The organism is Rhizobium sp. NLR8a, from assembly GCF_019685235.1.
Lineage (GTDB): Bacteria > Pseudomonadota > Alphaproteobacteria > Rhizobiales > Rhizobiaceae > Rhizobium.
In genome coordinates this window covers 114,045-169,610 of sequence record NZ_JABDWI010000018.1, presented here as the reverse complement: position 1 = coordinate 169,610, position 55,566 = coordinate 114,045, and the positions used below count along the sequence as shown (strand labels likewise).

Here is a 55,566-nt window from a genome sequence, read left to right as displayed (position 1 = left end):
GCGATCCCTATTATTTCAACTACAGGAACCCGGCCTTCGATGCGCTGATGAAGAAGGTCCAGGAGACCGCGGATCCCGCCACCCAAAATGCGGTTTACGGCGAAGCGCAAAAGATCCTCGCCGAGGACGTACCGGCGCTCTACCTCTTCGTCATGCCGAAACTCGGCGTCTGGGACAGGAAGCTGAAGGGGTTGTGGGAGAACGAGCCGATTCCGTCGAATGTGCTCTCGGGGGTTTATTGGGAGGAGTGAGCGAGCGGGTTCGGGCGGATTGAGAGGCACGATGAGCAAGGCGAAGCGGGACAGCGATACGCTCAATGCAGGCCGCAGCCCTCGCCATCCCTCATTCCTGTCACAAGCTTGGCGCCGAGGCTACAACGTACTCCCAAAAGCCAACTCGAAAGCGTGGCATGCATGATCGCGCTTCTCCTTCGCCGCTTCACCGGCCTCACCCTCACACTCGTCATCGTCTCTCTGCTGATCTTCACCGTCATGGATCTGCTGCCCGGCGATCCAGCCTCGATCATGCTTGGCACCTCGGCAAGCCCGGAAACGCTGGCAGCGCTGCGTCACGAGCTCGGCCTCGACCAGCCGCTCGTCCTGCGCTACGGCCAATGGCTGGCCGGCCTCCTGTCCGGCAACCTCGGCAATTCCCTGACCTACGGCGTTCCCGTTGCCGGACTGATCGTCGAGCGGCTGGCGGTGACGCTGCCGCTGGCGCTGATGGCAATGGTGCTTTCGATGGCGATCGCCCTGCCGCTTGGCGTTCTGGCCGCCTCGCGCCGCGGCCGCGTTTTCGACACGATCGCAACATTGTTTTCGCAGATCAGCATCGCCGTGCCCGCCTTCTGGGTGGCGCTGCTGTTGATCATCCTGTTTTCGACGATGCTCGGGCTGATGCCGGCCGGCGGCTTCCCGGGGTGGGGCGCCGGTCTTCTGCCGGCATTGCAGGCGCTCGTCATGCCGGCCGTCGCGCTGGCGATGCCGCAGGCGGGCGTGTTGACACGCGTCGCACGTTCGGCGGTTCTCGAGACGATGCATGAGGATTTTGCCCGCACCGCGGTGGCCAAGGGGCTGTCAAGCAGTGCGGTGCTGTGGCGGCATATCGTGCCGAATGCGCTGATCCCGGTTCTGACGATGATCGGACTGCAGTTCACCTTTCTGGTCGCCGGCGCGGTGCTGGTGGAAAACGTCTTCAACCTGCCGGGGCTCGGGAGGCTTGCGCTTCAGGCACTCTCCCAGCGCGATGTCATCGTCATGCAGGATGTCGTGCTGTTCTTCGCGGGCTTGGTCATCGTGGTGAATTTCGTCGTCGATCTCTCCTATGTGGCGATCGACCCCAGGATCAGAAAGGCGGTTTGAAACATGGCCCAGATCGTATCCTCCGCCTTTGCCCGCCGCCGAAGGACTGACAGACTTAGCCGGCGAATGAACCTCATCGCGGGCACGGTCATCATTGGCCTGCTGGTCGCCGTTGCGCTGCTGTCGCTCGTCTGGACGCCCTTGCCGCCGGCGAAGATGCAGATCATCCATAAACTGCAGCCGCCGCTTGCCTTCGGCCTGCTCGGCACGGATCAGTTCGGCCGCGACGTGGCGTCGATGCTGATGGCTGGATGCCGGAACTCTTTGTCGATTGCCATCACCGCGGTTGCGATCGGCGGGACGCTCGGCTCGATATCAGGCATCTCCGCCGCGGCGATCCGCGGTCCAGCCGAAACGCTGCTGATGCGCATCTGCGACGTCATCTTCGCCTTGCCACCGATCCTGTCGGCGATGGTGCTCGGCGCCTTTCTCGGGCCGGGGCGCTTCACCGCGATCACCGCGATCGCCGTCTTCATGATTCCGGTCTTTGCGCGGGTGACGCTGGCAACCTCGCTGCAGGCCTGGAGCCGCGATTATGTGACGGCGGCGCGCGCGATCGGCAATACGCGCCTGACCATTTCACTGCGCCATGTGCTGCCGAATATCATCAGCCAGATCATCGTGCATGGGACAATCCAGCTCGGTCTGGCGATCCTGACCGAGGCCGGTCTCAGCTTTCTCGGGCTCGGCATGGCGCCGCCAGCGCCGACATGGGGCCGGATGCTTGCAGATGCGCAAACCTATCTGGCGCTGGCCCCCTGGCTCGCGATCCTGCCCGGCCTTGCCATCGCGCTCACCGTCCTCGGCTTCAACATGCTCGGCGACGGCTTGCGCGATCTTCTCGATCCACGCGAGGCGAGCCGCTGATGTCCCTCCGAAACAAAACGCCTATGGCCGAAACCGATCTTACAATCCGTGAACTCAGGCGACGCTTCGCCGATAAGAGCCTCTCGCCGCTCGAATACTGGCTCTCCCTCGAAGACCATATCGCCGCCTGGGAGCCGTCCATATCAGCACTCTACCTCTACGACCCAGAGGCGGCGCGCGTGCAAGCGAAAGCTTCGACGGAGCGCTGGGCGAAGGGACAAACGCTGGGCAGGCTCGACGGCATCCCGGTCACGCTGAAAGAACTGCTCGCGACGAAGGGCCAGCCGGTGCCGCTCGGCTCCAGGGCGGTGGAACTGAAGCCGGCGGAGGCCGACGCGCCGGCTGCAGCGCGGCTGCGCGAGGACGGCGCGGTGATCTTCGCCAAGACCACCTGTCCCGATTACGGCATGCTTTCCTCCGGCCTGTCGAGCTTTCATCCTCTCAGCCGCAATCCCTGGAACATCGCGCAAAATCCCGGCGGATCGAGCGCCGGCGCCGCGGCCGCGGCCGCGGCCGGTTACGGGCCGCTGCACATCGGCACGGATATTGGCGGTTCGGTGCGGCTTCCTGCCGGCTGGACCGGCACCTTCGGCTTCAAGCCGAGCCACGGGCGCATTCCGGCCGATCCCTATTATGTCGGGCGCTGTCTCGGCCCGATGACGCGCACCGTCGAGGATGCCGCTTTTTCCATGGCGACGCTGTCACGGCCCGACTGGCGTGACGGGACCAGCCTGCCGCCCAACGATTTCGACTGGATGGATTTCGTTGTCGACATGTCAGGCATGAAGATCGGCCTAATGCTCGATGCCGGCTGCGGGTTTGCTGTCGATGATGAGATCAGGGTCGCGGTCGAATCGGCGGCGAAACGTTTCGAGAAGGCCGGCGCGACCATCGTCTGCGTTCAACCGGTGCTGACGCGCGCGATGCTTGACGGGCTCGACACGTTCTGGCGCGCCCGCCTGTGGAGCGATATCGCAGGGCTGGACGAAGAGCGGCGCGACAGCATCCTGCCCTATATCCGGGAATGGGCCAAGGCCGGCGCCGATATCAATGGCGTCGATGCCGTCAGGGGTTTCAATCAGACGATCGAAATGCGCAGGAGCTGCGGACGGCTGTTCACCTCGGTCGACGCCCTGCTTTCGCCGACCAACCCGATCGTCTCCTATCCGGCCGAATGGGCATCGCCGACCAACGATCCGGCGAGGCCGTTCGAACATATCGCCTTCACCGTGCCGTGGAACATGTCGGAGCAGCCGGCCGCGTCGATCAATTGCGGCTTCTCCCGTTCGGGCATGCCGATCGGGCTTCAGATCGTTGGGCCGCGTTTCGACGACATGCGGGTGCTGAGACTGTCGAAAGCTTTCGAGGATTGGACCGGCGGCGTGAGATCCTGGCCGCAGCGACCGATCACTTAGCTAAACGGGCGGCGATAGCCGGTCGGCCGTTGGTACAGCGAGCCGATGCGCTCGACGGCCGCCTCGAAGTTCTCCCGCGCCACCGTCATGCTGTGGCCATTGGCGTGGAGAATGGTTTGGGAATCTTCGAAAATGGCGACGTGGCCCTTCCAGAACACCAGGTCGCCGCGGCGAATTTCGGAGCGGTCGATCGGTTCGCCGAGTCCGGCCGCCTGCATGTCGGTATCACGCGGCGCCAGTCTGCCGGTCATCAGCATCGCCAGCTGGACGAGGCCGGAGCAATCGATGCCAAGGCCGGATCGGCCGCCCCAAAGATAGGGTGTTTCGAGGAAACGGGCGGCGATACCGACATAATCGGCACCCTCGAGAGCGCCGATCGGCTGCACGTGCCTGGCGAAGATCGCCGTGCCGTCCGTCAGCACGACATAGTGATTGCCGCGCACCTCCGCCTCGCCTACGACGTGAACGCGGCTTCCCATCGACAAGATGGCCTGATGCGGTTTGCGCAGTTCCGGCTCCGGATAAAGGAAGGTGCGCGGCACGGTGACGATGTGAGTCGGCGCCGGCCCTGTCTGGGAGAGCGCCTCTGCCTCGAGATAACCGACATAGCCGTCGGAGGCAGCTTTTACCCAGCACCAGCCGTCGGCGCGATCGAAAACGGTCACCTCCTCGCCGAGGAGCAGTTCCGTATCGATGCCGCGGGCAAGTTCCGGCTCAGGGCGCAGGGCGGCGACGGGAAGGGCAACGCGCGCTGCGGCGCCTTCGACGAAGCGCGACGCCTCCACCTTGCCCTGGAGCCCCGCTTCCGCGAGATCCGGCCGATAGGCATGCAGGCGGCGGTCGAGCATCGTCATTCGTGTTCCCTTCAGATCGGCAGCCGGCGGCCCTGATCCCGGACGAGATCGCCGAGCTTTTCCAGGTAAAGCGCACCGCCGACGGTACGTTTGATGATCACATTGCGGCGATCGGCATCGTCGCGCACGCGATCAACCAGGCCCATCTCACCCATCGTATCCAAGGCGCGGGTAATGACCGGCTTGGTGACATTGAGTGTGGCGGCAAGCCCGCGCACCGTGTGGGGCGGCGGCACGAGGTAAATATGCAGCAGGATCGCCATCTGGCGCAATGTCAAATCGCGGTCGTCATGGCGAACCTGATCGAGCGCCACGCCATGCCAGAGCCCCAGCGCCTGCGAGGCGGTCAGTTCGATCGGCACGGCCCCTCCGGAAAATCGTTACGCTAGCGTTTCATTTTCCGGCAGTTGCAATGGACATGCAAGAGGTGGCGGGAACTGCCGCCCGGCAGGGTGAATAAAATTTTAACGATCGGCCGCGAGACGCAGCGCGGGACGGCGGTCATGCGATGCGCCTTAGCATTATCCGGGCGGCGTCAGCGCAGGCTGGTGCGGATATGATGGAAGAGCGCGCGGATTGCCTGTGCTTCGCCGCCGCCCGGCGAATGTGGCCGTTCGGACGGAGCCCAGCCGTAAATGTCGAAATGTGCCCAGCTCTTGGACTTGCTGACGAAACGCTTTAGGAAAAGCGCGGCGGTGATCGATCCCGCCATGCCGCCGGCCGGGGCATTGGTCAGGTCGGCGAATTTGGCGCGGACATCCTTTTCATAGCCGGCATAGAGCGGCAGACGCCAGATCGGATCGTCCGTCTCCAGGCTTGCTTCGGTCAGGTCATGGGCCAGATTGGCATCATCGGTGAAGAAGGGCGGAAGATCCGGACCGAGGGCAACGCGGGCAGCCCCTGTCAGCGTCGCCATGTCGATCAAGAGTTCGGGCTCTTCCTCGTCGGCATAGGCCAGCGCGTCGGCCAGGATCAAACGGCCTTCGGCGTCGGTATTGTCGATCTGAACGGTCAGGCCCTTTCGGCTTCGGTAAATGTCGCCGGGGCGAAAGGCATTGGAGGAGATGGCGTTTTCGACGACCGGGATAATGACGCGCAGATCGACCTTCAGCTTGGCGTCCATGATCATCAGGGCGAGTCCCATGACATTCGCGGCGCCGCCCATGTCCTTCTTCATCAGCAGCATCGAGGCGGCAGGCTTGATATCGAGACCGCCGGTATCGAAGCAGACGCCCTTGCCGACGAGCGTCACCTTGCGATGACCCTTTTTGCCCCAGCGCAGCTCAAGAAGGCGCGGCGCGTCGGCGCTGGCGCGGCCCACGGTGTGAACCAGCGGGAAATTCTGGGTGAGCAGTTCATCGCCCGTGATGACCGACAGTTCCGCCTTGTAATGTCCGGCCAGGGCACGGAAAGCGGCCTCGAGCTGGTCCGGCCCCATATCGTTCGTCGGCGTATTGATGAGGTCGCGAGCAAGAAAGACGCCGGCGAGCTGGCGCTTGATATCGGCGCCGTCGGCGTCGCGGGGGATCATCAAGGTCGCTGCCGGCGATTTTTCCGATTTGTAGCGATCGAAACGGTAGCTGCCGAGCCCGAAGCCAAGGGCCAGCCGGTTTGCCGTCAGCGGCGCGGTCTCGATGTGCCATTCGCCGGCGGGCAGCGCACGGGCCAGCCTGCCGGTGATGTAGGGCTGTTCCGACGGGTTGGTGCCCAAGCCGAAAAGCGCGCCGCCGAGATGGCCATCGGCCGTCGGGATCAGCAGGAGCGAGCCGCTTTCGGCCTTGTAGCCCGCCTTGCGCGCCCAATCGAGCGCGATCGGATCGATCGTGCCGGTCTCGATATGGGCAGGGGTGACGGCAAAGATCGGCAGCGTCAAGCCGCCCTTCGTGTTGAAAGGAGTCGGTCTTTCGATGAACTGATAGGGGGCCATGATTGTCCTTCGGCGGTCGCCAGGAATCGTTCCTTAACGGTCTGTTAGGGTTAACAGACTATTGCTGGAGCGAAGATTGCGTCAAACCTTTCCCTGTTCCGCTTCGAGGTCAGGCGCCGATTTCGGAATCAGGAACGCAACATGCCTGCCTCGCGCATCACCATTTCCCTAAATCGCATCCTGCAGGGCGCAGCAGCATCGCTGATCATCCTCGCGCTTGCCGGCTGCTCGACGACGGCCAAGGACCGGATGACGACAGGCTCGGTGCCGAAGCTTACCAAACCGGTCGAGGAGATGGATTCGACCGAACTGCGCTCGGCGACGGACCGAATCGGCCAGGCCTATGAGAAGAACCCGCGCGATCCCGTCAACGGCGTCAACTACGCCAACCTGCTGCGCATGAGCGGCCGCGACGCTCAGGCGCTCGCCGTCATGCAGCAGGTGGCGATCGCCAACCCGGGCGACCGCAACGTGCTGGCCGCCTATGGCAAGGCGCAGGCGGCGGCTGGGCAGTTCCAGCAGGCGCTCGACACGATCGGCCGCGCCCAGACACCGGATCGCCCCGACTGGAGGCTGATCTCGGCCGAAGGCGCAATCCTCGACCAGATGGGCCGGGCAAGCGAGGCCCGGCAGCGCTACCGCGACGCACTCGACATTCAGCCGAACGAACCTTCCATCCTGTCCAACCTCGGCATGTCCTACGTGCTGACCGGCGATCTGCGCACGGCCGAAACCTATCTGCGCTCCGCCGCCGGCCAGCCGACCGCCGACAGCCGCGTCCGGCAGAATCTTGCCCTCGTCGTCGGCCTGCAAGGGCGTTTTGCGGAAGCGGAACAGATCGCGCGGCGGGAGCTTTCACCGCAGCAGGCCGATGCCAATGTCGCCTATCTCAGGGGCATGCTCTCGCAACAGAATTCCTGGCAGAAGCTCGCCGCCAAGGACAAGACGCCGGGCGCAGCCGATGGCAGCAACACCAACTGACCTCGTCATTTTTTGCCGGATGACCAGGCCCCTCTCCGCCTGATCTACCTGACGCTGAGGCCCGAAAGAATGAGCCGCAGACCAAGGCCGCCCATCACCGCACTGGCGGCGCGGTCGATCCAGCCCTTGGCATGGAGATAGAGCCGCCGCGGGTGGCGGGCCGAAAAGGCGAGCGCCACGATCGAATACCACCCCGCCTCCACCGCGAACACGCCGACCGGCAGCGCGACGAGGAGATCGAGCGGCACCGTCCTCGGCAGAAGCGCCGCAAAGAGGCTGGCGTAGACGATGATGGTCTTCGGGTTGCTGAGCTGCGTCAGCAATGCGGTCATGAAGCTGCGCATGGGCGCACGATGGCCATGGACGGCATCGGAAAGCTCGATCGGCTTTGCGGCGCCTCTCCAGATATTGACGGCGATGTAGAGGAGATAAGCCCCGCCCGCCACCTTGAGCAGCACATAAAGCCATTCGAATTGCGACAGCAACGCCGTCAGACCGGCGAGCGCCAGGCCGGCGAAAACGACGCCGCCGGCGCCCATGCCGAATGCCGCCGCAAGTCCATCCAGCCGCGAACGCGAGATGGCAATCCTGGAGACGACGACGAAGCTCGGGCCGGGGCTCATCGCGCCGACGGCCAAGGCTGCCATGATGCTGATGAAAATGCCTGCGGAAGACATCGGAACCTCTTTCGGAATCGGATAGCGCTGGGAAAGCGGCGGTCACTTCCGTGCTCCCGACCGCCTCATCCTGTTTATCAGCTATGCCAGCGTCGGTCACGCGGGTCGAAGTGGCCCCTGCGGTTCAGAATCTATCCGCCACCTGGATGCCGGCCGGGCCGAGAATGACGGCGATCAGCACCGGCAGGAAAAACAGGATCATCGGCACCGTCAGTTTCGGCGGCAGGGCGGCCGCCTTCTTTTCCGCTTCGTTCATCCGCTCGTCGCGTCCTTCCTGGGCCAGAACGCGCAGGGCCTGTGCAACCGGCGTGCCGTAGCGGTCCGCCTGGATCAGCGCCTGGGTCACCGAACGCACCAGCTCGAGCTGCGTACGTGCGGCGAGATTATCGAGCGCCACGCGGCGATCCGGCAGGAAGGAGAGTTCGGCGGTGGTCAACACCATCTCCTCGGCAAGCGGCGGCGACTGCTCGCCGAGCTCCTCCGACACGCGACGCATCGCCGCCTCCATCGAGACGCCGGATTCGACGCAGATCAGCATCAGATCCAGCGCATCCGGCCAGGCGCGCTTTATCGAGTGCTGACGCTTGCTCATGCGGTTGGAGATATAGATATTCGGCGCATAAAAGCCGAGATAGGCGATGCCGATGACGGCGAGCATACGCATGGGCATGCCGCGACCAGCAAGGCCGCCGAGACCGAAGACCCAGAAGGCGGCAAGTGCGAGGAAGAGAAATGGCAGCAGGAAGCGCGCGACCAGAAAGGTATTCAGCGCATTTTCCGAGCGAAAACCGGCGGCGCGCAGCTTGTTGACCGTGTTTTCGTCGACGAGCGCCTTGCGCAGGTTGAAACGTTCGACGATCTGGCGGACCGAGCGGTTGTTCTGGTTCCTGAGCGAAGCCTTGCCGGCGCCCGGTTCCATGTTCAAGCGGGCGCGTTCGCGGGCGCGGATCTGCTCGCGCTCGGTCGAGACAGCTTTCATGCGCTTGTTGAGATCGCCGCGCTCGAAGAAGGGGATGGCGATCGTGTAAAAAGTCGCGAAGACGGCGATCGCGACGAAAACAGCGATCAGCATGCTCGGATTGGTCAGCGTTGCGGCAAGATCCTGCGACATGGTGCTTCTCTCCCGCTAGATGTCGAAATTGACCATGTTGCGCATGACGAGGATGCCGATCGACATCCAGACCGCCGAGGCGCCCATGATGAAATGGCCGCGCGGATCGGTGAAAAGGACGATCATGTAGTTCGGCGACGTGAGGTAAACGAGGGTCGCGACGATAAAGGGCAGAGCACCGATGATGACGGCGGACGCCTTGGCTTCCATCGACAGCGCCGAGACCTTGGCCTTCATCTTCCTGCGCTCGCGCAGCACCTTTGACAGGTTGCCGATCGCTTCGGAGAGATTGCCGCCGGCCTGCGACTGGATGGCGATGACGATCGCGAAGAAGTTGACTTCCTGGAGCGGCATTTGGAGTGTCATGCGGGCGCAAGCGTCGGGAATGCTGAGGCCAACTTGCTGGGCTTCGATCACCCGGCGGAATTCGCTCTTCACCGGCTCGGTGCCTTCGGTGGCGATAAGGCGGATCGCATCGTTGAGCGGCAATCCCGATTTGATCGAACGGGTGATGACATCGAGCGCATTGGGGAACTCGTTGAGGAACTTGTTCTGGCGGCGCTTGATCAGGAAACCAATGACCCAACGCGGCAGACCGAGTCCGGCGACGAAAGCGATGCCGACCATGACCAGCCACGACGCGCCGATGATAAAGGCCATGAACAGCAGCACCGAAGCGAAAATGGCGCTGAAGAGATAGAACTGCGTCAGCGTGACCGTCAGCCCGGCCTGCACCAGCCGCGATTTCATCGACAGGGTCTTCTTGGTCTTTTCGTTCTGGCGCTTTTCCAGATCCTTCAGGTTGTCCTGCACCGATTTGCGCCGCTTCGACATCTCCTGCACCCGGTCGCGGGCAGCCTTGACCTTGGCACGGTCGACCTCGGCCGATTTGACACGGTTGATGCGGCTTGCCGATTTCTTGTCGGCCTCGATCCGGGAAAACAGCAGGGCATAGGCGACCGCCGCGGCGGAGACAGCGGCGAGGACGACGATTGCCAGGACTACCGGATCGAATCCGAACATCACCCTATTCCTTCGATTTCGCTTCCATTGCGTCGAGGGCGGCGGCCAGGCGCTTTTCCTCGTTGAAGTAACGAGCCCGATCCCAGAAATGCGGTTTGCCGACGCCGGTCGACATGTGCCGGCCGACCAGTCGGCCGCCAGCGTCCTCGCCTTCGATCTCGTAGCGCATCAGATCCTGGGTGATGATGACGTCGCCTTCCATGCCGATCACTTCGGTGATCTGGGTGATGCGGCGCGAACCGTCGCGCAGGCGCGCTGCCTGGATGATGATATCGACGGAGGTGGAGATAATCTCGCGGACCGTCTTTGCCGGCAGCGAGAAGCCGCCCATGGCGATCATCGATTCGATACGGCTCAGGCATTCGCGCGGCGTGTTGGCATGGATCGTGCCCATCGAGCCGTCGTGACCGGTGTTCATGGCCTGCAGCAAGTCGAAGACTTCAGGTCCGCGCACTTCGCCGACGATGATGCGTTCTGGACGCATGCGCAGGCAGTTCTTGACGAGGTCGCGCATGGTGATCTCGCCCTCGCCTTCGATATTCGGCGGGCGCGTTTCGAGACGCACGACATGCGGCTGCTGCAGCTGCAGTTCGGCCGTGTCCTCGCAGGTGATGACGCGCTCGTCCCGGTCGATGTAGTTGGTGAGGCAGTTCAGCAGGGTCGTTTTGCCCGAGCCCGTGCCGCCCGAGATGATGACGTTGCAGCGCACGCGGCCGATAATCTGCAGCACGGTCGCGCCTTCCGGCGTGATCGCGCCGAAACGGACGAGCTGGTCGAGCGTCAGCTTGTCCTTCTTGAACTTGCGGATGGTCAGCGCCGGCCCGTCAATCGACAGCGGCGGCGCGATGACGTTGACGCGCGAGCCATCGGGCAGGCGCGCGTCGCAGATCGGGCTCGATTCATCGACGCGGCGGCCGACCTGGCTGACAATGCGCTGGCAGATGGAGAGAAGCTGCGCATTGTCACGGAAGCGGATTTCCGATTCGATCGTCTTGCCGCCGACTTCGATGAAGGTCTGGCCGGCGCCGTTGACCATGATGTCGGCGATGTCGTCGCGCGCGAGCAACGGCTCCAGCGGACCGTAGCCCAGAACGTCATTGCAGATATCCTCGAGCAGTTCTTCCTGCTCGGAGATCGACATCGCGAAGTTCTTGATGGTGATGATGTCGTTGACGATGTCGCGGATTTCCTCGCGCGCGCTTTCGCCATCGAGCTTGGAAAGCTGCGAGAGATCGATCGTGTCGATCAGCGCGGAAAAGACCTGCTGCTTGGTATCATAATATTCGTCGGTGCGAACCGGTCGCTTGCGCTGCGGCGCCTGCATCGGCGGCGGCATCACCTGCTGGCGCGCGGGTTCGCGCTGGGGTTCGACGAGGACGGCAGGAGAAGAGGCCACGGGGGCGGCGGCCGGGGCCGGCGGCGGAGGAGCAATCGCGCCTCCGGCCTTTCCGAAACCATCGTTTCCGCGTTTTCCAAACATGCCGCTTAATCCGATCTCTTCATTCTGGTCACCTACTTCCGCTTCAGGAGGCCGAGCAGGCCGCCCTTCTTCGCCTTCTTGATGGCGACCCGGCCGGTGACGATGTGCGATATCTGCGAAAAGGTTTCGGCCGTCGGCGACTTCGGATCGACTTCCGAGATCATCCGGCCGCTGTTGGCGGCGTTGCCGAAGAGGTTGATGTCAAAGGGAATGATCGCGATCGGATCGACCTCCAGCGGCTCACAGAAATCCGACGGCGATATCTCCGGGCGTTTCGGCATGCCGACCTGATTGAGGATCAGATGCGGCGGCTTGTCATTCGGCCGCATCTTGCGCAGCGCGTCCAGCATGTTTTTGGTGTTGCGCAGGTTGGCAAGGTCGGGAACCGCCGTGATGACCACCTCGTCGACGCTCGCCAGAACCGAGCGCGTCCATTCCGACCAGGCATGCGGGACGTCTAGCACGGTGACGGGCGCACTGCGCTGCAGGACATCGAGCACCGGCTGGAAGGCCTGGCCATCGAAATCATAGGCGCGGTCGAGCAGCGAGGGTGCGGCAAGGAGGGAAAGGTGCTCGGAGCATTTCGTCAGCAAGCGGTCGAGAAAGACCTCGTCGAGCCGATCGGGCGCAAAGACCGCTTCGGCGATGCCTTGCGCCGGATCCTGATCGAAGTCGATATTGGCTGTGCCATAGGGCAGGTCGAGATCGGCGAGGATCGTCTCGGTGGAGAAAAGATTGGAAATGCCGAAAGCGCAATTATGCGCGATGGTCGAGGCGCCGGTGCCGCCTTTCGAGCCGATGAAGGCGATGCTGCGCCCGAGCGGCTCGGCTTCCGGATCAACGAAGATCGAGGCCATCGCCGTCAGAATGTCGGGCATGGCGACCGGCTGAACCATATATTCGGAAATGCCGTTGCGGATGAGTTCGCGATAAAGCCCGATATCATTGTAGTAGCCGACGATCACGACCTTGGTGCTAGGGTCGCAGACGGCGGCGAGCGGCGCAAGTTCGTCGAGCAGGCTTCCGGAATTGGCTTTGGTCTCGAGGATGATCAGGTTCGGCGTCGGCGCTGCGGCGAACATATTGGCGGCAGCGGCTATGCCGCCGCTGGTGATGCGCATGCTCACCTTCGCCATGCGCCGGTCGTTGGCGCAGCGTTCCATCACATGCTGCAGGGGCTCGCTCTCGCAGAAGGCGTGAACGGAGATGCGCGGCAATGGCCGCATATTTTCCAGATCCGCCATCCGCACCGCCTCTTCGGCGTGACGAAGTTCGCTGGGGTTCCTGATTTCGTATTCGATCGCGCTCATCGTCCCGTTCCGCCTCAGAAGCTGCTGTCGCTGCCGGCAACATCCTCGATCGTCGTTGTCGTCGTCCGGTATTCCTGTATTGCGTTGTTGCGCCGCTGTGCATCGATCGGGGTCATGCCGCGGGGCGCCACCAGGTCCTCCGGATTAGCGATCTGGGCAGCGAGGTTGTTCTGCGAGGCGCAGCCAAAATTATAATAGTTCTGGTTGGCGAGATCGTTCGAGATATCCTTCGGCCACTGGCCGCATTGCGTGGTGATCGCGGTCGTGCCGGTAAAGCTCAGCCGGATCGGCGCGGCATCGCCGGCGCCGGCAGCGGCATAGGAGGTATTGATGATTTTCGAACTTGCGATCCCTCTTGTCGTCAGCTCGGCACGAACTTGGTTGCGCAGCTGATGTGCGGCTGCGGAATTGGGCGAACCTTCCGGCGACAGGACATAAACCGGCCCCGAGGCGCGTGAAATGTAGTTGGCGGCAAAGCCGCGGATGAGATCACGCTGGGCGATGGTCAGGCGGCGGTCGGTCGAGGCGACGGGTATATCCACCGTCTGCTCCGCCTCCGTGACGATGATCGGATGGCGGGCGCGGTAGTCGTCAGGAATCCCGCCTGTCGTCAGCTGGTCATGCGGACCGGCGCATCCGGACAGGATCGCCAGCGACATGACCGCCGCGGTAAAAAGCGCCCTGGAGCAACCGAGGCGGTGTGTCGTCGCATTCATCTGGGCCATCGCCTGATCTCTGTTCTGTGCCATTGCTGCCGATCGTGCCCCGCTCATTTGTAGATGAACCCGATCGAGCCGTGGAACTGCGCGTCGGCCACGGGCGCCTCGCGGCCGCCATAGACCTTGTTCACACGGTTGAGGAAGAAGGTTGCACCGTCATTCTCAGGGCTGAAATTATCATCCGGCCGGTTGAGTTGGTTCCGCGCCACCGGGCGCACCAGATAGGGTGTCGCGATGATGACAAGTTCGGTTTCCTGACGTTCGAAACCCTTCTGGCGGAAGAGCGTGCCGAGCAGCGGGATCTTGGAGACGCCGGGTGTGCCGCCCATCGTCTGGGAAACATTGTCGCGGATGAGGCCCGCCAGAGCGATCGAGCCGCCAGAAGGCAGTTCCACCGAGGTCTCCGCCGAACGCCGCTGATAGGTGGCGTTGCCGCTGCCGGCCACCGGCTCGGAGACGTTCGTCTTGATCTCCAGGCTGATGCGTCCAGACGACAGCACGACCGGTTTGAAGGCAAGATTGATGCCGTAGTTGAAGGGAACGACCGTGACGTTGCCGTCATTGTCGGTCGTCGAATAAAGCTGCTGGCCGCCGGAATTGAAGGTTGCCGCCTGGCCGGATATCGCCGTCAACGTCGGCTCCGCAAGCGTCCTGACGACCTTGGCCTGCTCCAGCGCATTGAGATAAGTCGAAATATCGTATTTGCCGATCGAGCTCTTGAAGAGCGCCGCCAGGCCGCCGCCGACGGTGGCTGTGGCGCTGTCGGCGCTCGGAGTGCCAAGCTGAGCGACCGTCATGCCGGAGGAACTGGAGACGAGGTTGTCGAAGCCGAGCTGCTTCAGCACCTCGCGGCGAACCTCGGCGATCGTCACCTTGAGGGTGACCTGGTCCTCGCCCTGGATCTGCAGGAGGTTGACGACCTGCGACGTCTGGCGGCCTTCGGCAAAGAGCGCCACCGAGCTGTCGCCGCCGGTGCCGGAGGCCGTCTCGGTTCTCGTCGTCGCTTCGCCGCCCTTCAGGAAGACCTGCGCCAGATCGGCCGCCTGCGTCGCATCCTGCGGGGTGCGCACGGTGCCGGTCAGCACGATATTGTCGGAGACGATTTCGACTTTGATGTTGGAGTCGGGAATGAAACGGCGGAGATTGGTTTCAAGGCCGGAGACGTCGCGCTCGATCTCGATGTCGAGATTGACGACCTCCTGCCCGCCGGCGCCGAAGACAAAGATATTCGTCTGGCCGACCTTCTTGCCGAACAGGTAGATGCGCCGGGAAGTGCGGGTAACGGCATCGGCCATTGTCGGATCGGAGACCAGGATATCATGGGCATCCTCCGGCAGGTCGACGACGACGGCCTTGTTCAGCCCGAGCTTCAGCCGGCGATGGGCGTCGGGGCCGGTCTGCGAGATGCGGACAAGGCTTTCAGCGGCACGCGCCTCACGGACAGCGAAAAGCGGCCCGAAAGAGGCCGGCGCCATGCCGGTCGCGCCGACTGCCAGCGAAAGGCAGCCTGTCAGGAGAAGTTTGGCGCGCCGCGTTGAATTACCCATTTGCACGTCCTTTTACTCCGCCTTCGGCGCTGCGCCGGCATCCGTCACGATGGAGCCCGACTTGATGACCTGAATGATCGCGCTGCCGTTGTCGCCGCTCAGCAGATAGTCCGCCGCACTGGTATCCTGCTCCTGCGCATCGGCGACCGAGCGCAGAGCGAGCGAAAGCCGGTCAGCCATCTGTTGGGCAACGGCGAGAACTTTCGTCTGGTCCGGGGTCAGCTCGAGCGTTGCGGTCGTGCCGACCACCGTCTTCGAACCATCGTCCTTTTCCTGGATCTGCTGGTCGATGGCGAGAACGCGCACATTGCTCAGCACGGTTTCGGTGATCAGCTTGTTGGCCTCGGTACCCTTGCGGACCATGATGACATCGACGCGATCGTTCGGCAGGATGAAACCGCCAGCGCCCGTTGCCACAGAGATCTCGGTCGCGACGGCGCGTTTGCCGGCCGGCAACAGCGAGGACAGGATGCGGCTGCTGGAATCGGCGACCTTTTCAGGCCGGATCGGCTCGCCTTCGAAGATCGGCAGACGCACGACGGCGCCCTGCAGGTCCTTGATCGCGTCCGGCTTGTCAGCCTCGGTGATGAAGCCCTGGACCACGCCGCCCTGCGGCCAGGGCATCCAGTGCACCGATTTCTCATCGAGCCTTGCCCCGACCGGCAGATTGCCGCTCGAAACGAGGATGTTGACGGTGGGTTCTTTCTTGATAACCGACTGCACCTGGGTGACGACGCCACCGCTGCCGGCCATGCGCATTGCCAGGAGCCCGGCTAGGCCGGCTGCCACCACGGCGACAGCGAGAATTATAAGGCGGGCCGGTTTCATCGATCATTCCTCAGGGCACGATATGTTCGCCCTGCAGAATGCTCAGGAATTGGTGTAATTATGGTTAATGGAATGCTTACATTTTAAGTTAACGGGCATTTAAAATGCGGTTATTTCAGGCTTTCCAGCGCGGCGATGAAGAGCGGCGAGGACGGGAAGGCCATGAAGCCGCCGATCGCGATGGCGATGCCGTAGGGAATCTTCTTGGCGAGCAGCAGTGAGTTCGGCACCGGCAGGCCGATGGCGAGGATGGTGTTCGACTGTGCCCTCAGCAGCAGGATGAGCAGGGTGATCAGGCCGCCGATAATGGCAACATCGGTCATCAGGAAAAGCAGGGATTCGTTCAGGCCGAACCAGAGTGCGGTGGCGGTCAACAGCTTTGCGTCTCCGCCGCCCATCACATTAAAGGCAAAAAGAGCAAAGCATGCGGTAAAGACGATCGCGCCGGCGGCAAGATGCATGCCGATCGCCTGCAGGCCGAAACCAAAAAACGGCGCCAGTGCGAGGAAGGAGACAACAAGGATCAGGGAAATGCGGTTCGGGATCGTCATGGTGAACAGATCCGAGAAGGCCGCCACGGCGAGGCAGAGTGGCAGTATTACAAAGACTGCAGCTGCGATCATGCGTATACCCGATCATAATAAGATGCGAAAAGGCTCACGGCCATTCAGCGCGTGAGCCCGCTCGATAGACCAGCCAGGTCAGATCCGGCCAGAATCAGGGAGGTGCCGCCTCGCGGCGCCTCGCTTAGTTGACCGCCGTGGTGGCGTCATCCATCTTGGTGCTCAGACCGTTGAACGTGTTGCCGATCTTCTCGCCGAGGGTCGTGGCGCCGGCGATGAGCGCTACGGAAATGAGAGCTGCGATCAGGCCGTATTCGATTGCGGTCGCGCCGGATTCGTCCTTCAGAAAACGGCTAAAAAGCTTGGTCATGGGTACTCCTAACTCCAGTTGATGTTCAGCACGTCCGCCAACTGTTGCCGTTGATCGGATGAACAGCAATCTAATGAATGGGCGTTTCCATCGGCTTAAGAAAAAGAGTTAACAGCATGTGAAAGCCGTCGGAGGCTCCTGTATGGTAAGCCTTACGCTATTCATTTCGCTCAAGATTTAATGGTTTTCAGAGGTTAACGAGGGGATTCATCCGGTAATAGCACAGGCGCCGTATCGAGCCGCAATGACACCGACTGGATCCAGTGCCAAATCAGATCAACTTGCTTCACCGCGAAACAAGATGGTGGGTTTAAGGCTTCATTCACCATTTTTTTCCATTCTATGCGCCTATTGCGCTGTGATCGTGAAAGAGGACCCAATGTCATCGAGCGGCAAAACCATTTTCTTTGCCGGTATGATCGCCGTTTCCGGTGTTTCGGGAGTTTCCTCGGCCGCAGACGATGACATGCTGCGCGTCTATATGGATCACGCGCGCGTCTTGAAGCTCGACCGCCCCGTCAGCAAGGTCATCGTCGGCAATGCCCAGGTCGCCGACGCGACCGTCGCCGATGCCAAGACGATCGTGCTGACAGGACGCAGCTTCGGCACCACCAATCTGGTCCTTCTGGACGCCGACGGCAACGCGATCCTCGACGAGCGCATCCTTGTGTCGATAGACGAGGGCAACACGGTGCGCGTCTACCGGCAGACCGAGCGCTCCGTGCTGTCCTGCACGCCCAATTGCGAGCAGCATGCGCAGCAAGCGGCCGCCGGCGCCACGTCACCCTGATCGGCCCGGCCCGGATCTTCTGCCATTCGTTAAAATCGTCGTATCGGCCTGAAACGGAAAATCAACGAACGGACCCTAGTGTGGCAGGCAGAGATGTCGCGCGGGTCCAGGCAATGACGGTAGTTGATCAGAAGACGGATAGGGAGCGCGCCTTCGCGCCGGACCGTTTCTCCCGGTTTCGCGCTGTTGTCCGCTCGCGCGACGGCGCAGCGGCGATCGAATTTGCCTTGCTTGCCATCCCGTACTTCCTGGTGATCTTCGCGATCCTAGAAACCTTCATCGCGTTCGCTGCCGAAGAACTCGTCTCCAACGCCGTCGATACGATGAGCCGGCGGATGCGGACCGGGCAGATCACCTACAATCTCGGCCGTACGACCGACATGAGCCGGACGCAATTCCGCCAGGCGTTCTGCAATGAGATTTCGATCCTGATCAGCTGCTCGACCAGCGAAGCCGCCACGCCGAGCAAGCTTTACCTGGATGTGCAGACATTCGGCACCTTCTCGGCCATCCCGACGACGATCCCCAAGGTTTCCAGTGACCGATATGCCGATATCAACACTGCCGCCTTCAAATATACGCCTGGCGGTGCCGGCACCATCAACATGCTGCGCGCCTATTATCGATGGGAAATCATCACGGATCTGGTCCGGCCCTATATCACGACGATCCGTCCGTCCGACGGTTCGATGCCGACGCAATATCTGATCATCGCAACCTCCGCCTTCCAGAACGAGCAGTATCCATAATGGCGATGCGCAACCCGTTCACCAGACTGGTACAGCAGGCGCGTCGGCTGGCGCGAGAGCGCAAGGGCGCCGGAGCGATCGAATTCGCGATCCTCTTTCCCGTGCTCATCATGCTCTATATCGGCGCTTTCGAGATCACCATCGGCCTCAGCGTCAGCAAACGCGCGACACGCGCCGCTGGTTCGATCGCCGACCTCGTCACCCAGCAGCAATCCGTCACGAAGAGCGCGCTCGCGCAGATGCCGTCGGTCGCAACGGCGATGTTCGTGCCCTACAATTCAACATCGCTGACGCTGAAAATCACCGGAATTTCAATCGACGCCGGCGCCAATGCGAAAGTGCTCTGGTCCTGGGCGCAGGGCGGAACGGCGCCTTACGCCAAGAATGCGCCGGTGAGCGACGTGCCGGCCGATATGAAGATGGCAAACAGCTTCCTCGTTCGGACCGAACTCAGCATCCCCTATACGATGTTCCTGTTCGCGCCGAACTTCATGCCGGATGGGATGCGCACGATTACCATCAGCCGCAGTTACTTCTACCGCCAGCGGCAAGGCGACTCGATCCCCTGCGGAGACTGCTGACCCCTTCCCACCTCGAATTTGCCAAGGCAGGCGCGGCACTATATGCGTGGGCTTCAGCCTCCGACGGTCCGGAGGCCGGCGATCGGTCCTTTCGGGGGTAAAATGGCGCGCGCCTTTCTTTTCGTTCTCGATTCCTTCGGCGTCGGCGGGGCGCCGGATGCGGCAGCCTATGGCGACGAGGGCGCCGACACGCTCGGCCATATCGCCGAATTCTGCGCGGCCGGTGCCGGAGACCGCGCTGGGCTGCGCAGCGGACCGCTTTCCCTGCCCAACATGTCGGAACTCGGGCTTCTGCACATCGCCCGGGCCGCCTCCGGCCGATTTCCGGCCGGCATGCCCCTGCCGGAAAAGCTCTACGGCATTTATGGCGCCGCCAGCGAAATCTCCCGCGGCAAGGATACGCCATCGGGGCATTGGGAGATCGCAGGGACACCCGTCAATTTCGATTGGGGATATTTTCCGACGGAAGGCGATGCCTTTCCCCCGGAGCTGATCGAGGCACTATGCCGGGAGGGCGACGTTCCCGGCATTCTCGGCAATTGCCACGCCTCGGGAACCGAAATCATCGCCAGGCTCGGCGAGGAACATATCCGCACCGGCAAGCCGATCTGCTACACGTCCTCGGATTCGGTCTTCCAGGTCGCGGCGCACGAAATGCATTTCGGCCTGGACCGGCTGCTTGCCTTCTGCCGCACGGCCCGCACCCTTCTCGATTCCTACAATATTGGCCGCGTCATTGCCCGGCCCTTCATCGGCCAGTCGTCCTCGACCTTCCAGCGCACCGGAAACCGGCGCGATTTTTCCGTGCCGCCGCCGGAGCCGACACTGCTCGACCGGCTCGTCGAGCACCGCCGGCATGTGCATGCCGTCGGAAAGATCGGTGACATCTTCGCCCACCAGGGCATTTCCAGGCTCATCAAGGCCAGCGGCAACGAGGCGCTGATGGATGCGTCGCTATCGGCAATCGACGAGGCCGAGGACGGCGATCTCGTCTTCACCAATTTCGTCGATTTCGACATGATCTACGGCCATCGTCGTGACGTGCCCGGTTATGCGGCAGCGCTCGAAGCCTTTGATGCGCGTCTGCCTGAGGTCCACAAGAAGTTGAAACCCGGCGACCTCGTCGTGCTGACCGCCGACCATGGCTGCGACCCTACCTGGCGCGGCACGGATCATACGCGCGAACGCGTGCCGGTCATCGCCTACGGCCCCGGCATCCGGTCGCGTTCCATCGGCGTTCGCCGCACCTATGCCGATATCGGCGAAAGCATTGCGCACCATCTCGGCATCCCGGGCGGCGCGCATGGAAGGAGCTTTTTGTGACATCGCATTTGAAGAAGGTCGAGCTGCACTGCCATCTGGAGGGCGCGGCACCGCCTGCATTGACCGAGGCGCAGGCGCGGAAATACGGTGTCGACATCAGCGGCGAGCTGCGCGATGGCGCCTATGTCTGGCACGATTTCGCAAGTTTTCTGGAATGTTACGACAAGGTTTCCGAGGTCTACAGGACGGAGGAGGATTATGCGCTTCTGACCGAAACCTATCTAGACGAACTTGCCGGCCTCCATACGATCTACAGCGAACTCATCGTCTCGCCCGACCACGGCAAGCGTATCGGGCTCGGCGCCGATGCCTATATAGCAGGCGTCTGTGAAGGCATCCGGCGGGCCAAGGCCAAAACCGGCATCGAGGCCCGGCTGATCGTCACCGGGGAACGGCATTTCGGTCCGGAGAGCGTGATGGGAGCGGCCGAATATGCGGCAAAGGCCGGCAACCCTCTGATAACCGGCTTCAATCTAGCCGGTGAGGAGCGCATGGGCCGTGTGGCCGATTATATCAGAGCCTTCGACATCGCCCGCGATGCCGGTCTGGGCTTGACCATCCATGCCGGCGAGGTCTGCGGCGCCTTCAGCGTTGCCGACGCGCTCGATGCCGTGCGGCCTGCACGCATCGGCCACGGCGTGCGTGCCATCGAGGATGTCGATCTGGTGAAGCGACTTGCCGATCTCGGCACCGTGCTTGAAGTCTGCCCAGGCTCCAATATCGCGCTCAGGGTGTTTCCCGATTTCACCTCGCATCCGCTGCGGCGACTGAAGGAAGCGGGCGTGCGGGTGACGATCAGTTCCGACGATCCGCCGTTTTTCCATACGTCGCTGAAGCGGGAGTATGAACTTGCGGCCGATGTCTTCGGCTTCAGCGACACAGAGATCGACGCCATGACCCGCACGGCGATCGAGGCAGCTTTCGTCGATGAAGAGACGCGCAAGGCTCTGCTTGCCCGGCTTTGAAGATGAGTGTCTTCTTATCCCGGAACCGCTGCACACTTCCGGGCGACAAGCATTGGGGAAGATCGCGGCAAATTCGGCTCCGCTCTTGCGGTCGGGCCGATTTCCGTGAAAGAAACATTCGATAGAAAGAATGAAAGGCTTCCCCATGGACGGCGTCACGGTCATCGATCACCCGCTTGTGCAACACAAGCTCACCATCATGCGACGCAAGGAGACATCGACGGGAAGTTTCCGGCGCCTGCTGCGCGAAATCTCCACGCTGCTTTGTTACGAGGTCACCCGCGATCTCGAATTGACGATGGCGACGATCGAGACGCCGCTGCAGACGATGGACTCGCCGATCCTCGAGGGCAAGAAGCTGGTCTTCGCCTCGATCCTGCGCGCCGGCAACGGGCTGCTCGAAGGCATGCTCGATCTCGTGCCTTCCGCCCGGGTCTCGCATATCGGCGTCTATCGCGATCACGAAACGCTGCAGCCGGTCGAGTATTACTTCAAGGCGCCGGAGGACGTGGCCGAGCGCCTGATCATCGTCGTCGACCCGATGCTGGCGACCGGCAATTCCTCGATTGCGGCGATCGACAAGCTCAAGGAACGCGGCGCCCACAATATCCGCTTCCTCTGCCTGCTCGCCGCCCCGGAAGGCATCCGCAACTTCCGCGCGGCGCATCCGGATGTTCCGGTCTTCACCGCGGCGATCGACAGCCATCTGAACGAGAAGGGCTACATTATGCCGGGCCTCGGCGATGCCGGCGACCGCATGTACGGCACGAAATAATTTCAGCCTTCCTTTACCAAATCGCAAGACTTTATGGCCCGGAAGGTTCGCTCCGGGCCTTTTTGTTATCGATATTAGCAAGTTCTCAGGATTTGAGGCTTAGCAAGCTGGAAGCATGAGGCCCCGCATGACGCGGGGTTTATACAGGAAGGATTTCTGTTTCATGCTCGTGCGTACCGTCATTTTCGCCAGCGTCGCCGCAGTGCTGGCCACACAGGTACCTTCGCTCGTTGGACGTATCAGCCAACAACCTGCCGACGGTCTCTCCGCCAATTACGTCTCGGCCGACGCCCACCAGTCCGCTGCACCGGCGCCCGCTTCCGGCAATGGTACGATCCGCCTGCAGGCGGATGCGCAGGGGCACTATACCGGCAGCTTCAAGATCAACGGCAAACCGGTGCCAGGGCTGATCGATACCGGCGCCACCTATGTCGCGCTCAATGAGACACTCGCCCGCCGGCTCGGCTACACCGCAAATCAGCTTGACTTCCGCTATGGTGTGAACACGGCGAACGGCCAGACGAAGGCCGCGCATGTGATCCTTGACCGCGTCGAAATCGGCGGCATCCGCGTCCGCAATGTCGAAGCCTTCGTGCTCAGGGACGATGCCTTAACGACCACGCTCGTCGGCATGAGCTTCCTGCAGAAACTCGCCTCCTATTCGGTCGCCGACGGCTCGCTCAGCCTCAAACAGTAAACCGCATCAGACCCGACCTGCAATGACGGGGGCCAATTCCGGCCTGTCGTCAGCAATGCGATAATGCACGGCAAGGGCGGCAACTGCTTTTTCCGCCGCGGCTTCGCAGGCAGCGTGAACGACAGCGATCGGATCGCCCGCATCGACCCACGTGCCGAGCGGCAGGAGGCCGGAGAAACCGACACGGTGGTCGATGCGATCTGACGGATGGCGGCGGCCGCCGCCGAGATCGATGACGCTGATGCCGATACCGCGCGCGTCGCAGGCGGCCATCCAGCCGGATCGGGCAGCGGGGACTTCTCTTTCGACCGGCGCCCCGGCCAGGTATCTCTCGGGATTTTCGACGAGATCGGCCGGTCCGCCGAGCATGGAAACCATGCGCCCGAAGCTTTCGGCCGCCCGTCCCGACGACAGCGCTCGACGCGCCATCGCGTCGGCTTCCTCGCAGGAAGAGGCAATGCCTGATTTAACCAGCATCTCGGCGGCGAAGGCAAAAACCACGGTCTCGAGTCGCGTGCCGGTCTTCCTGCCCGCCAGGAAGTCCAAGCAGTTGCGCATCTCGACGGCATTGCCGGCGCAATCGGCAAGCGGCTCATTCATGTCGGTGATCAAGGCGGAGGTCTTCACGCCCGCGCCGTTCGCCACCTCGACCAGGGAACGCGCCAGCATCTCCGCCTGACCGCGGTCAGCCATGAAGGCGCCGTTGCCGAGCTTGACGTCGAGCACCAGCGTCTCAAGTCCGGCTGCGAGCTTCTTCGACAGGATGGAGGCAGTGATGAGCGGAATGGAATCGACGGTGGCGGTGACATCGCGCACGGCATAAAGCCTGCCGTCGGCGGGCGCCAAGCTTCCGGTCTGGCCGATGATGGCGAATCCCGCCCCTTTCACGACCCTGTGGAACAGGTCCGAATCAGGGGTGATTACATAGCCGGGAATGGATTCGAGCTTGTCGAGCGTGCCGCCGGTATGGCCGAGGCCGCGCCCCGAGATCATCGGGACGGCGAGGCCGCAGGCGGCGGCGATCGGCGCCAGCATCAGCGAGACGTTATCGCCGACGCCGCCGGTTGAATGTTTGTCGGCGATGGGACGGCCGATATCCGCCCATTGCAGCCTGTCGCCGGAATTGGCCATCGCCAGCGTGAGGGCGACGATTTCCTTGCGTGACATGCCCTTGAACCAGACGGCCATGGCGAAGGCGCCGATCTGTCCTTCGGACAGCTGCCCGTCGGAGAGTGCCGCGATGAAGGAGCTGATATCGGCGGGGTCGAGTTCCTCGCCATCGCGTTTACGCCGGATGATCTCCTGCGGAATCATCTCAATAGCTCGACGCCGCAGCCGCTGCCGGCTGCGCTCCGCTCAGAACCGCCAGTATGTCGTCGAGCAGGCCGGAAGCGCCGAAGCGGAAGGTCGAGGGCATGGCCCAGTCCGGCGCCATGATGGTTTCGGCAAGGCTGAGATAGAGCGCCGCATCGGCCACCGAGCCGATGCCGCCAGCCGGCTTGAAGCCGACCTTGCGCCCGCTCTCACGAATGGCCCGGATCATAATGTCGGCGGCTTCGAGCGTCGCGTTGACGGCGACCTTGCCGGTCGAGGTCTTGATGAAATCGGCGCCGGCTTCAATCGCGAGCTCCGAGGCACGGCGGATCAGGGCCGCATCCTTCAACTCGCCGGTCTCGATGATCACTTTCAGCAGGACGGGGCCGGCGCATTCGGCGCGCACCGCCTTGACCATGTCGGTCACCGCCTTCTCGTTGCCTGATATGAACTTGCGGTAGGGAATGACCAGATCGATCTCGTCAGCGCCATCGGCGATCGCCTCACGGGTTTCGGCGGCGACATCGGCCACCTCCATATCGCCCGCGGGGAAATTGACGACGGTTGCGATCCGCACAGCATGGCCGGCGCCGAGGATATTGCGGGCATGGGCGACGAAACGCGGCCAGATGCAGATCGCGGCGCTGTTGCCGTAGGGCGTCTGCGCGCGGGCGCAGAGCGTGTCGATCTGCGCCTCGGTGCAATCGTCCTTCAAATTGGTGAGGTCGAGAAGGGAAAGGGCGACCGCCGCGGTCTCCCGGATAGAATGGCTAGTCATTTTCGCTTCCTCCCGCAATCATCTCTTTCAATATGGCGGCGAGACGGGCGCCGCCGACGGGCGCCATGTCCTTGGTTTCTTCATGGCTGAGCTCATTGCCGGTCATGCCTGCTCCATAGTTGGTGATAACGGAAGCGGCCGCAACCCTCAGACCCAGCATTCTTGCGATGATCACCTCGGGCACTGTCGACATGCCGACGGCATCGGCGCCCAGGATGCGCGCCATGCGGATTTCGGCCGGCGTTTCGAAGCTCGGCCCGGAAAACCACATATAGACGCCCTGCGCCAGCTCAATCTTGAGCTTTGCCGCTGCCTTCCGAATCGCCGCGGCGAGGCCGGCATCATAGGCATTGGTCATGCCGACGAAGCGATGGTCGCTCTCCTCGCCGATCAGCGGGTTCATGCCGGAGTAGTTGATGTGATCGGTGATTTGCATCACCGAACCGGGCGGCATGTCGTCGCGCAGCGATCCGGCCGAATTGGTCAGGATCAGCGCCTCGACGCCGAGCGCCTTCAGCACCTCGATCGGCAGGCGCATGGCGTTGGCATCGCCCTTCTCATAATAATGCACGCGGCCGGAAAGCATGATGACTGGCTTTCCACCGAGGCGGCCTGCGACGACTTCGCCAGCGTGGCCGGAGACGGCGCTGACGGGAAAGCCCGGCAGGTCGCGATAGGGAATACGGACGGCGCCGTCCAGCTGGCCAACGAGGGAGCCGAGGCCAGAGCCGAGCACGATGCCATGGCGCGGCTTGATCGCGCCGAGCAGGGCGACAAGCAGTTCGACCGTCGCCTTCATCCGAGTTCGGTCTCGAAGCTGAAAGGAAGGAGCTCTTCCATCGTCATGGTCTTCTTCACGCCCGCCTCATCGCAGAGATAGATCTTCGTGTCCTTGGCGGCGAATTCGGAAATTTTCTGGCGGCAGCCGCCGCAGGGCGGGCAGAGCGGCAGCTTCTCGGCGATGACGGCCATTTCGACGATCTTCCTGGCGCCGCCCATGATCATGGCGCTGATCGCCGTCGGCTCGGCGCACCATCCTTGCGGAAAGGAGAGGTTTTCGATGTTGGCGCCGGTATAGACCTTGCCGTCCTCGGCGCGGATCGCCGCGCCGACCGGGAATTTCGAATAGGGCGCATGGGCAAAGGCCATGGCGCCGCGGGCGGCTTCGAACAGGTCGTGGGACATGATCAACGCTCCTTCGTATAGGGCACGCCGCCGGCCTTGGGCGGTATTGCGACGCCGATGAAGCCGGCAAGCAGGATGCAGGTCAGGATATAGGGCAGTGCCTGGAAGACCTGGACCGGCACTTCACCGACCAACGGCACCTGCTTGCCCTGCATGAAGTTCGCCAAAGCATCCAGGAAGCCGAAGAGCAGGCAGGCGAACATCACCGGTACCGGCTTCCACTTGGCGAAAACTAGCGCCGCCAGCGCGATGTAGCCCTTGCCGGCCGACATGTCCTTGATGAAGGCGGCGGACTGGGCGATCGCGAGGTACGTGCCGGAAAAGCCGCAGAGGATGCCGGCGCACATGACGGCGCGATAGCGCAGCCAAGAAACCGAAATGCCTGCCGTATCGACCGCGCCGGGATTTTCGCCGACGGCGCGCAGCCTGAGGCCGAAGCGCGTGCGGTAAAGCACCCACCAGGAGAAGGGCACGGCGAGGAAGGCGAGATAGGTGAGGATATTGTTGCCCGATATCACGCTTGCATAGAGCGGACCGATGATCGGTATGTCGTGGACGGCATCGGCGCCCGGCAGGATGATCGGCGCGAAGCGGGCCTCCGGCGCCAGCTGCGGCGTCCGGCCGCCCTGGCCGAACCAGGCCTGGCCGAGCACGATGGTGATGCCGGCGATGAAGAAGTTGATCGCCACACCTGAGACGATCTGGTTGCCGCGATTGGTGATCGAGGCAAAGCCATGCACCAGGCTGAGCGCCACCGAACAAACGACGCCGGCGCCAAGGCCCAGCCAGGCCGAACCGGTGAGATAGGCCACGCAGGCGGCGGCGAAGGCCGAGCCCAGCATCTTGCCTTCCAGGCCGATATCGAAGATGCCGGCGCGCTCGGAAAACAGTCCCGCGAGCGCGGTAAAGATCAGCGGAATAGAGAGCCTGACCGTCGAGCTCAGGACGTTGATGAAGATGTCGTAATAATCCATCGTCCGCTCCTCAGGCTCGCTTCAATTGCTGGTAGATGTGCACCATTGCCGGCCGGAACATGTATTCCAGCGCACCGGCAAAGAGGATCACCAGTCCCTGGATGACCAGGATCATTTCGCGGGTGATATTCGGCATCTCGAAAGAGATCCAGTCGCCGCCCTGGTAAAGGGTGCCGAAAAGGATTGCGGAAAAGATGATGCCGAGCGGATGGTTGCGGCCCATCAGCGACACTGCAATGCCGACGAAGCCGGCGCCACCAACGAACTCGACCTGCAGACGGGCGGACGATCCCATGACGGGATTGAGCGCCATCATGCCGGCGAGCGCGCCCGAAATCAGCATCGCGATGATAACGATGCGCGCATAGGGTATGCCGGCATAGGCAGCCGCGGTCGAGCTCACGCCGAGTGTACGCATCTCAAAGCCCAGCTTGGTGCGCCAGATGAGGATCCAGACAAACCAGGCGGCAAGAAGGGCGATGATGAAGGAGACGTTGAAGGGTGCTGCACCCAATTTGGCACCGAAGATGCTCATGAGCCAGCCAAGCTTCGGAAGCTGCCCACCTTCGAGGAAGGTGCGGGTTTCCGGCGCCATCTTGCCCGGCACGATCAGCACGTGCACCAGCAGATAGACCATCAGGGCGGCTGCGATGTAGTTGAACATGATCGTCGTGATAACGATATGGCTGCCGCGTTTGGCCTGCAGGAAAGCGGGAATGAAGGCCCAAGCCGCACCGAAGATCCCGGCGCCGACAATGGCAATCGGCATCGTCACATACCAGGGCACGTAATGGTCGAGCGCAAGCGCTACCAGCGCACAGCCGAGCCCGCCAATATAGGCCTGGCCTTCAGAGCCGATGTTAAAGAGACCGGCATGGATGGCGACGGCCACGGAAAGGCCGGTGAAGATGAAACTCGTTGCATAGTAGAGCGTGAAGCCTATGCCTTCGCCGCTGCCGAAGGCGCCCTCGATCAGCAGCGAGAGCGCGGCGAGCGGGCTTTCGCCGATCAGCCAGACGACGAAACCCGAGATCAGGAAGGCGACGACGAGGTTTAAAAGCGGGATGAGACCGTAATTAATCCAGTTTGGTAGCGGAACGGAAGCAGTGCTCATAAAGGCCTCACGCGGCAATGCCGGCCATCATCAGGCCGAGGGTCTGTTCACCGGCATCGGGCGTCTTCTCGCCGACGACCTGGCCGGCGAACATGACAAGGATACGGTCTGAAAGGGCGCGGATCTCATCGAGTTCGACGGAGACGAGCAGGATCGCCTTGCCCGCATCGCGCATTTCGATGATCCGGCGGTGAATGAATTCGATGGCGCCGATATCGACGCCGCGGGTCGGCTGACCGATGATCAGCATCTTCGGATCGCGTTCGATTTCGCGGGCGACGACGATCTTCTGCTGATTGCCGCCGGAGAAATTCGCCGTCTTCAGCCGCGGGTTCGGCGGGCGGATATCGTATTTTTCGATCTTCTCCATCGCATCCTTGCGGATCGCTTCGAGATCGAGCAGCGGCCCTTTGCTGTAGTCCGGACGGCGGTGATAGCCGAGGACGGAGTTTTCATATTCCTCGAACTTCAGCACCAGTCCCATATGGTGCCGGTCCTCGGGAATGTGGGCGAGGCCGAGATCGCGCAGGCAGGCGGGGTCGGCCTTGTCGATCGTCTGGCCATCGAGAAGGATTTCGCCGGAGACAGGCTTGCGGATTCCGGCAATCGCCTCCAGCAATTCCGACTGGCCGTTGCCGGCAACACCGGCAATGCCGACGATCTCGCCGGCGCGCACGTCGAAGGAGACGTTGTCGACCATGGTGACGCCGCGATTGTCCTTGACCGTCAGGTTGCGGACGGAGAGCACGGCGACGCCCGGATTGGCTTCGCCCTTCTGCACGCGCAGCAGCACGCGACGGCCGACCATCAGCTCGGCAAGCTCCTCCACCGTCGTTTCCGCCGTCTTGCGGGTGGCGACCATCTCGCCGCGGCGCATGACGGAGACCGTATCGGTGATCGCCATGATCTCGCGAAGTTTGTGGGTGATGAGGATGATCGTCTTGCCCTGGTCGCGCAGCACCTTGAGGATGCGGAAGAGGTGGTCCGCTTCAGCTGGCGTCAGCACACCTGTGGGTTCGTCGAGGATCAGGATCTCGGCGCCGCGATACATGGCTTTCAGGATTTCGACGCGCTGCTGCAAGCCGACCGGCAGCTCTTCGATCAGTGCGTCCGGATCGACCTCGAGGCCGTATTCGGTTTCCAGCCGCTTGAGCTCGGCGCGGGCCGATGCGACGCCCCTGGCCAGCAGCGAGCCGCCTTCGGCGCCGAGCATGATGTTCTCGAGCACGGTGAAATTGTCGACCAGCATGAAATGCTGGTGCACCATGCCGATGCCGGCGGCGATGGCCGCCTGGCTGTCACGGATGGTGACCGGATTGCCGTTGACGCGGATCTCGCCGCTGTCGGCATGATAGAAACCGTAGATGATCGACATCAGCGTCGATTTGCCGGCGCCGTTTTCACCAATGATGCCGTGGATCGTCCCCTTGGCAACGGTGAGGTTGATGTCCTTGTTGGCATGGACGGCACCGAATTTCTTATCGATGCCGACAAGCTCGATAGCGGGCTTATCTGTCACTGCAGGCTCCAAATAAGAAAAGGGCGTATGGCGAAAATCCCCTCCGCCATACGCCCGATCTCGATATTACATCAGGGCGCTGATCACTTCGGGCAAGCGTTGTCCGAGGTGTAATCGTGAACCTTGACGGTTCCGGCGATGATATCGGCCTTGGCCTTGTCGACGGCAGCCTGCATTTCCGGCGTGATCAGCGACTTGTTGTTGTCGTCGATCGCGGCGCCGACACCGTCTTCCTTGACGCCGAGAGCCTGAACGCCAGCGGTGAACTTGTCGTTCTTGGTATCGGTGTAGGCGTTGTAGACGGCGAGGTCGACGCGCTTGACCATCGAGGTCAGGACCGAGCCCGGATGCAGATGGTTCTGGTTGGAATCGACGCCGATCGACAGCTTCTTGTTGTCGGCGGCGGTCTGGAGAACGCCGAGACCGGTGGCGCCGGCAGCCGCGTAAATAACGTCGGCGCCCTGATCGATCTGGTTCTTGGTGAGCTCGCCGCCGCGAACCGGGTCGTTCCAGGCAGCACCCGTGGTGCCGGTCATGTTCTGGAACACCTCGATATCGGCCTTGGCGGCGCGGGCGCCCTGCTCATAGCCACATTCGAACTTGCGGATCAGCGGAATGTCCATGCCGCCGACAAAACCGACCTTGCCGGTCTTCGATGCCATGCCGGCGAGAATGCCGACGAGGTAGGAGCCTTCTTCTTCCTTGTAGACGACGGAGCGGACGTTCGGCTTATCGACGACGGAGTCGACGATGATGAATTTGGTATCCGGGAATTCGGCTGCGACCTTCTCGATTGCCGAAGTCCAGGCGAAGGAAACGGCCACCACCGGATTGAAACCGCGGCTTGCGAAGTTGCGGATGGCCTGTTCGCCCTGCGTGTCGCCCGTCGGCTCGAAGTCGCGATAGGCGATGCCGGTCTCGGCCTTGAACTTCTCGGCGCCGTTATAGGCCGCTTCGTTGAAAGACTTATCGAACTTCCCGCCGGTGCCGTAAACCAGCGCCGGCTTGACATCGGCGGCCAGCGCCGTCGTCGACATGGCAGCCACGGCAAGGAGAGTGAGAAGGGATTTTTTCATTGTGCAGCCCTGTTGTTGCTATTCGTTTGGGGTCCTCCCGCAAGCCCTTTTCGGACATGTCTGCGGAACCACCGACCTCCCCCCGGAGGCCTGGCTGCGCGCATCCTTGCATGGCTCACGGAAAAATTCACCAGAAATTTTTCAGGCGGTAAAGATTTGCAGCGATTGCTGAAAATCAGTTCTTCCCGGCTGATTTTTGGACATTTCCCCATCGATGCTGCAGTTTTTCTAGCCAATCCGCCGGCAGATGCCGAAGCCGCGAGGGCCATAACCGGCCTTCGCCGCAGCGCACCGGCTCAAACCGATCGGCTACGCGATGAAGCGGCCTGACACTTGCGGTTTCTTGTAGCCGATCATCCAAAGAAGCAGCGCGATCACCAGAAAAACCGCAAAGGCCGGCTGCAGCATCAGCCACTGAAAGATGAAGGCATAGAAGCGCGGGTGGATATAGTAGGAAAGCGCGGATTGCAGCGACGTCAGCGTGTCTGGGCTGACATCCTGCCAGGCATCCGACATCGGCGTCATGATCACGGCGGAGGCGGCAACCGACTGGATCGAATCGATGGTTCCGGCAATAACGGCTGCCGCAAGCGCGACAAGACTCGCCAGACGCAACAGGAAACGCATCAATCCCTCCGACGCTTCAATATGCCGGACAATTCCGGCGAGCCCGCGCCATTCTCCACCTTGAGAATTACATAGTCATCGATGAGGTGAAGCACAATGGGATGGGCCAAGGGGAGTTTTATCGGAAGAAGTCAAAAAACTGTTAGATTTGGGTTGATCGGCAAAAATTCATCGGTATATATCGCGCCGTTCCGACGATTTGCTCCTATCCGGGCGCGAACGCCAAAGGACAGGTGGCCGAGTGGTTTAAGGCGCACGCCTGGAACGCGTGTGTACGTGAAAGCGTACCGAGGGTTCGAATCCCTCCCTGTCCGCCATTTCGCTTTCCCTCTTGCATCTCCTTCAGACATCCCCGGGGGAACCGAGTTCGGCATGTCCCGAATTGGAGATTTTTTACCACGCTGCTTCACCGTGTCTTTGCACGTTTGGGTTTAGGGTTCTGCCAAACCAAGAACAGAGGTAAAACAGGTGCAAGAACTTTCGGTGAAGTCGAAGATCATCAAATCCGTCTATTTCAGTCAGGAAGACGGAAGGCTCAGGATCTGTTTCAAGAACGGTGAAGAGCGCCTGTTCGAAGGCGTGCCCTCCTCGGAAGCGCATGCGATGACGGCGGCGCCGTCTCCCGGACATTATTATCTCGACCGGATCAGGACGCGGTTTCGCAGACTGGCCGCCTGAAACCCGTGGGCCCGGCTGGAAATTGCGCCGGATTGAGACGGGGCCGGTGGATATTAACCACGGGCTAACCCTCACCTTCATCACAGTTGGATCGGCCGGAGCAGAACGCGGCAATTGTCAGCGCTGCCGCTTTCAGAGATTCGGTCAGCCGGGAGGCTCGGTGGCGGACCCCAGCCACGAAGCCGGGCCTCCCCGTCACGCCCAATCCGTTTCGCCAGATCAATCCGAGGTCGGCTGCGATTGCCTTGAAATAGCGAAATGGGGCTAATCCTGTGAAAAACCGGAATGCTCACATCTAGACTCGACAATGCTTCATTAGCATGATTGCATAAACCCATGGAACGGGAGGCCGGGGTGATGATGTTCGAGAATCTGCTTGAGATGCAGGAGCGTGGCGTGCGCGACCGTGCTCGTGGCCGCAGCTTGGCGGACAATCCGATGTCGAAGCCGGATGTGCTGCCGATCACCGATTTTCAGGAATGGTACTCGATGTTCGACGCCTGGCGCTTCGGCTGGTCGATCGAGGATGCGATGGCGGGGCATATCGATGCGCCCCGTCATGGCCGCGCCTCACCTCGTGGCTATACCAGGACAGTCTGATCGACCCGATCCTCGGCGCCGAAGAATTTCAGGTAACGCTCGACCTCCGCCGGGTCTCCCGTCGCCTTCTGCGGATTGTCAGAGAGTTTTACCGCTGGACGGCCGTTGGCGTCGCTGACCTTGCAGACGATCGAGATCGGATTGAGGCCTGATATTTCCGTCGGCGCGCAGCCGGCAAAATCATTCGTCAGGTTGGTGCCCCAGCCGAAGCTCATGCGCACACGGCCTTCGAAATGCCGGTAAGTGTCGATGATGGCGTCGACATCGAGGCCGTCGGAGAAGATCAACAGCTTCTGGCGCGGATCGCGGCCCATCTTCTTCCACCAGTCGATGATCTTTTCTCCGCCTTCGATCGGCGGCGCGCTGTCCGGACGGAAGCCGGTCCAGTCGGCGACCCATTCGGGGGCGTCACGCAGGAAGGCCGCGGTGCCGAAGGCGTCCGGCAGGACGATCAGCAGGTTGCCGCCATAGAGCTTGTTCCAGTCGCGCAGGATCTTGTAAGGGGCATTGCGCAGTTGCTCATCGGTCTGCGCCAGGGCGGCTGCCACCATCGGCAGCTCGTGGGCATTGGTGCCGACCGCCTCGAGATCGGAATCCATCGCCAGCAATACATTGCTGGTGCCGGTGAAGGCCGGACCGATGCCTTCCTTCAGCGCCTCGACGCACCAGCGCTGCCAGAGAAAGCTGTGGCGGCGGCGGGTGCCGAAATCGGAGATGCGCAGGCCCGGCAACTCCCTCAGCCGCTCGACCTTCGACCACATCTTTGCCTTGGCGCGGGCGTAGAGCACATCCAGCGTGAAGGGACCGAGCGCCCTCATCGCCGAGCGCGAACGCAGCTCGTTGACGATGGCGAGCGCCGGGATCTCCCACATCGTGGTTTCCTTCCAGGACCCATGGAAGTCCAGCACATATTGCCCGTCCTTCTTCGACAGCTCGTATTCAGGGAGCTGGAAATTGGACAGCCAGGCGAGGAATTCCGGCTCGAAGATCTGCGCACGGCCGTAGAAACTGTTACCCGCCAGCCAGATCATCTCCTTCTTGGAGAGCCGCAGCGTGCGGGCGTGATCGAGCTGTTCGCGCAATTCGCCCTCATCGATCTCTTCGGCGAGATGGACGCGCTTGGTGCGGTTGATCAGGGTGAAGGAGGCGTTCACATCAGGATAGAGCTTCCAGATCATCTGCAGCATCAGCAGCTTATAGAAGTCGGTATCGATCAGGCTGCGGATGATCGGGTCGAGTTTCCAGGCGTGATTGTAGACGCGTCTCGCGATATCGGTCTTGGCCATGAGATTCCTGCCCCTGTCCACTCCGGTCAGGTGCTGCCAAATTCCCAGGTGCTGCCAAGTTCCGGGCCGGCGCACGAAACCGGCTCGTGCGCCTTCTTATCGAAAAATCGGCGGAGAAAGTCCAGACAAAACATAAACATCCCGCCGCATGGTGGCGACGGGATGCGGGAGATCATCCGTCGAACGCCTATTGGGCCGGAGGTTGAGCCGGGGTCGCAGGAGCGGTATCCGGGGCCGGCGCCGTTTGCGGCGTCTCGGTCGGGGCCGCATTGCCATTCTGGATCGTCGGCGCGGGTGCTGCGTCCGACTGCTGCTGCTGGAGCTGTTGGCCGGGCTGCTGCGGCGCCACCTCGTTCGCCTCGCGGCGGCCCCAGATCTCGACTGGAATCCAGACCACGAAAGCGAGAATCAGCGCCACGAGCAGCACGGTCAGGATACGATAACCCATACGCCCCTGCTTTGCCTCGACCGGCGGGATTTGCTGTTCCTTGTGAAGCTTTCCGTCGGATTTTTCCCAGCGTGTTTCGGTCTGATGCGCCATCATCGTCTCCTTCGCTGCCTTGGCGGCCGATTTGGCCGCAAAGAACTTCGCAAGGAAAACGGGTGGCCGTCTGGAAGGTTCCGGGCTCATACCTGCCGCGGTCTTGGGAATAACCAAACCTCGGCAGTGGTTTTGGCGCGAGATTCCGCTAATAGCCGGCGTCGCGATCGATCACGAACTGCAGCGGCTCGCCGCGCTCAAAACGGGCGATCTGCATCTCGACATGGCGGAACAGCGCGTTCTCTTCGGAGACCGCCGCGTCATGCGGGGTGATGAAGACATTCTCCAATTCCCACAACGGGCTGTCGGTGGCGAGCGGCTCCACTTCGAAAACGTCGAGAGAAGCGCCGCCGAGGATCCCCTCCCTGACCGCCGAGACGATGTCGCTCTCGATCTGGCTCTTGCCGCGGCCGGCATTGATGAAGACAGGCTGCCCGAGCGCACCGTCGCGGCGGAGCTTCTTAAATAGCCCGCTATCATAGAAGCCGGTCGTCTCAGGCGTCAGCGGCAAGAGGCCGACCAGAATGTCGGTCTTGGCGAGGAACCGGTCCAGTTCGCCCGCGTCGAAGGTCTCGACGCCCTCGATTGTTTTGCGGGTGCGCGACCAGCCGATGACGTTGAAACCCATCACTTTCAGCTTGGCGACCGCATCCTGGCCCAGAATGCCGAGCCCCATGACGCCGACGGTCACCTCCGCCGCTTCCGGCGCGATCAACTTGGCCCATTCGCGCCGCCGCTGCTTGATGTCATGGGCATATTGCCCCCGCAGATGCATCAGGCACTGCATGACGACCCATTCGCTCATGCGGGTTGTCAGGCTGCGGTCGACGAAACGGACGATCGGAATGTCGGGCAGACCGGCCATGCCGATGATGTGATCGACACCGGCGCCGCCCGAGAAGATGACCTTGAGGTTTGGCGCCCGGCTGAAAAGATCGGCATCCGGCCTCCAGAGAAGAGCATACTCGACGGCACGCAGATCATGCGCGGCATCAGCCGGATCGGCGAGATTGATGCAGCCGCGATCGGCAAAAGCCGTCTTCAGCGCATTGGCAATGCCTTCGGGGTTGAATTTGAGATCGACGAGAACGGGAGAAAGTGCGGACATGACCTTCTTTTACTGCTGCACGGCGGGCGTCGGCACCGCCTCGATGTTGAAGGCGGCCGCCATCAGCGCCTTGGTGTAATCGTCCTTGGGCGCACGGAAGATTTCCGCGGACGGTCCCTGCTCCACCACCTTGCCGAACCGCATGACGATGACGTCGTTGGCAAGCGCCTTCACCACCTTCAGGTCGTGGCTGATGAAGAGATAGGCGAGGTCGTGTTTCCTCTGCAGGTCGCGCAGCAGGTCGACCACCTGCGCCTGTACGCTCATGTCGAGCGCGGAGGTCGGTTCGTCGAGCATGACGAAACGCGGCTTCAGCACCATGGCCCGGGCGATGGCGATGCGCTGGCGCTGGCCGCCGGAGAATTCATGCGGATAGCGCCAGCGGGTCAGCGGATCGAGGCCGACCTCCTCCAGCGCCCAGCAGACGCGCTGGTCGCGCTCCTCTGCCGTCAATGCGCGCTCATGCACCTTCAGCCCTTCGGCGATGATATCGCCCACCGACATGCGGGGGCTGAGCGAACCATAGGGATCCTGGAAGACGATCTGCAGCTGATTGCGCAGCGGTCGCATCTCATTGAACGAATAGCCGGCTATATCCTTGCCGACGAAGGCGATCCGTCCCTGTGAAGAGATCAGCCGGGTGAGCGCCAGGCCGAGCGTGGTCTTGCCCGAACCGGACTCGCCGACGACGCCGAGCGTCTGGCCGGCGCGCAGCGAAAGATCGATGCCGTCGACCGCCTTCACATGATCGACGACGCGGCGCATCAGCCCCGCCTTGATCGGGAACCAGACGCGGATATCCGAACCTTCCATCACCACCGGCTTCGACGGATCGGCGAGCGGTGGCTCGCCGCGCGGCTCGGAGGCCAGGAGGTGGCGGGTATAATCGTGCTTCGGATTGGCGAAGACCTCCTCGACCGTTCCTGCCTCGACGATCCTGCCCTTGGTCATGACGCAGACGCGGTCGGCGAATTTGCGCACAATGCCGAGATCATGGGTGATGAACAGCATCGACATGCCGTGCGCTGCCTTCAATTGCCGCAGCAGTTCGAGGATCTGCGCCTGCACGGTGACGTCGAGCGCCGTGGTCGGCTCGTCGGCGATCAGCAATTCCGGCCGGTTGGCGAGCGCCATGGCGATCATGACGCGCTGGCGCTGGCCGCCGGACAGTTCGTGCGGATAGGCCTTCAACCGCTTTTCCGGCTCGCGGATGCCGACCTGGTTCAACAATTCCAACACGCGCTGGCGCGCCGGCTGGCCGGTGATGCCCTGGTGCAGGGCGAGGATCTCGGCGATCTGCTTCTCGATCGTATGAAGCGGATTGAGCGAGGTCATCGGCTCCTGGAAGATCATGGTGATGTCGTTGCCGCGCACCTCGCGCAGCGCCCGCTCCGAGGCTTTCAGGAGATCCTTGCCCTTGAACAGGATCTCGCCAGAGGGATGGCTTGCGGTCGGATAGGGCAGAAGCTTCAGGATCGAATTGGCCGAGACCGATTTGCCGGAGCCGGATTCGCCGACGAGCGCCACGACCTCGCCTCTGGCGATATCGAAGGAGACGCGATCGACGGCAAGGGAGGCTTCGCCGCCCTGGTGAAAGGCAACCGAGAGATCGCGGACGGAAAGGAGCGGTTCTGTCATGTCACTCATTGAAAGGTCTTCCTCGGGTCGAAGGCGTCGCGCACGGCTTCGCCGATGAAGATCAATAGGGAAAGCATGATCGACATGGCGAAGAAGGCCGTCAGCCCCAGCCAGGGCGCCTGCAGGTTGGTCTTGCCCTGCGCGATCATTTCGCCGAGCGAAGGGGAGCCGGGCGGCATGCCGAAGCCGAGGAAATCGAGCGAGGTCAGCGTCGTGATCGAGCCGGAGAGGATGAAGGGCAGGAAGGTGAGTGTTGCCACCATGGCGTTCGGCAGCAGGTGGCGCCACATGATGGTGCGGTTGTTGACGCCGAGCGCGCGAGCGGCGCGGACATATTCGAAATTGCGGGCGCGCAGGAATTCGGCTCGCACCACGCCGACGAAGCTGACCCAGGAGAAGAGCAGCATGATGCCGAGCAGCACGAAGAAGCCGGGCGGCAGGATCGCGGCGATGATCAGCAGGATGTAGAGCACCGGCATCGACGACCAGATCTCGATGAAGCGCTGCAGCAGGAGATCGGTCAAGCCGCCGAAATAGCCCTGCACCGCCCCTGCCGTGACGCCGATGATTGCCGAGCAGATGGTCAGCGCCAGGCCGAACAGCACCGATATGCGAAAGCCATAGATGACACGCGCCAGCACATCGCGCGCCTGGTCATCAGTGCCGAGCCAGTTGAGATTGCCAAGCGTGCAGCCGGGATCATTCACCCCTTGCGGATAGCCGGAGCAACGCTCCTCTTTCGTCATCAGCCAGAAGGGCGCGGTTGGCGCCGAATGCGGAATGTTCGAGTTGACCGAGCGGTAGGAATAGCGGATCGGCGGCCAGATCATCCAGCCATTGGCGTTGATCTCGTCCGATATCACCGAGGAGCGGTAGTCGGTTTCGGCGAGGAAGCCGCCGAATTTCTCCTCGGGATAGTCGATCAGCACGGGAAACAGGATTTCGCCCTTGTAGGAGGCGATGATCGGCCGGTCGTTGGCGAGGAACTCGGCAAAGAGGCTGAGCAAGAACAGCAGCAGGAACAGCCACAGCGACCAGTAGCCGCGGCCGTTCGCCCGGAAATTCTGCCAGCGACGGATGTTGGTCGGCGACAGCAGGCCCTTGCGCGGCGGCTTGACCGGGGTTGCCGTGGCGGGATTTGCGGCGGCGTCCATCAGACATCCCTCCGCTCAAAATCGATGCGCGGATCGATCCAGGTGTAGATCAGGTCGGAAATCAGGCTGACGAAGAGACCGAGCAGCGAGAAGATATAAAGTGTCGCGAAGACGATCGGATAATCCCGGTTGACCACCGAGAGATAGCCGAGGCGGCCGAGGCCATCGAGCGAAAAGATGTTCTCGATCAGCAGCGAGCCGGTGAAGAAGGCGGAGATGAAGGCGCCGGGAAAACCGGCGATGATGATCAGCATGGCGTTGCGGAACACATGGCCGTAGAGCACCTGCCGGTCATTCAGACCCTTGGCGCGGGCGGTGACGACATATTGCTTCTTGATCTCCTCGATGAAGGAATTCTTGGTCAAGAGCGTCGTGGTTGCGAAGGCGGCAAGAGAAAGAGAAATCAGCGGCAAAGTGAGGTGCCAGAAATAGTCGAGCGGCTTCTGCCACCAGGCGAGCTCACCGAAATTGTCGGAAACGAGGCCGCGCAGCGGGAACCAGTCGTAGAAGGAGCCGCCGGCGAAAAGCACGATCAGCAGGATGCCGAAGAGAAAGCTCGGAACGGCATAACCGATAACGATGACGCCCGAGGTCCAGACGTCGAAGGTCGACCCGTCCTTGACCGCCTTGCGGATGCCGAGCGGGATGGAGATCGCATAGGAGAAGATCAGGATCCAGATGCCGAGCGAGATCGACACCGGCAGCTTCTCCTTGATGAGGTCGAGCACGGAGGTGTTGCGGAAGAAACTCTCGCCGAAATCGAAGCGGATGTAATTCCACATCATCTCGCCAAAGCGCGTCAGCGGCGGCTTGTCAAAGCCGAACTGTTTTTCGAGCTTGGCGATCAGCTCCGGATCGAGCCCCTGAGCGCCGCGATATTTCGAACCTTCGTCGCTGCCGCCGCCACCGAGGAGATCGCCGCCGCCGGACAGGCGCTGATCGGCGCTGTCGGCCTGGCCGGTCAGCTGGGCAATCACCTGCTCGACCGGGCCGCCGGGTGCAAATTGAACAACGATGAAGGAAATTGCCATGATGCCGACAATGGTCGGAATCATCAAAAGCAGGCGGCGAATGACATAGGCACCCATCAGCCTTCAGCCTCCGGGAAAGTATTTCTTGTCTGCACGCCGTTCAGTCCAATGCCGCTCAAGCCGCCAGCCTTCCCTTGCCGGCCCCGCCGGCTTGTCGTGATTCGCTCGTGCCATTTGGAGCCCAGGGCCCCGCTAATGCAAGCCCGCTCATTTTGCCGAGGTCGACCACCAGGCATCGGGGAAACCAAGGCTGTAGGCCGGAAATTCGGCAGGATGCGTGACTGTGTTCCAATAGGCGATATTAACGGTATCGCGGTAGAACAGCGGGATAACATAGTGATTTGCCAGCAAGACCCGGTCCATTGCCTTGATCGCAGCGACCTGTTCATCGCGGTTCGGCGCGAAGATAATCATGCGGATGAGCTCATCGACGGCTGGGTTGGCAATGCCGGCGTAGTTGCGAGAACCCTGCTGGTTGACCGAGCCGGATCCCCAGTAGTCGGCTTGCTCGTTGCCCGGATTCATTGTCTCCGCCCAGACATTCCAGATCATGTCGAAGTCAAAGCTGCGTTCGCGGTTGACAGCTTGCGAAGCGTCGACTGTCCGAACTCGCGCATCTATGCCGATTTTCTTGAGATTGCTGGCATAAGGCACTGCCCAGCGCTCCAACATGGGGCTCGACAATAATATCTCGAAACTCATTGGCTGGCCGGTCTTGGTATTGACCATGCGACTGCCCTTCAGCTCCCAACCGGCTTCTTTCAGAAGAGCAATCGCCTTTCGGAGGTTGTCGCGGCTCTTCTGCGGATCGCCGCCAACAGGATTGGTGTACGGCGTCGTGAAGACCTCGGGCGGAACCTTGTCCTTCAGGCCTTGCAGAATTTCCAGCTCCCGCCCCTGCGGCAGACCGGAGGAGGCGAGCTCGGTATTCCAGAAATAGCTGTCGATGCGCTTGTAACTGTTAAAGGCAACGGTGCGGTTCAACTCCTCGAAATCGAGGCCGTAGTTCAGCGCCTCGCGGACCCTTATATCCTTGAAGAGGTCACGCCGCATATTCGGCACAAGAGCCTGCAGAATGCCGGTGGAGCGCAGAGGATTTGCAACCTCTTCCTTCTTGACGCGTCCTTCCTTCACTGCAGGAAAATCGTATCCCGTCGCCCAGCGGGCAGCCGTTGTCTCCTGCCAATAGTCGCTATTGCCGGCGCGAAAGGCTTCGAACTCAACATCGCGGTCACCGAAATAGGTGTAGATGACATTGCGGAAATTGTTCTGGCCGACATTCACATTGAGATTCTTGCCCCAGTAATCGTCACGCAGTTCATAACGGATGGTTGCGCCGGGCGAGAAAGAAGCAATCTTGTAAGGCCCGGACCCCATTACGGGCTCCAGCGTCGTTTTGGTAATGTCACGCGGCTTGCCATCCGCTCCGGGTGCTTCCCACCAATGTTTCGGCACAATCATTAACTGGCCGAGAATGTTGGGCAATTCGCGGTTGTTCTTCTCATCAAAGGTGAAGGTCACATCCCGATCGTCGGTCTTTTCCGCTTTGACGACGTGATGGTAGTAGTTCCCGGCGACGGGGTTCAATTCCTTAGTCTTGTCCAGGCTGAAAATGACGTCTTCCGGAGTTACCGGCTGACCGTCCGCCCATTTCGCCTCTTTGCGCAGGCGGAAGGTCGCGCTGGAAACGTCAGAAGGAAAGGAAAGTCCTTCGGCAAGCAGGCCGTAGGAGACAAGGAGCTCGTCATCGGCGGGCTTCATCAAGGTGTCGTACACGAGCGTCAGGCCGACCGCCGTCTGTCCCTTGGCAAGCAGCGGGTTGAAGGTGTCGAAGGCGCCACTTGCGGAAAGGCGCAGATCCCCGCCCTTGGGAGCATCGGGATTGACGTAATCGAAATGCGCAAAGCCCGGCTTGTATTTCATTTCGCTGATGACCGAGCTTCCGATCTGAAACGGCTGCTCTTCACCCATTGCCGTCAATGGCATCAAAACACCAGCAAGTGCCAGAATAACACCGATTTTCGACCACGATGCCGTCATTCCCATTTCCCCTGAATATTGCGGATTCGACAATACGAGAAATAGGGGCGAAAAACAGGAGAGAGTTTGGTTTTTGCCGAGCTCGCGGAATTTTGAGCTTTTCTGTCAAAGGGCAGCTGCGGTGATGCTGCGGCGATCCGTCGCCGGCTCCTCCTGCGCCGCTCCGCCAAATCATCGATTCACCAAAATTGCTTTTCACGATAGATTCGAGTGCAAATCACTTCGGCATCGACGTAAGGGAACAGCATGGCTTTCGGCTTCGCCCAGGCTTTCAGGACTTTTGGCAAATTGACGCTTGCCGGCGCAATCGGGGCAAGCCTTGCCGCCGGCGACGTCGGCGCAGAGCAGAAAACGCCAAGCCCGGGCAGCGCCAAGGCGCTATTCGCAGGCGCCAGCCTGCCGACGCAGGGGCCGGCGCAGCCGATCGGCTTCTATGCAAAGGGCTGCATGACCGGCGCGGTGGCGCTGCCGACCGACGGGCCGACTTGGCAGGCAATGCGGCTTTCACGCAACCGCCGCTGGGGCAACCCGGCGATGATTGCGCTTCTGGAACGGTTTTCGCAGGATGCGGTCAAATATGCCGGCTGGCCGGGCATCCTGGTCGGCGATGTCGCGCAGCCGCGCGGCGGGCCGATGCTCAACGGCCATTCCTCACATCAGATCGGCCTCGATGCCGATATCTGGTTCACCCCGATGCCGGCGCGCCGCATGACGGCTGAGGAGCGCGAGGACCTGCCCTTCACCAGCATGCTGCAGAAGGACAAGTTCCTCACCGTCGACCCGAAGGTGTGGACGGAATCGCGGGCGCGGCTTTTGATGCTGGCGGCGAGCTATCCCGAAGTGGAGCGCATCTTCGTCAATCCGGCGATCAAGAAGAAGATGTGCGACACCTGGACCGGCGACCGCACCAACCTTGGTAAGCTGCGGCCGATATACGGCCATGACTCGCATTTCCACATCCGCATCAAATGCCCGCCCGGTGCTGCCGGATGCACGCCGCAAGCTCCCGTCGCCTCAGGAGACGGCTGCGACAAGTCGCTCGCTTATTGGTTCACCCCGGCGCCTTGGGCACCGCCCAAACCGCCCAAACCCGGCGCCAAGCCCCCGAAGCCGCCGCGTGAGATGATGATCACCGACCTGCCGAAGGCCTGCTCTGCCGTGCTCGATGCCGCTTCTGTCGCTTCGATGCAGGCCGCCACCTATGGCGGGCCTTCCGCCGTAAGCGCGTTCGCCGCCGCTCCGGCAGCCGCGCCGGCTGATGATGACGAGGGGTTGCCGGATGTCGGCCCGGTTCCGAACGACAAGCCGGCGATCCAATGAATGGGCGGACGCGTTGTCTTTCAAATCGCAAATTCTTGGTATAAAGCGATCAAATCGATTGAATTGTTGGGGCGGAGATTCCTTTCATGGCCGGCAGCAAGTGCCTTGCGCTGATCGCGCATGACCAGAAGAAGGACGACATGGCGGCTTTCGCCCGCGCAAATCAGGACCTTCTCTCGCGCTGGAAGATCGTCGCGACAGGTACCACCGGCGGTCGCGTGCTCGACGCCGCTCCCGGTCTCGACGTCACCAGACTGAAAAGCGGGCCGCTCGGCGGCGACCAGCAGATCGGCGCGCTGATCTCGACCGGCGAAGTCGACGCGCTGATTTTCTTCGTCGACCCGCTGACACCGATGCCGCATGATGTCGACGTGAAGGCGCTGATGCGGCTGGCGATCGTCTACGACATTCCGATGGCGCTCAACCACGCGACCGCTATAAAGCTCCTTCCCACACTCGAAGCCTGATCAGCACGGAACCGGCCATGCCCAAATCCAATCACAGCACCGCTCCGCTTCCCTTCCCGATCCTGATCGGCGATATTGGCGGCACCAATGCCCGCTTCTCCATCCTGACCGACGCCTATGCCGAACCGAAGCAGTTTCCGAACGTGCGCACGGCGGATTTCGCCACGATTGACGAAGCGATCCAAAAGGGCGTGCGCGACAAGACAGCGGTGCAGCCGCGCTCGGCGATCCTCGCCGTCGCCGGCCCGATCAACGACGACGAGATCCCCCTGACCAATTGCGACTGGGTGGTGCGGCCAAAGACGATGATCGAGGGCCTCGGCATCGAGGACGTGCTCGTCGTCAACGATTTCGAGGCGCAGGCGCTGGCGATTGCCGCCCTGTCTGATGAAAACCGCGAACGTATCGGCAGCGCCACCGGCGACATGGTCGCCTCGCGCGTCGTGCTCGGACCCGGCACCGGCCTCGGCGTCGGCGGACTCGTGCATGCCCAGCATACTTGGATTCCGGTTCCCGGCGAAGGCGGCCATGTCGATCTCGGGCCGCGCAGCAAGCGCGACTATGAAATCTTTCCGCATATCGAGACGATCGAAGGTCGTATTTCGGCCGAACAGATCCTCTGCGGACGCGGCCTCGTCAATCTCTACAACGCCATCTGCGTGGTCGACGGGAGCCAGCCGACGATGAAGGATCCGGCCGAGATCACCTCGCATGCGCTTGCCGGCAGCGATAAGACCGCCGTCGAGACCGTTTCGCTGTTTGCCACCTATCTCGGCCGCGTGGCCGGCGACATGGCGATGGTGTTCATGGCGCGTGGCGGCGTCTACCTCTCCGGCGGCATCTCGCAGAAGATCCTCCCGGCGCTGAAGAAACCGGAATTCCGGCAGGCTTTCGAGGACAAGGCGCCACATAGTGCGCTGCTTCGCACCATCCCGACCTATGTGGTGACGCATCCGCTGGCGGCGCTCGCCGGACTTTCGTCCTATGCGCGGATGCCGGCCAATTTCGGCGTATCGACGGAAGGCCGCCGCTGGCGGCGCTGAGCCCAGGGCGCGTCCCTCCGGGACGCGCCGCGGTCTAGCCAAACCAGTCCCAACTCTTTATAGAGCCGGCCAAAGTGCGCGCCACATTCACGACGCGCTCAGTCTCGGACAGGAAGCTTGATATTTGGAAGCCGTGGAAAGCAGAAAGCAGAGCGTCAGCAGCGATACCGTCACCGGCATCCTGAAGCGCATCATCGCTGAAAACGGCCGCGACCATCTCTGGGGTTATGTCTTCGCTATCGTCTGCCTCGTGGTCGTGGCACTTTCGACGGCGTTCACCGCCTGGATCATGCGGGCGATCATCGACGAGGCCTTCGCCAACCGCCGCGCCGACGTCGTCTGGATCATCTGTCTTTCGATCTTCATTGCCTTCGTGCTGCGCGGCTTTGCCAGCTACGGCCAGGCGGTGGCGCTTTCCAAGGTCGGCAACAATATCGTCGCCCGCTATCAGCGCCGCCTCTATGCCCATCTGATGACGCTTTCAGTCGGCTTTTTCAGCGAGGCGCGCTCGGCTCATATCGCCGCGCAAGTCAGCCAGAACGTTAGCGGCATCCGTGACGTGCTCAACCTGACGATCACCTCGACGGTGCGCGACCTCCTGACATTCGTTTCGCTGATCGGCGTGATGGTCCTCCAGGACCCGCTGCTGAGCCTCGCCGTGTTCATCATGGCGCCGCCACTGCTCTATGCGCTGCGTTATGTTTCCAAACGTCTTCGCTCGGCAACCCGCGAGGCCGTGCATCTGAACAGCCACGTGCTGGGGGCCATGCAGGAGACGATCCAGGGTATTGCCATCGTCAAAGCCTTCACGATGGAAGAGGAGCTGGAGAACAAGGTCAACAAGCTCATCACCGCCGCCGAAAACCGGGCGAACCGGATTGCCCGGCTTTCCGAGCGCACCTCGCCGCTGACGGAGAGCTTCGCAGGCTTTGCCGTCGCCAGCGTGCTTGCCTATGCCGCCTATCGCTCGATCTATTACAATGTGGCCCCGGGCGCCTTCTTCTCCTTCGTGACGGCGCTGCTGCTTGCCTATGACCCGGCCCGCCGCCTTGCCCGCCTGCAGGTGCAGATGGAACGCGCCGTCGTCAATGCACGGATGATCTACGAATTGCTGGACATGGAGCCGCGCCAGCGCGACCTGCCGGATGCCCGGCCGCTGACGGTGACGCAGGCGCGCATCGAATTCCGCAATGTTTCCTTCGCCTACGGCAGTGAAAGCGTGCTGAACAGTGTCAGCTTCGTCGCCGAGGGCGGGACGACCACGGCGCTTGTCGGCCCCTCTGGAGCGGGCAAATCCACCGTCATCAGCCTCATTCCGCGCTTCTACGACCCTCGTGAAGGCGAGATCCTGATCGACGGGCAGGATATCGCCCACATCACCAAGAAGTCGCTGCGCCAGCAGCTCGCCTATGTCTCGCAGCAGCCCTACCTGTTCGAGGGCACGATCCGCGACAATATCCGCTACGGCCGGCCGGAAGCGACCGATGCCGAGGTGGAAGAGGCCGCCCGGCTTGCCTATGCGCATGACTTCATCTCAGCGCAGCCGCAGGGTTACGATACGCCTGTCGGCGAAAACGGCGTGACGCTTTCAGGCGGCCAGCGCCAGCGACTTTCCATCGCGCGCGCTTTGGTGCGCAATGCACCGATCCTGCTGCTCGACGAGGCGACCTCCGCCCTCGACACCGAATCCGAGGCCGCCGTGCAGAAGGCGCTCGACGAGGCGATGACCGGGCGCACCGTGGTGGTGATCGCCCATCGGCTATCGACCGTGGTGCGCGCCGACAAGATCGTCGTCATGCAGCAGGGCCGGGTCGTCGAGGAGGGCAATCATGAGACGCTTGCGAAGGTCAGCGACGGTCTTTACGCTCGCCTCAACAATCTGCAGAGGCCCTCGGCCTCGGATTCATACTAAGCTGGCGAGACTGACATGAGCGATGCTGCGATGAAACTGGTGGTGGTCGGCGCAGCGGGACGCATGGGGCAGACGCTGATCCGGCTCATTCATTCCATGGAAGGCGTGATGCTGCATGCCGCCGTCGAACGTGCCGGCTCGCCCTTCGTCGGCAAGGATGCCGGTGAAATTGCCGGGCTCGGCCCGACCGGCGTCATCATCGGCGACGATCCGCTCCAGGCTTTCCTGCATGCCGAAGGCGTGCTCGATTTCACCGCGCCTGCCGCCACGGTGGAGTTTTCCGGTCTCGCCGCTCAGGCCCGCATCGTCCATGTCATCGGCACGACAGGCTGCTCGACCGAGGACAACGCGAAGATCGCCGCCGCGGCACGCCATGCCCGCGTCGTCAAGTCTGGCAATATGAGCCTCGGCGTCAATCTGCTCAGCGTTCTGGCCGAGCAGGCGGCACGAGCGCTCGATCCGGCGGACTGGGACATCGAAATCCTGGAAATGCACCACAAGCACAAAGTCGATGCTCCTTCCGGCACCGCCCTTCTCTTCGGCGAAGCGGCAGCCAAGGGCCGCAGTATCGATCTTGCCTCGAAATCGGTGAGGGTCCGCGACGGCCACACCGGCGCGCGCGAAGTCGGCACGATCGGTTTTGCGACGCTGCGCGGCGGCTCGGTCATCGGCGAGCATTCCGTGCTTTTTGCCGGAGAAGGCGAAATCGTCACCCTGTCGCACAGCGCGGCAGACCGCTCGATCTTCGCGCGCGGCGCGATCAAGGCGGCGCTCTGGGCGCGCGACAAGAAGCCAGGTTTCTATTCCATGCTCGACGTGCTCGGGCTTTCTTCCCAATAACGACATCTCGGAGGCATATTCATGAGCGGTACCCTCGTCCTCGTTCGCCACGGCCAGAGTGACTGGAACCTGAAGAATCTCTTCACCGGCTGGAAGGACCCGGATCTGACGGAGCTCGGCATCCAGGAAGCCAACGCCGGCGGCGCCGCACTTGCCGAATACGGGATCAAATTCGACGTCGCCTATACCTCGGCGCTGGTGCGCGCGCAGCACACGCTGAAGCTCATCCTCGACAAGGTCGGCCAGCCCGACCTCGAGACGATCCGCGACCAGGCGCTGAACGAGCGCGACTACGGCGATCTCTCCGGTCTCAACAAGGATGACGCGCGTGCCAAATGGGGCGAGGAACAGGTTCATATCTGGCGCCGTTCCTATGACGTGCCGCCGCCGGGCGGCGAGAGCCTGCGCGACACCGGCGCCCGTGTCTGGCCTTACTACCTCACGGAAATCCTGCCGCGCGTGCTGCGCGGCGAAAAGGTGCTGGTCGCCGCCCACGGCAATTCGCTGCGCTCGCTGGTCATGGTGCTCGACAAGCTGACCAAAGAAGGCGTGCTCGCCCTCAATCTCGCGACCGGCGTTCCAATGGTCTACAAGCTGAAGGCGGATTCAACCGTGGCTTCAAAGGAAGTTCTGGGCGATATGTCCGGCGCACACTAATTCGGTGAGGCGTGCCGCCGGAAGCGGTCGGCACGCCTGCCTCAACTATTGGCCTCAGTTCTCGATCGTGAACTGCACCCGGTCGGCGGCGAAACGGCTGATCGAATATTGCACCGGCACGCCGTCGAGATCGGTGTTCATTGCCTTGGCGATCAGCAGGATCGCGCCGGGGGTGAGTTCCAGGTCGGCAAGGTCGGCTGTCCCGGCATGGGCAGCCGTCACCTCGGTTGTCGCGCGGACATAATCCGCCACGCCAAGCTCGGCGAAAGCCTTGGTGATCGATTCATGCTTGCGGTAGGCCTCGCCGATCCCGGCGAAACGGCCGGCGGGAAACCAACTGGTCGCTTTTGAAACCGGCCGCCTGTCGGCATGGCGCAATGTTTCCAGCCGGATCACTTGCTCGCCCTGTTTGACACCCAACCAGCGGGCAACCTCGGCGCTCGCCTCCTCCTGCGCCTCATCGAGCAGAAGACCACGCGTCTCGCGCGCCTGATCGCCGATGCCGGCAGTGAAGCGCGTGCGCCGGGTGATCGGGAAGTTCAGCCGCTGCTTGCGCTCGATCAGCGTGCCGCGGCCTTGCACCGCGCGCACGATCCCCTCCTGCGCCAGCGCCGCCAGCGCACTGCGCACCGTATGCCTGTTAACGCCGAATTGCAGCGCCAGCACCGTTTCCGGCGGCACCATTCCCGTTTCGTCATAGGCTCCGTTGCCGATCGCCTCGCGAATTCGATCGGCGATCTGACGCCAGAGCGCCACACCTGTCTGCCTCTGCACCTGCTTTAGTCCTGCCATTCTGCGCCTGCCTTGCCCCACGATGTCACACGCTTGTCACGACACCGATTTAAGGCTAGGTATAACTTGTATGGTTGTCTATATCAATAGACATTTCGAGGAAAGCAGTGATGATATCAGCGGACAAGGAAGACGCCGCGTCGCAAACGGTCTCGGAGCGCAAACGCGCCGCCGATCTGTTGGCGCGAGCGGAACGGAGCGAACTCCAGGCAGTCTGGGACGCATTGCCGCAAAAGCCCGTGGCTTATCCGGTGCGCGGACCGGAGACCGGACTTGTAATGGTGCGCGGCCGCATCGGCGGCGGCGGAGCTCCTTTCAATCTCGGCGAGGTGACGATGACACGCGCGACGGTGCGGCTCGAGTCCGGTTCCATCGGTCATGCGCAGGCGCTCGGCACCGACCGGGAGAAGGCCCGTCTTGCGGCGATCTTCGACGCGCTCTGGCAGGAGGAGACGAGCAAGAATTTTGTCGAACAGGCACTGCTTTTGCCGATTGCCGCGCGCATCGCCGCCACTGAGCGCCGCAAGGCGGATGAGACGGCGGCAACCCGCGTCGATTTCTTCACCATGGTGCGGGGAGACAACTGATGGGTCTTGCGACAGAAGCTTTGATCGGCGGTTTTGCCGACCCGGTTTTCCATGCACAGAGCGTCTTCAAGATGCTGATGGACGGCATGGCCCGTCCCGGCGCCATTCAGACCATTGAGCCCGATATCGCTCCGCCGGCGCCGCTCGGCATTGCCGCCGGCGCGATCGCGCTCACGCTTTGCGACCACGACACGCCGGTCTGGCTTACCACGGGACTGGCGAAATCCGCCATGCCGGAGTGGCTCGGCTTCCACACTGGCGCGCCGCTGACCGCCGAGAAGGCCGATGCGCGTTTTGCCTTCATTGAGGCGGGCATTACGCTTTGCTCCTTCGGCCTGTTTGCATCAGGCACACAGGAATATCCCGACCGTTCGACGACTGTTGTCATCGAACTTCCCGAACTCGACGGCGGACGCAGGCTGGCGCTGATGGGTCCGGGCATCAAGAGTGTCGTGGAGATCGGGCCGGCCAGCCTGCCGGAGACCTTCCTCAGACTCTGGAGCGAGAACCGGGCGCTCTTCCCGCGCGGCGTCGACATCGTGTTGACCTCAGGCAGACACTTCGTCTGCCTGCCGCGCACCACCAAGATCACAGCAACGGAGATCTGAGCTCATGTATGTTGCCGTCAAAGGTGGCGAGGCCGCCATCGCCAATGCCCATCGGCTGCTTGCCGACCGCCGCCGCGGCGACCGTTCGTTGCCGGCGATCGGCATTGAGCAGATCGTCGAACAACTCGCCCTCGCCGTCGACCGCGTCATGGCGGAGGCCTCGCTTTTCGACCGCACGCTCGCCGCCCTCGCCGTGCGCCAGTCGCGCGGCGACATGATCGAGGCGATCTTCCTGCTGCGCGCCTATCGCACGACATTGCCGCGCTTCGGCTATTCCAAGCCGCTCGAGACGGCTAATATGACGATCGAACGGCGCATCTCGGCGACTTACAAGGATCTGCCGGGCGGCCAGCTGCTTGGGCCTACTTTCGACTATACTCATCGCCTTCTCGATCCGTCGCTGCTTCAGGACGAACTGGTCGTGGCGCCGGCCCGGCGCCCGGCCGAGGCCGGCCGCGTCATGCGCGTCTCGGAAATCCTCGGCGAAGAGGGCCTGATCGAGGCCGACGGCGACATGCCCGAAGATCACGAGATCGGAGACCTGACCCGCGAGCCGATGGAATTTCCGATGACCCGCGACCTGCGCCTGCAGGCGCTTTCCCGCGGCGACGAGGGCTTCCTGCTAGCGCTCGGTTATTCCACTCAGCGTGGCTATGGCCGAAACCACCCCTTCACCGGCGAGATCCGCATCGGCGAAGCCGAGGTGGAATTCGACGTGCCGGAGCTCGGTTTCGCCGTCTCGCTTGGCACGATCCAGATCACTGAATGCCAGATGGTCAACCAGTTCAAGGGCTCGGCCAAGGCGCCGCCGCAGTTTACCCGCGGTTACGGCCTGGTCTTCGGACAGAGCGAGCGCAAGGCAATGGCGATGTCGCTGGTCGATCGCGCGCTTCGCGCCGAAGAGCTCGGCGAGGATATCACCGCGCCGGCACAGGACGAGGAATTCGTCATTTCGCACTCCGACAATGTCCAGGCGACCGGCTTCGTCGAGCACCTGAAGCTGCCGCATTATGTGGACTTCCAGGCGGAACTCGATCTCGTCCGCCGCATGCGCCGCGAATTCGAAGCCGCCCGCAATGCCGGCGAAGACATGAAGGAAGCCGCCGAATGAGCGATCTCGCCAGCTACAACTTCGCCTATCTCGACGAGCAGACCAAGCGGATGATCCGCCGCGCCATCCTGAAGGCGATCGCTATTCCGGGCTACCAAGTGCCCTTCGCCAGCAGAGAAATGCCGATGCCTTACGGCTGGGGCACCGGCGGCGTGCAGGTGACGGCCTCGATCATCGGGCCTGATGACGTGCTGAAGGTGATCGACCAGGGCGCCGACGACACGACCAATGCCGTTTCGATCCGTGCCTTCTTCCAGAAGGTCGCCAATGTCGCGGTGACGACGCGCACCAGCGAAGCGACGATCATCCAGACGCGCCACCGCATCCCGGAAGAGAAGCTCGGGCCTGGCCAAGTGCTCGTCTACCAGGTGCCGATCCCCGAGCCGCTGCGCTTCCTCGAACCGCGCGAGACCGAGACGCGCAAGATGCATGCGCTGGAAGAATACGGCCTTATGCATGTGAAACTCTACGAGGATATCGCACGCAACGGCCGCATCGCCACCACCTATGCCTATCCGGTCAAGGTACATGGGCGTTATGTCATGGATCCCTCGCCGACGCCGAAATTCGATAATCCCAAGATGCACAGGTCGGAAGCGCTGCAGCTTTTCGGCGCCGGTCGCGAAAAGCGCATCTATGCCGTGCCGCCCTATACCGATGTCGTCAGCCTGGATTTTGAGGACCATCCCTTCGAGATCCAGCGCTTCGACAGGCCTTGCGCGCTCTGCGGCGCTGAGGAGGTCTACCTCGATGAGGTCATCCTCGATGACAAGGGCGGGCGCATGTTCGTCTGCTCCGATACCGACCATTGCGAAGATCGCCGGGCCCAAGGGCATGCCGGCGAAATGCTGGCCCGGGGGGCTGCAGAATGACCAATATCCCGCTTCTCAAGGTCAACGACCTCTCGAAGTTCTACGGCAAGCGCATCGGCTGCCGGAACGTCTCCTTCGAGCTCTGGCCCGGCGAGGTTCTCGCCATCGTCGGCGAATCCGGTTCGGGCAAGACGACGCTGCTCAATTGCATCTCCACCCGGCTGATGCCGACGACCGGCAGCGTCGAGTACCACATGCGCGACGGCGGCTACCGCGACCTCTACCACATGAACGAGGCCGAACGCCGCTTCCTGATGCGCACCGACTGGGGCTTCGTGCACCAGAACCCGGCCGACGGGCTACGCATGAGCGTCTCTGCCGGCGCCAATGTCGGTGAACGGCTGATGGCGATCGGCGACCGGCACTATGGCAAGATCCGCTCCACCGCCATCGACTGGCTCGAACGCGTCGAGATCGATGCCGATCGCATCGACGATCAGCCGCGCGCCTTTTCCGGCGGCATGCGCCAGCGCCTGCAGATCGCCCGCAACCTCGTCACCGGTCCGCGTCTGGTCTTCATGGACGAGCCGACCGGCGGCCTCGATGTTTCGGTGCAGGCGCGCCTGCTCGATCTGATGCGAGGCCTCGTCAACGATCTTGGCCTCTCGGCCATCATCGTCACCCACGATCTCGCCGTCGCCCGCCTGCTCTCGCACCGCATGATGGTGATGAAGGACGGCTACGTCATCGAACAGGGCCTCACCGACCGCGTGCTCGACGATCCCAGAGAGCCTTACACGCAGCTGCTCGTCTCCTCGATCCTGCAGGTCTGAGCTAGAAACCAGGAAAACCATATCATGCCAACGCCCCTCGTCGTTTCCGAAGTCTCGAAGAGCTTCACCATGCACCTGCGCGACGGCATCAGGCTGCCCGTCGTCTCCGACGTCGCCTTCTCCGTGTCGTCAGGCGAATGCGTCGTTCTCGGCGGCCCCTCAGGCATCGGCAAGAGCTCGCTGCTCAAGATGATCTACGGCAATTATGCCGTCGACACCGGCCAGATCCTCGTCCGCCACGACGGGCGGATCGTCGACCTCGCCGCCGCCGATCCGCGCACCGTGCTCAATGTTCGCCGCGATACGCTCGGCTATGTCAGCCAATTCCTGCGCACCGTACCGCGCGTGGCGGCAATCGACGTGGTGGCCGAGCCGCTCGTGGCGCGCGGCGAAGAAATCGTCGTTGCACGCGAAAAGGCAGGCGCCCTGCTTGCCAGGCTCAACCTGCCGGAGGCGCTTTGGCAACTTCCGCCCGCCACCTTTTCCGGCGGCGAGCAGCAGCGCGTCAACATCGCCCGCGGCTTCATCACCGAGCATACGATCCTGCTTCTCGATGAACCCACAGCCTCGCTGGATGCGAAAAACCGCGCCGTCGTCGTCGGCATGATCGCAGAGAAGAAGAAGGCGGGCGTCGCCCTTCTCGGCATCTTCCATGACGAGGAAGTGCGCGAGGCCGTCGCCGACCGCATCCTCGACGTCCAGCAGTTCTCGCCGAGGATGATTGCCGCATGAGCCGCAAGCTTGGTATCGAGCCCGCCATCCACGAAACGGCCGAGGTCAGCGATTCCACCTTCGGGCGCTATACGGAAGTCTGCGAACGCTGCCGCATCAGCGAGGCGACCTTCGGAGACTATTCCTACATCATGCAGGACGGCGCCGTCTGGTGCGCAACGATCGGCAAGTTCGTCAATATCGCCGCCGCCGTGCGCATCAACGCCACCAACCACCCGACCTGGCGCGCGACTCTGCATCATTTCACCTATCGCGCCGCCAATTACTGGCCGGACGCCGATATGGAGACGGATTTCTTCGCCTGGCGGCGCTCGAACCGGGTGACGATCGGCCACGACGTCTGGATCGGCCATGGCGCGACCATCCTGCCCGGCGTCAACGTCGGCAATGGCGCCGTCATCGGGGCCGGCGCGGTCGTATCGAAGGACGTTGCATCATACACGATCGTCGGCGGTGTGCCGGCGAAGCTGATCCGCGAACGTTTCCCGAAAGAGATCGGCGAACGCATGGACAGGCTTTCCTGGTGGGATTGGCAACACGACCGGTTGCGCCTGGCCTTGCAGGATTTCCGCAACCTTAGCGCGGAAGATTTTCTGGCCCGCTACGAATGCTAGACGCCACCGCCGAGACACGGAGATTTGTGACACCTCTTACACAAATATGACATTGGAGGTTCATGAAGCGGGACTAATGCGATGCTGACCAAGGCCTGGAGTGCAAGGGAAGAGCATGATGTTCGAGCTGAAGGATGTCACCCGCCGTTTCGGAAACAAGCTCGCCGTCGATGCCGTGACGCTCACCGTTGCCCAGGGCCAGATGGTTGGCATCATCGGCCGCTCCGGCGCCGGCAAGTCGACGCTGCTGCGCATGATCAATCGGCTGCAGGAACCGAGCTCCGGCTCCATTCATTTCGCCGGCGTCGAGGTCTCCGGGCTTCGCGGTCAGGCATTGCGCAACTGGCAGCGCGACTGTGCGATGATCTTTCAGCAGTTCAACCTGGTGCCGCGCCTCGATGTTCTCACAAATGTCATGCTCGGCCGCCTCAATCACCGCTCGACGCTTCTGAGCCTTCTCAACATCTTCACCCGGGAAGAACGCGTTCATGCGATCGCCGCACTGGAGCGCCTCGGCATCGAGCAGACGGCGCTGCAGCCGGCCGGCACGCTTTCCGGCGGCCAGCAGCAGCGCGTGGCGATCGCCCGGGCGCTGATGCAGAACCCGAGGATGGTACTCGCCGACGAGCCTATCGCCTCGCTCGACCCGCTGAACGCCAAGATCGTCATGGATGCGCTGCGCGACATCAACGAGCGCGAGGGCATCACCGTCATCACAAATCTGCATACGCTCGACACTGCCCGCAACTATTGTGAGCGCATCGTCGGCATGGCCGGCGGCCGCGTCGTCTTTGACGGCAAGCCCTCGGAGCTGACGGCCGAAGCCGTGAAGGCAATCTACGGAACGGACAAGGATGGCGCCGGCATCGACGAAACCATGACGTCGACATCCATCAATATCGCTGCCGAGCGGGCAGACAATCCATCCGCCGGCGCCCAACCGCTGGCATTGGCCGGTCTCTGAGCGGGACGGCCGCGATCGAACGCCCGCGTCAAGGGCACATTCTTCGTAACGGGAAGGCCGGAACACCGGTCGATAGGAGAGAACGCATGTTGAAGAAAGCACTCTTTGCGGCAACGGCGCTGTTCGCGCTCGCCGGCGCCGCCAATGCCGCAGACCTCAAGGAATTCCGCATCGGCATCCTTGGCGGCGAAAACGAAACCGATCGCCTGCGCAATTATGCCTGCCTTGCGGACCATCTGAAGCAGGAGTTCGGCTTCGAGAAGGTCTCGCTCTTCCCGGCCGCCGATTATGACGGCGTTATCCAGGGTCTGCTCGGCGGCACGCTCGACTTCGCCGAACTCGGCGCTTCCGGCTACGCCTCCGTCTACCTCAAGGATTCGAAGGCCGTTACGCCGATCCTGACGACGCAGCAGAAAGATGGTTCGACGGGTTATTACTCGATCGGCCTTGCACTGAAGTCCTCCGGTATCAAGACCATCAAGGACGCCAAAGGCAAGAAGCTCGGCTACGCCGATCCGGACTCCACCTCCGGTTACCTCGTTCCGCTGACGCAGATCCCGAAGGACACCGGCATGCCGAATGACAAGTTCTTTGCCTCGACCCAGTTCAACGGCGGGCATGAAAACAACCTGCTTGCCGCCTATGACGGCAAGGTCGACGTCGCAGTCGATGACTCGTCGGGCATCGGCGATTTCAAG

The 55,566-nt window shown here is 62.1% G+C and carries 59 protein-coding genes and 1 tRNA gene (2 of these 60 running past the window's edge); 30 read left to right on the top strand and 30 right to left on the bottom strand.

Annotation, left to right across the window (positions count from 1 at the left end):
- The 4 genes from HJC04_RS29305 to HJC04_RS29290 all read left to right on the top strand — a co-directional run.
- Positions 1-251, top strand: partial view of an ABC transporter substrate-binding protein gene (locus HJC04_RS29305; RefSeq protein WP_210629565.1) — the 3' end only. Its footprint begins 1,279 nt before the window's first position; only the last 251 of its 1,530 coding nucleotides appear in the window; its start codon lies off the left edge, out of view; it ends in the stop codon at positions 249-251.
- A gap of 162 nt (positions 252-413) precedes the next feature.
- Positions 414-1,361, top strand: a complete 948-nt coding sequence (locus tag HJC04_RS29300; RefSeq protein ID WP_221147685.1) for an ABC transporter permease — start codon at positions 414-416, stop codon at positions 1,359-1,361.
- A 3-nt stretch (positions 1,362-1,364) separates the two neighbouring features.
- Positions 1,365-2,228, top strand: a complete 864-nt coding sequence (locus HJC04_RS29295; protein ID WP_210629567.1) for an ABC transporter permease — start codon at positions 1,365-1,367, stop codon at positions 2,226-2,228.
- Between the two features lie 23 nt (positions 2,229-2,251).
- A complete protein-coding gene (locus HJC04_RS29290; protein ID WP_210631710.1) occupies positions 2,252-3,643 on the top strand; it encodes an amidase in 1,392 nt (463 codons plus the stop codon).
- Here HJC04_RS29290 and HJC04_RS29285 read toward each other — a convergent pair.
- The 3 genes from HJC04_RS29285 to HJC04_RS29275 all read right to left on the bottom strand — a co-directional run bounded on the left by HJC04_RS29285 (position 3,640) and on the right by HJC04_RS29275 (position 6,424).
- Positions 3,640-4,497, bottom strand: coding sequence for an NlpC/P60 family protein (locus tag HJC04_RS29285; RefSeq protein WP_210629568.1), 858 nt, complete (start codon positions 4,495-4,497; stop codon positions 3,640-3,642). The genes HJC04_RS29290 and HJC04_RS29285 overlap by 4 nt on opposite strands.
- A gap of 11 nt (positions 4,498-4,508) precedes the next feature.
- The gene (locus HJC04_RS29280) at positions 4,509-4,859 is read right to left on the bottom strand and encodes a MarR family transcriptional regulator (protein WP_011423607.1); all 351 of its coding nucleotides are present in this window, start codon (positions 4,857-4,859) and stop codon (positions 4,509-4,511) included.
- 173 nt (positions 4,860-5,032) lie between these two features.
- Positions 5,033-6,424 carry a M17 family metallopeptidase gene (locus HJC04_RS29275; protein ID WP_210629569.1) on the bottom strand — a complete coding sequence of 464 codons (1,392 nt, stop codon included), beginning with the start codon at positions 6,422-6,424 and terminating at the stop codon, positions 5,033-5,035.
- Positions 6,425-6,565: 141 nt separating this feature from the next.
- Here HJC04_RS29275 and HJC04_RS29270 point away from each other — a divergent pair, with 141 nt between their 5' ends.
- Positions 6,566-7,405: a tetratricopeptide repeat protein gene (locus HJC04_RS29270; RefSeq protein WP_210629570.1), complete on the top strand. Its 840-nt coding sequence runs from the start codon at positions 6,566-6,568 to the stop codon at positions 7,403-7,405.
- Positions 7,406-7,449: 44 nt separating this feature from the next.
- Here HJC04_RS29270 and HJC04_RS29265 read toward each other — a convergent pair whose 3' ends face one another.
- From HJC04_RS29265 to HJC04_RS29220, 10 genes are all read right to left on the bottom strand, one after another.
- Positions 7,450-8,082, bottom strand: a complete 633-nt coding sequence (locus HJC04_RS29265; RefSeq protein ID WP_210629571.1) for a LysE family translocator — start codon at positions 8,080-8,082, stop codon at positions 7,450-7,452.
- Positions 8,083-8,206: 124 nt separating this feature from the next.
- Positions 8,207-9,193: a type II secretion system F family protein gene (locus tag HJC04_RS29260; RefSeq protein ID WP_210629572.1), complete on the bottom strand. Its 987-nt coding sequence runs from the start codon at positions 9,191-9,193 to the stop codon at positions 8,207-8,209.
- A gap of 15 nt (positions 9,194-9,208) precedes the next feature.
- Positions 9,209-10,216 carry a type II secretion system F family protein gene (locus HJC04_RS29255; protein WP_210629573.1) on the bottom strand — a complete coding sequence of 336 codons (1,008 nt, stop codon included), beginning with the start codon at positions 10,214-10,216 and terminating at the stop codon, positions 9,209-9,211.
- A 4-nt stretch (positions 10,217-10,220) separates the two neighbouring features.
- Positions 10,221-11,696, bottom strand: coding sequence for a CpaF family protein (locus HJC04_RS29250; protein ID WP_221147684.1), 1,476 nt, complete (start codon positions 11,694-11,696; stop codon positions 10,221-10,223).
- A gap of 32 nt (positions 11,697-11,728) precedes the next feature.
- A complete protein-coding gene (locus HJC04_RS29245) occupies positions 11,729-13,006 on the bottom strand; it encodes a CpaE family protein (protein WP_210629575.1) in 1,278 nt (425 codons plus the stop codon).
- Positions 13,007-13,020: 14 nt separating this feature from the next.
- Positions 13,021-13,779, bottom strand: a complete 759-nt coding sequence (locus tag HJC04_RS29240) for a CpaD family pilus assembly lipoprotein (RefSeq protein WP_210629576.1) — start codon at positions 13,777-13,779, stop codon at positions 13,021-13,023.
- Complete coding sequence (locus HJC04_RS29235) at positions 13,776-15,272, bottom strand: type II and III secretion system protein family protein (protein ID WP_210629577.1); 1,497 nt, start codon at positions 15,270-15,272, stop codon at positions 13,776-13,778. Before HJC04_RS29235 ends, HJC04_RS29240 begins: the two co-directional genes overlap by 4 nt.
- Positions 15,273-15,284: 12 nt before the next feature.
- On the bottom strand, positions 15,285-16,100 hold the full coding sequence (gene cpaB, locus HJC04_RS29230; RefSeq protein WP_210629578.1) for a Flp pilus assembly protein CpaB: 816 nt from the start codon (positions 16,098-16,100) through the stop codon (positions 15,285-15,287).
- Positions 16,101-16,210: 110 nt separating this feature from the next.
- The gene (locus tag HJC04_RS29225) at positions 16,211-16,723 is read right to left on the bottom strand and encodes a prepilin peptidase (protein ID WP_221147683.1); all 513 of its coding nucleotides are present in this window, start codon (positions 16,721-16,723) and stop codon (positions 16,211-16,213) included.
- Positions 16,724-16,847: 124 nt separating this feature from the next.
- On the bottom strand, positions 16,848-17,033 hold the full coding sequence (locus HJC04_RS29220) for a Flp family type IVb pilin (RefSeq protein ID WP_085857806.1): 186 nt from the start codon (positions 17,031-17,033) through the stop codon (positions 16,848-16,850).
- 379 nt (positions 17,034-17,412) lie between these two features.
- On the opposite strand from HJC04_RS29220, the gene HJC04_RS29215 reads away from it, so the two are divergent.
- The 7 genes from HJC04_RS29215 (at position 17,413) to HJC04_RS29185 (ending at position 22,913) form a co-directional block, all read left to right on the top strand.
- Positions 17,413-17,823, top strand: coding sequence for a pilus assembly protein N-terminal domain-containing protein (locus HJC04_RS29215; protein ID WP_210629580.1), 411 nt, complete (start codon positions 17,413-17,415; stop codon positions 17,821-17,823).
- Positions 17,824-17,936: 113 nt separating this feature from the next.
- Entirely contained in the window at positions 17,937-18,572 is a 636-nt protein-coding gene (locus HJC04_RS29210) for a TadE/TadG family type IV pilus assembly protein (protein ID WP_210629581.1), read from the top strand.
- Positions 18,572-19,153 (top strand): TadE/TadG family type IV pilus assembly protein, encoded by a 582-nt coding sequence (locus HJC04_RS29205; protein ID WP_221147682.1) that lies wholly within the window; start codon positions 18,572-18,574, stop codon positions 19,151-19,153. The genes HJC04_RS29210 and HJC04_RS29205 overlap by 1 nt, the downstream gene beginning before the upstream one ends.
- A gap of 102 nt (positions 19,154-19,255) precedes the next feature.
- Positions 19,256-20,476, top strand: coding sequence for a phosphopentomutase (locus tag HJC04_RS29200; protein ID WP_221123538.1), 1,221 nt, complete (start codon positions 19,256-19,258; stop codon positions 20,474-20,476).
- Positions 20,473-21,441, top strand: a complete 969-nt coding sequence (locus tag HJC04_RS29195) for an adenosine deaminase (RefSeq protein ID WP_221147681.1) — start codon at positions 20,473-20,475, stop codon at positions 21,439-21,441. The genes HJC04_RS29200 and HJC04_RS29195 overlap by 4 nt, the downstream gene beginning before the upstream one ends.
- Before the next feature lie 145 nt (positions 21,442-21,586).
- Positions 21,587-22,216, top strand: a complete 630-nt coding sequence (gene upp, locus HJC04_RS29190) for a uracil phosphoribosyltransferase (protein ID WP_020920114.1) — start codon at positions 21,587-21,589, stop codon at positions 22,214-22,216.
- A gap of 127 nt (positions 22,217-22,343) precedes the next feature.
- A complete protein-coding gene (locus HJC04_RS29185; protein ID WP_210629585.1) occupies positions 22,344-22,913 on the top strand; it encodes a TIGR02281 family clan AA aspartic protease in 570 nt (189 codons plus the stop codon).
- Positions 22,914-22,919: 6 nt separating this feature from the next.
- Here the strand turns inward: HJC04_RS29185 and deoA are convergent, their stop codons facing one another.
- From deoA to HJC04_RS29140, 9 genes are all read right to left on the bottom strand, one after another.
- A complete protein-coding gene (deoA, locus tag HJC04_RS29180; protein ID WP_210629586.1) occupies positions 22,920-24,227 on the bottom strand; it encodes a thymidine phosphorylase in 1,308 nt (435 codons plus the stop codon).
- A gap of 1 nt (position 24,228) precedes the next feature.
- Positions 24,229-25,005: a deoxyribose-phosphate aldolase gene (gene deoC, locus HJC04_RS29175; RefSeq protein ID WP_210629587.1), complete on the bottom strand. Its 777-nt coding sequence runs from the start codon at positions 25,003-25,005 to the stop codon at positions 24,229-24,231.
- Positions 24,998-25,804 (bottom strand): purine-nucleoside phosphorylase, encoded by an 807-nt coding sequence (locus HJC04_RS29170; RefSeq protein WP_210629588.1) that lies wholly within the window; start codon positions 25,802-25,804, stop codon positions 24,998-25,000. The genes deoC and HJC04_RS29170 overlap by 8 nt, the downstream gene beginning before the upstream one ends.
- The gene (locus HJC04_RS29165; RefSeq protein ID WP_064800281.1) at positions 25,801-26,190 is read right to left on the bottom strand and encodes a cytidine deaminase; all 390 of its coding nucleotides are present in this window, start codon (positions 26,188-26,190) and stop codon (positions 25,801-25,803) included. The genes HJC04_RS29170 and HJC04_RS29165 overlap by 4 nt, the downstream gene beginning before the upstream one ends.
- Before the next feature lie 2 nt (positions 26,191-26,192).
- Complete coding sequence (locus HJC04_RS29160; protein ID WP_210629589.1) at positions 26,193-27,164, bottom strand: ABC transporter permease; 972 nt, start codon at positions 27,162-27,164, stop codon at positions 26,193-26,195.
- Positions 27,165-27,174: 10 nt separating this feature from the next.
- Positions 27,175-28,278, bottom strand: coding sequence for an ABC transporter permease (locus HJC04_RS29155; RefSeq protein WP_210629590.1), 1,104 nt, complete (start codon positions 28,276-28,278; stop codon positions 27,175-27,177).
- A 7-nt stretch (positions 28,279-28,285) separates the two neighbouring features.
- A complete protein-coding gene (locus tag HJC04_RS29150) occupies positions 28,286-29,797 on the bottom strand; it encodes an ABC transporter ATP-binding protein (protein WP_221147680.1) in 1,512 nt (503 codons plus the stop codon).
- A gap of 83 nt (positions 29,798-29,880) precedes the next feature.
- Entirely contained in the window at positions 29,881-30,873 is a 993-nt protein-coding gene (locus HJC04_RS29145) for a BMP family protein (protein WP_085776574.1), read from the bottom strand.
- Between the two features lie 309 nt (positions 30,874-31,182).
- Positions 31,183-31,500: a hypothetical protein gene (locus HJC04_RS29140; protein WP_184458686.1), complete on the bottom strand. Its 318-nt coding sequence runs from the start codon at positions 31,498-31,500 to the stop codon at positions 31,183-31,185.
- A 227-nt stretch (positions 31,501-31,727) separates the two neighbouring features.
- Here HJC04_RS29140 and HJC04_RS29135 point away from each other — a divergent pair.
- From HJC04_RS29135 to HJC04_RS29125, 3 genes are all read left to right on the top strand, one after another.
- Positions 31,728-31,817: transfer RNA gene (locus HJC04_RS29135), tRNA-Ser, on the top strand.
- 151 nt (positions 31,818-31,968) lie between these two features.
- On the top strand, positions 31,969-32,178 hold the full coding sequence (locus HJC04_RS29130; protein WP_210629592.1) for a KTSC domain-containing protein: 210 nt from the start codon (positions 31,969-31,971) through the stop codon (positions 32,176-32,178).
- 360 nt (positions 32,179-32,538) lie between these two features.
- On the top strand, positions 32,539-32,778 hold the full coding sequence (locus tag HJC04_RS29125; protein ID WP_221147692.1) for a CrpP-related protein: 240 nt from the start codon (positions 32,539-32,541) through the stop codon (positions 32,776-32,778).
- Here the strand turns inward: HJC04_RS29125 and pncB are convergent.
- The 7 genes from pncB to HJC04_RS29090 form a co-directional block, all read right to left on the bottom strand.
- Positions 32,760-34,064 (bottom strand): nicotinate phosphoribosyltransferase, encoded by a 1,305-nt coding sequence (gene pncB, locus HJC04_RS29120; protein WP_210629593.1) that lies wholly within the window; start codon positions 34,062-34,064, stop codon positions 32,760-32,762. The genes HJC04_RS29125 and pncB overlap by 19 nt on opposite strands.
- Before the next feature lie 187 nt (positions 34,065-34,251).
- Positions 34,252-34,608: a hypothetical protein gene (locus HJC04_RS29115; RefSeq protein WP_221147691.1), complete on the bottom strand. Its 357-nt coding sequence runs from the start codon at positions 34,606-34,608 to the stop codon at positions 34,252-34,254.
- A gap of 145 nt (positions 34,609-34,753) precedes the next feature.
- Positions 34,754-35,713, bottom strand: coding sequence for a glyoxylate/hydroxypyruvate reductase A (locus HJC04_RS29110; RefSeq protein WP_221123535.1), 960 nt, complete (start codon positions 35,711-35,713; stop codon positions 34,754-34,756).
- 9 nt (positions 35,714-35,722) lie between these two features.
- Positions 35,723-37,360: an ABC transporter ATP-binding protein gene (locus HJC04_RS29105; RefSeq protein WP_210629595.1), complete on the bottom strand. Its 1,638-nt coding sequence runs from the start codon at positions 37,358-37,360 to the stop codon at positions 35,723-35,725.
- Positions 37,357-38,505, bottom strand: coding sequence for an ABC transporter permease (locus HJC04_RS29100; protein WP_210629596.1), 1,149 nt, complete (start codon positions 38,503-38,505; stop codon positions 37,357-37,359). The genes HJC04_RS29105 and HJC04_RS29100 overlap by 4 nt, the downstream gene beginning before the upstream one ends.
- The gene (locus tag HJC04_RS29095; RefSeq protein ID WP_210629597.1) at positions 38,505-39,593 is read right to left on the bottom strand and encodes a microcin C ABC transporter permease YejB; all 1,089 of its coding nucleotides are present in this window, start codon (positions 39,591-39,593) and stop codon (positions 38,505-38,507) included. The genes HJC04_RS29100 and HJC04_RS29095 overlap by 1 nt, the downstream gene beginning before the upstream one ends.
- A 150-nt stretch (positions 39,594-39,743) precedes the next feature.
- Positions 39,744-41,576: an extracellular solute-binding protein gene (locus HJC04_RS29090; RefSeq protein WP_221147679.1), complete on the bottom strand. Its 1,833-nt coding sequence runs from the start codon at positions 41,574-41,576 to the stop codon at positions 39,744-39,746.
- A gap of 246 nt (positions 41,577-41,822) precedes the next feature.
- Here HJC04_RS29090 and mepA point away from each other — a divergent pair, with 246 nt between their 5' ends.
- From mepA to HJC04_RS29060, 6 genes are all read left to right on the top strand, one after another.
- Entirely contained in the window at positions 41,823-42,896 is a 1,074-nt protein-coding gene (mepA, locus tag HJC04_RS29085; RefSeq protein ID WP_221123533.1) for a penicillin-insensitive murein endopeptidase, read from the top strand.
- Between the two features lie 86 nt (positions 42,897-42,982).
- Positions 42,983-43,363, top strand: coding sequence for a methylglyoxal synthase (locus HJC04_RS29080; RefSeq protein WP_210629600.1), 381 nt, complete (start codon positions 42,983-42,985; stop codon positions 43,361-43,363).
- Between the two features lie 17 nt (positions 43,364-43,380).
- Positions 43,381-44,406: a glucokinase gene (locus tag HJC04_RS29075; RefSeq protein WP_210629601.1), complete on the top strand. Its 1,026-nt coding sequence runs from the start codon at positions 43,381-43,383 to the stop codon at positions 44,404-44,406.
- 124 nt (positions 44,407-44,530) lie between these two features.
- Positions 44,531-46,318 (top strand): ABC transporter ATP-binding protein, encoded by a 1,788-nt coding sequence (locus HJC04_RS29070; protein WP_210629602.1) that lies wholly within the window; start codon positions 44,531-44,533, stop codon positions 46,316-46,318.
- 15 nt (positions 46,319-46,333) lie between these two features.
- Complete coding sequence (gene dapB, locus HJC04_RS29065) at positions 46,334-47,158, top strand: 4-hydroxy-tetrahydrodipicolinate reductase (RefSeq protein ID WP_221147678.1); 825 nt, start codon at positions 46,334-46,336, stop codon at positions 47,156-47,158.
- 21 nt (positions 47,159-47,179) lie between these two features.
- Positions 47,180-47,815 carry a 2,3-bisphosphoglycerate-dependent phosphoglycerate mutase gene (locus HJC04_RS29060; protein ID WP_210629604.1) on the top strand — a complete coding sequence of 212 codons (636 nt, stop codon included), beginning with the start codon at positions 47,180-47,182 and terminating at the stop codon, positions 47,813-47,815.
- Positions 47,816-47,869: 54 nt separating this feature from the next.
- Here HJC04_RS29060 and phnF read toward each other — a convergent pair whose 3' ends face one another.
- Positions 47,870-48,607: a phosphonate metabolism transcriptional regulator PhnF gene (gene phnF / locus HJC04_RS29055; RefSeq protein ID WP_210629605.1), complete on the bottom strand. Its 738-nt coding sequence runs from the start codon at positions 48,605-48,607 to the stop codon at positions 47,870-47,872.
- Between the two features lie 110 nt (positions 48,608-48,717).
- Between phnF and phnG the strand changes: the two genes are divergently transcribed.
- From phnG to phnD, 9 genes are all read left to right on the top strand, one after another.
- Positions 48,718-49,194, top strand: coding sequence for a phosphonate C-P lyase system protein PhnG (gene phnG / locus HJC04_RS29050; RefSeq protein WP_210629606.1), 477 nt, complete (start codon positions 48,718-48,720; stop codon positions 49,192-49,194).
- Positions 49,194-49,802, top strand: a complete 609-nt coding sequence (gene phnH / locus HJC04_RS29045; RefSeq protein WP_210629607.1) for a phosphonate C-P lyase system protein PhnH — start codon at positions 49,194-49,196, stop codon at positions 49,800-49,802. The genes phnG and phnH overlap by 1 nt, the downstream gene beginning before the upstream one ends.
- Before the next feature lie 4 nt (positions 49,803-49,806).
- Positions 49,807-50,913 carry a carbon-phosphorus lyase complex subunit PhnI gene (locus HJC04_RS29040; RefSeq protein ID WP_221147677.1) on the top strand — a complete coding sequence of 369 codons (1,107 nt, stop codon included), beginning with the start codon at positions 49,807-49,809 and terminating at the stop codon, positions 50,911-50,913.
- Positions 50,910-51,785 carry an alpha-D-ribose 1-methylphosphonate 5-phosphate C-P-lyase PhnJ gene (locus HJC04_RS29035; protein ID WP_221147676.1) on the top strand — a complete coding sequence of 292 codons (876 nt, stop codon included), beginning with the start codon at positions 50,910-50,912 and terminating at the stop codon, positions 51,783-51,785. Before HJC04_RS29040 ends, HJC04_RS29035 begins: the two co-directional genes overlap by 4 nt.
- Positions 51,782-52,558, top strand: a complete 777-nt coding sequence (phnK, locus tag HJC04_RS29030) for a phosphonate C-P lyase system protein PhnK (RefSeq protein WP_221123527.1) — start codon at positions 51,782-51,784, stop codon at positions 52,556-52,558. The genes HJC04_RS29035 and phnK overlap by 4 nt, the downstream gene beginning before the upstream one ends.
- 24 nt (positions 52,559-52,582) lie before the next feature.
- Positions 52,583-53,290: a phosphonate C-P lyase system protein PhnL gene (phnL, locus tag HJC04_RS29025; protein WP_210629611.1), complete on the top strand. Its 708-nt coding sequence runs from the start codon at positions 52,583-52,585 to the stop codon at positions 53,288-53,290.
- Entirely contained in the window at positions 53,287-53,904 is a 618-nt protein-coding gene (locus tag HJC04_RS29020; protein ID WP_221123525.1) for a DapH/DapD/GlmU-related protein, read from the top strand. The genes phnL and HJC04_RS29020 overlap by 4 nt, the downstream gene beginning before the upstream one ends.
- 118 nt (positions 53,905-54,022) lie before the next feature.
- Positions 54,023-54,868 (top strand): phosphonate ABC transporter ATP-binding protein, encoded by an 846-nt coding sequence (gene phnC / locus HJC04_RS29015; RefSeq protein WP_210629613.1) that lies wholly within the window; start codon positions 54,023-54,025, stop codon positions 54,866-54,868.
- Positions 54,869-54,954: 86 nt separating this feature from the next.
- A protein-coding gene (gene phnD, locus HJC04_RS29010) for a phosphonate ABC transporter substrate-binding protein (RefSeq protein ID WP_210629614.1) crosses the window boundary here: on the top strand, positions 54,955-55,566 show its 5' portion. The gene runs 294 nt beyond the window's last position; the window shows 612 of its 906 coding nt (coding positions 1-612); its start codon is at positions 54,955-54,957; the stop codon falls past the right edge of the window.

What these genes read in the sequence shown, in the direction of transcription:
- HJC04_RS29300 (WP_221147685.1), top strand. Translation starts at nt 414, where the DNA reads ATGATCGCGCTTCTCCTTCGCCGCTTCACCGGCCTCACCCTCACACTC.
- HJC04_RS29295 (WP_210629567.1), top strand. Translation starts at nt 1,365, where the DNA reads ATGGCCCAGATCGTATCCTCCGCCTTTGCCCGCCGCCGAAGGACTGAC.
- HJC04_RS29290 (WP_210631710.1), top strand. Translation starts at nt 2,252, where the DNA reads ATGGCCGAAACCGATCTTACAATCCGTGAACTCAGGCGACGCTTCGCC.
- HJC04_RS29285 (WP_210629568.1), bottom strand. Translation starts at nt 4,497, where the DNA reads ATGACGATGCTCGACCGCCGCCTGCATGCCTATCGGCCGGATCTCGCG.
- HJC04_RS29275 (WP_210629569.1), bottom strand. Translation starts at nt 6,424, where the DNA reads ATGGCCCCCTATCAGTTCATCGAAAGACCGACTCCTTTCAACACGAAG.
- HJC04_RS29270 (WP_210629570.1), top strand. Translation starts at nt 6,566, where the DNA reads ATGCCTGCCTCGCGCATCACCATTTCCCTAAATCGCATCCTGCAGGGC.
- HJC04_RS29265 (WP_210629571.1), bottom strand. Translation starts at nt 8,082, where the DNA reads ATGTCTTCCGCAGGCATTTTCATCAGCATCATGGCAGCCTTGGCCGTC.
- HJC04_RS29260 (WP_210629572.1), bottom strand. Translation starts at nt 9,193, where the DNA reads ATGTCGCAGGATCTTGCCGCAACGCTGACCAATCCGAGCATGCTGATC.
- HJC04_RS29255 (WP_210629573.1), bottom strand. Translation starts at nt 10,216, where the DNA reads ATGTTCGGATTCGATCCGGTAGTCCTGGCAATCGTCGTCCTCGCCGCT.
- HJC04_RS29250 (WP_221147684.1), bottom strand. Translation starts at nt 11,696, where the DNA reads ATGTTTGGAAAACGCGGAAACGATGGTTTCGGAAAGGCCGGAGGCGCG.
- HJC04_RS29245 (WP_210629575.1), bottom strand. Translation starts at nt 13,006, where the DNA reads ATGAGCGCGATCGAATACGAAATCAGGAACCCCAGCGAACTTCGTCAC.
- HJC04_RS29240 (WP_210629576.1), bottom strand. Translation starts at nt 13,779, where the DNA reads ATGAGCGGGGCACGATCGGCAGCAATGGCACAGAACAGAGATCAGGCG.
- HJC04_RS29235 (WP_210629577.1), bottom strand. Translation starts at nt 15,272, where the DNA reads ATGGGTAATTCAACGCGGCGCGCCAAACTTCTCCTGACAGGCTGCCTT.
- cpaB (WP_210629578.1), bottom strand. Translation starts at nt 16,100, where the DNA reads ATGAAACCGGCCCGCCTTATAATTCTCGCTGTCGCCGTGGTGGCAGCC.
- HJC04_RS29225 (WP_221147683.1), bottom strand. Translation starts at nt 16,723, where the DNA reads ATGATCGCAGCTGCAGTCTTTGTAATACTGCCACTCTGCCTCGCCGTG.
- HJC04_RS29220 (WP_085857806.1), bottom strand. Translation starts at nt 17,033, where the DNA reads ATGACCAAGCTTTTTAGCCGTTTTCTGAAGGACGAATCCGGCGCGACC.
- HJC04_RS29215 (WP_210629580.1), top strand. Translation starts at nt 17,413, where the DNA reads ATGTCATCGAGCGGCAAAACCATTTTCTTTGCCGGTATGATCGCCGTT.
- HJC04_RS29210 (WP_210629581.1), top strand. Translation starts at nt 17,937, where the DNA reads ATGACGGTAGTTGATCAGAAGACGGATAGGGAGCGCGCCTTCGCGCCG.
- HJC04_RS29205 (WP_221147682.1), top strand. Translation starts at nt 18,572, where the DNA reads ATGGCGATGCGCAACCCGTTCACCAGACTGGTACAGCAGGCGCGTCGG.
- HJC04_RS29200 (WP_221123538.1), top strand. Translation starts at nt 19,256, where the DNA reads ATGGCGCGCGCCTTTCTTTTCGTTCTCGATTCCTTCGGCGTCGGCGGG.
- upp (WP_020920114.1), top strand. Translation starts at nt 21,587, where the DNA reads ATGGACGGCGTCACGGTCATCGATCACCCGCTTGTGCAACACAAGCTC.
- HJC04_RS29185 (WP_210629585.1), top strand. Translation starts at nt 22,344, where the DNA reads ATGACGCGGGGTTTATACAGGAAGGATTTCTGTTTCATGCTCGTGCGT.
- deoA (WP_210629586.1), bottom strand. Translation starts at nt 24,227, where the DNA reads ATGATTCCGCAGGAGATCATCCGGCGTAAACGCGATGGCGAGGAACTC.
- deoC (WP_210629587.1), bottom strand. Translation starts at nt 25,005, where the DNA reads ATGACTAGCCATTCTATCCGGGAGACCGCGGCGGTCGCCCTTTCCCTT.
- HJC04_RS29170 (WP_210629588.1), bottom strand. Translation starts at nt 25,804, where the DNA reads ATGAAGGCGACGGTCGAACTGCTTGTCGCCCTGCTCGGCGCGATCAAG.
- HJC04_RS29165 (WP_064800281.1), bottom strand. Translation starts at nt 26,190, where the DNA reads ATGTCCCACGACCTGTTCGAAGCCGCCCGCGGCGCCATGGCCTTTGCC.
- HJC04_RS29160 (WP_210629589.1), bottom strand. Translation starts at nt 27,164, where the DNA reads ATGGATTATTACGACATCTTCATCAACGTCCTGAGCTCGACGGTCAGG.
- HJC04_RS29155 (WP_210629590.1), bottom strand. Translation starts at nt 28,278, where the DNA reads ATGAGCACTGCTTCCGTTCCGCTACCAAACTGGATTAATTACGGTCTC.
- HJC04_RS29145 (WP_085776574.1), bottom strand. Translation starts at nt 30,873, where the DNA reads ATGAAAAAATCCCTTCTCACTCTCCTTGCCGTGGCTGCCATGTCGACG.
- HJC04_RS29140 (WP_184458686.1), bottom strand. Translation starts at nt 31,500, where the DNA reads ATGCGTTTCCTGTTGCGTCTGGCGAGTCTTGTCGCGCTTGCGGCAGCC.
- HJC04_RS29125 (WP_221147692.1), top strand. Translation starts at nt 32,539, where the DNA reads ATGTTCGAGAATCTGCTTGAGATGCAGGAGCGTGGCGTGCGCGACCGT.
- pncB (WP_210629593.1), bottom strand. Translation starts at nt 34,064, where the DNA reads ATGGCCAAGACCGATATCGCGAGACGCGTCTACAATCACGCCTGGAAA.
- HJC04_RS29115 (WP_221147691.1), bottom strand. Translation starts at nt 34,608, where the DNA reads ATGATGGCGCATCAGACCGAAACACGCTGGGAAAAATCCGACGGAAAG.
- HJC04_RS29110 (WP_221123535.1), bottom strand. Translation starts at nt 35,713, where the DNA reads ATGTCCGCACTTTCTCCCGTTCTCGTCGATCTCAAATTCAACCCCGAA.
- HJC04_RS29105 (WP_210629595.1), bottom strand. Translation starts at nt 37,360, where the DNA reads ATGAGTGACATGACAGAACCGCTCCTTTCCGTCCGCGATCTCTCGGTT.
- HJC04_RS29100 (WP_210629596.1), bottom strand. Translation starts at nt 38,505, where the DNA reads ATGGACGCCGCCGCAAATCCCGCCACGGCAACCCCGGTCAAGCCGCCG.
- HJC04_RS29095 (WP_210629597.1), bottom strand. Translation starts at nt 39,593, where the DNA reads ATGGGTGCCTATGTCATTCGCCGCCTGCTTTTGATGATTCCGACCATT.
- HJC04_RS29090 (WP_221147679.1), bottom strand. Translation starts at nt 41,576, where the DNA reads ATGACGGCATCGTGGTCGAAAATCGGTGTTATTCTGGCACTTGCTGGT.
- mepA (WP_221123533.1), top strand. Translation starts at nt 41,823, where the DNA reads ATGGCTTTCGGCTTCGCCCAGGCTTTCAGGACTTTTGGCAAATTGACG.
- HJC04_RS29080 (WP_210629600.1), top strand. Translation starts at nt 42,983, where the DNA reads ATGGCCGGCAGCAAGTGCCTTGCGCTGATCGCGCATGACCAGAAGAAG.
- HJC04_RS29075 (WP_210629601.1), top strand. Translation starts at nt 43,381, where the DNA reads ATGCCCAAATCCAATCACAGCACCGCTCCGCTTCCCTTCCCGATCCTG.
- dapB (WP_221147678.1), top strand. Translation starts at nt 46,334, where the DNA reads ATGAGCGATGCTGCGATGAAACTGGTGGTGGTCGGCGCAGCGGGACGC.
- HJC04_RS29060 (WP_210629604.1), top strand. Translation starts at nt 47,180, where the DNA reads ATGAGCGGTACCCTCGTCCTCGTTCGCCACGGCCAGAGTGACTGGAAC.
- phnF (WP_210629605.1), bottom strand. Translation starts at nt 48,607, where the DNA reads ATGGCAGGACTAAAGCAGGTGCAGAGGCAGACAGGTGTGGCGCTCTGG.
- phnG (WP_210629606.1), top strand. Translation starts at nt 48,718, where the DNA reads ATGATATCAGCGGACAAGGAAGACGCCGCGTCGCAAACGGTCTCGGAG.
- phnH (WP_210629607.1), top strand. Translation starts at nt 49,194, where the DNA reads ATGGGTCTTGCGACAGAAGCTTTGATCGGCGGTTTTGCCGACCCGGTT.
- HJC04_RS29040 (WP_221147677.1), top strand. Translation starts at nt 49,807, where the DNA reads ATGTATGTTGCCGTCAAAGGTGGCGAGGCCGCCATCGCCAATGCCCAT.
- HJC04_RS29035 (WP_221147676.1), top strand. Translation starts at nt 50,910, where the DNA reads ATGAGCGATCTCGCCAGCTACAACTTCGCCTATCTCGACGAGCAGACC.
- phnK (WP_221123527.1), top strand. Translation starts at nt 51,782, where the DNA reads ATGACCAATATCCCGCTTCTCAAGGTCAACGACCTCTCGAAGTTCTAC.
- phnL (WP_210629611.1), top strand. Translation starts at nt 52,583, where the DNA reads ATGCCAACGCCCCTCGTCGTTTCCGAAGTCTCGAAGAGCTTCACCATG.
- HJC04_RS29020 (WP_221123525.1), top strand. Translation starts at nt 53,287, where the DNA reads ATGAGCCGCAAGCTTGGTATCGAGCCCGCCATCCACGAAACGGCCGAG.
- phnC (WP_210629613.1), top strand. Translation starts at nt 54,023, where the DNA reads ATGTTCGAGCTGAAGGATGTCACCCGCCGTTTCGGAAACAAGCTCGCC.